This is a genomic window from Allohahella marinimesophila (assembly GCF_039538005.1).
Classification (GTDB): Bacteria; Pseudomonadota; Gammaproteobacteria; order Pseudomonadales; family Oleiphilaceae; genus Allohahella; species Allohahella marinimesophila.
On the sequence record NZ_BAABBO010000018.1, the window covers coordinates 115,343 to 173,013 of the forward strand.

The 57,671-nt window shown below is 55.1% G+C and carries 46 protein-coding genes and 1 tRNA gene (2 of these 47 running past the window's edge); 12 read left to right on the forward strand and 35 right to left on the reverse strand.

From position 1 onward, the window contains the following. Nucleotides 1-305, reverse strand: the start of a protein-coding gene (locus tag ABD735_RS17115) for an efflux RND transporter periplasmic adaptor subunit (RefSeq protein WP_344808723.1). 847 nt of this gene lie to the left of the window's left edge; only the first 305 of its 1,152 coding nucleotides appear in the window; it begins with the start codon at nt 303-305; its stop codon lies off the left edge, out of view. 203 nt (nt 306-508) lie between these two features. Between ABD735_RS17115 and sodC the strand changes: the two genes are divergently transcribed. Continuing rightward, a complete protein-coding gene (sodC, locus tag ABD735_RS17120; RefSeq protein ID WP_344808725.1) occupies nt 509-1,066 on the forward strand; it encodes a superoxide dismutase [Cu-Zn] SodC in 558 nt (185 codons plus the stop codon). Here the strand turns inward: sodC and ABD735_RS17125 are convergent, their stop codons facing one another. Genes ABD735_RS17125 through nirB form a run of 5 tightly spaced genes read right to left on the reverse strand, consistent with a single transcriptional unit; the run spans nt 1,067 to nt 9,142 of the window. Next, entirely contained in the window at nt 1,067-2,086 is a 1,020-nt protein-coding gene (locus tag ABD735_RS17125; RefSeq protein WP_344808727.1) for a DUF1853 family protein, read from the reverse strand. Nucleotides 2,087-2,135: 49 nt separating this feature from the next. After that, nucleotides 2,136-4,847 (reverse strand): nitrate reductase, encoded by a 2,712-nt coding sequence (locus ABD735_RS17130; RefSeq protein WP_344808729.1) that lies wholly within the window; start codon nt 4,845-4,847, stop codon nt 2,136-2,138. A 7-nt stretch (nt 4,848-4,854) separates the two neighbouring features. Beyond that, nucleotides 4,855-6,201: an NAD(P)/FAD-dependent oxidoreductase gene (locus tag ABD735_RS17135; protein ID WP_344808991.1), complete on the reverse strand. Its 1,347-nt coding sequence runs from the start codon at nt 6,199-6,201 to the stop codon at nt 4,855-4,857. After that, on the reverse strand, nt 6,201-6,545 hold the full coding sequence (gene nirD, locus ABD735_RS17140; protein ID WP_344808731.1) for a nitrite reductase small subunit NirD: 345 nt from the start codon (nt 6,543-6,545) through the stop codon (nt 6,201-6,203). The genes ABD735_RS17135 and nirD overlap by 1 nt, the downstream gene beginning before the upstream one ends. 44 nt (nt 6,546-6,589) lie before the next feature. After that, on the reverse strand, nt 6,590-9,142 hold the full coding sequence (gene nirB / locus ABD735_RS17145) for a nitrite reductase large subunit NirB (protein ID WP_344808733.1): 2,553 nt from the start codon (nt 9,140-9,142) through the stop codon (nt 6,590-6,592). 361 nt (nt 9,143-9,503) lie between these two features. Here nirB and traF point away from each other — a divergent pair, with 361 nt between their 5' ends. The 3 genes from traF to ABD735_RS17160 all read left to right on the forward strand — a co-directional run bounded on the left by traF (nt 9,504) and on the right by ABD735_RS17160 (nt 15,412). Beyond that, nucleotides 9,504-10,844, forward strand: coding sequence for a conjugal transfer protein TraF (traF, locus tag ABD735_RS17150; protein ID WP_344808735.1), 1,341 nt, complete (start codon nt 9,504-9,506; stop codon nt 10,842-10,844). An 88-nt stretch (nt 10,845-10,932) separates the two neighbouring features. Further along, nucleotides 10,933-13,866 carry a DUF748 domain-containing protein gene (locus ABD735_RS17155; RefSeq protein ID WP_344808737.1) on the forward strand — a complete coding sequence of 978 codons (2,934 nt, stop codon included), beginning with the start codon at nt 10,933-10,935 and terminating at the stop codon, nt 13,864-13,866. 220 nt (nt 13,867-14,086) lie between these two features. Further along, nucleotides 14,087-15,412: a hypothetical protein gene (locus tag ABD735_RS17160; protein WP_344808739.1), complete on the forward strand. Its 1,326-nt coding sequence runs from the start codon at nt 14,087-14,089 to the stop codon at nt 15,410-15,412. Nucleotides 15,413-15,460: 48 nt separating this feature from the next. On the opposite strand, the gene ABD735_RS17165 is transcribed toward ABD735_RS17160, so the two are convergent. The 5 genes from ABD735_RS17165 to ABD735_RS17185 all read right to left on the reverse strand — a co-directional run bounded on the left by ABD735_RS17165 (nt 15,461) and on the right by ABD735_RS17185 (nt 22,304). Continuing rightward, nucleotides 15,461-16,465 (reverse strand): CE1 family esterase, encoded by a 1,005-nt coding sequence (locus ABD735_RS17165; protein WP_344808741.1) that lies wholly within the window; start codon nt 16,463-16,465, stop codon nt 15,461-15,463. After that, nucleotides 16,466-17,221 carry a tetratricopeptide repeat protein gene (locus ABD735_RS17170; RefSeq protein WP_344808743.1) on the reverse strand — a complete coding sequence of 252 codons (756 nt, stop codon included), beginning with the start codon at nt 17,219-17,221 and terminating at the stop codon, nt 16,466-16,468. A 96-nt stretch (nt 17,222-17,317) separates the two neighbouring features. Further along, nucleotides 17,318-19,102 carry a dihydrolipoyllysine-residue acetyltransferase gene (aceF, locus tag ABD735_RS17175; protein WP_344808745.1) on the reverse strand — a complete coding sequence of 595 codons (1,785 nt, stop codon included), beginning with the start codon at nt 19,100-19,102 and terminating at the stop codon, nt 17,318-17,320. A 16-nt stretch (nt 19,103-19,118) separates the two neighbouring features. Next, complete coding sequence (gene aceE, locus ABD735_RS17180) at nt 19,119-21,773, reverse strand: pyruvate dehydrogenase (acetyl-transferring), homodimeric type (protein WP_344808747.1); 2,655 nt, start codon at nt 21,771-21,773, stop codon at nt 19,119-19,121. A gap of 198 nt (nt 21,774-21,971) precedes the next feature. Beyond that, nucleotides 21,972-22,304, reverse strand: a complete 333-nt coding sequence (locus ABD735_RS17185; RefSeq protein WP_344808749.1) for a PilZ domain-containing protein — start codon at nt 22,302-22,304, stop codon at nt 21,972-21,974. 238 nt (nt 22,305-22,542) lie between these two features. Between ABD735_RS17185 and ABD735_RS17190 the strand changes: the two genes are divergently transcribed. The 5 genes from ABD735_RS17190 to ABD735_RS17210 all read left to right on the forward strand — a co-directional run bounded on the left by ABD735_RS17190 (nt 22,543) and on the right by ABD735_RS17210 (nt 27,490). Then, on the forward strand, nt 22,543-23,658 hold the full coding sequence (locus ABD735_RS17190) for a branched-chain amino acid ABC transporter substrate-binding protein (protein ID WP_344808751.1): 1,116 nt from the start codon (nt 22,543-22,545) through the stop codon (nt 23,656-23,658). A gap of 128 nt (nt 23,659-23,786) precedes the next feature. Continuing rightward, nucleotides 23,787-24,710, forward strand: coding sequence for a high-affinity branched-chain amino acid ABC transporter permease LivH (gene livH / locus ABD735_RS17195; RefSeq protein ID WP_344808753.1), 924 nt, complete (start codon nt 23,787-23,789; stop codon nt 24,708-24,710). An 11-nt stretch (nt 24,711-24,721) separates the two neighbouring features. Beyond that, a complete protein-coding gene (locus ABD735_RS17200) occupies nt 24,722-26,029 on the forward strand; it encodes a high-affinity branched-chain amino acid ABC transporter permease LivM (RefSeq protein WP_344808755.1) in 1,308 nt (435 codons plus the stop codon). A 4-nt stretch (nt 26,030-26,033) separates the two neighbouring features. Further along, nucleotides 26,034-26,789 carry a high-affinity branched-chain amino acid ABC transporter ATP-binding protein LivG gene (gene livG, locus ABD735_RS17205; RefSeq protein WP_344808757.1) on the forward strand — a complete coding sequence of 252 codons (756 nt, stop codon included), beginning with the start codon at nt 26,034-26,036 and terminating at the stop codon, nt 26,787-26,789. Continuing rightward, nucleotides 26,789-27,490: an ABC transporter ATP-binding protein gene (locus ABD735_RS17210; RefSeq protein WP_344808759.1), complete on the forward strand. Its 702-nt coding sequence runs from the start codon at nt 26,789-26,791 to the stop codon at nt 27,488-27,490. Before livG ends, ABD735_RS17210 begins: the two co-directional genes overlap by 1 nt. 180 nt (nt 27,491-27,670) lie before the next feature. Here the strand turns inward: ABD735_RS17210 and pnp are convergent, their stop codons facing one another. The 13 genes from pnp to ftsH form a co-directional block, all read right to left on the reverse strand. Beyond that, entirely contained in the window at nt 27,671-29,791 is a 2,121-nt protein-coding gene (gene pnp, locus ABD735_RS17215) for a polyribonucleotide nucleotidyltransferase (RefSeq protein WP_344808761.1), read from the reverse strand. A gap of 352 nt (nt 29,792-30,143) precedes the next feature. Then, nucleotides 30,144-30,413, reverse strand: a complete 270-nt coding sequence (rpsO, locus tag ABD735_RS17220; protein ID WP_344808763.1) for a 30S ribosomal protein S15 — start codon at nt 30,411-30,413, stop codon at nt 30,144-30,146. A gap of 74 nt (nt 30,414-30,487) precedes the next feature. Continuing rightward, nucleotides 30,488-31,534 (reverse strand): tRNA pseudouridine(55) synthase TruB, encoded by a 1,047-nt coding sequence (gene truB / locus ABD735_RS17225; protein WP_344808765.1) that lies wholly within the window; start codon nt 31,532-31,534, stop codon nt 30,488-30,490. Between the two features lie 85 nt (nt 31,535-31,619). Continuing rightward, complete coding sequence (gene rbfA, locus ABD735_RS17230; RefSeq protein ID WP_344808767.1) at nt 31,620-32,066, reverse strand: 30S ribosome-binding factor RbfA; 447 nt, start codon at nt 32,064-32,066, stop codon at nt 31,620-31,622. Next, nucleotides 32,066-34,666, reverse strand: coding sequence for a translation initiation factor IF-2 (gene infB, locus ABD735_RS17235; RefSeq protein WP_344808769.1), 2,601 nt, complete (start codon nt 34,664-34,666; stop codon nt 32,066-32,068). The genes rbfA and infB overlap by 1 nt, the downstream gene beginning before the upstream one ends. A gap of 21 nt (nt 34,667-34,687) precedes the next feature. After that, nucleotides 34,688-36,181 (reverse strand): transcription termination factor NusA, encoded by a 1,494-nt coding sequence (gene nusA / locus ABD735_RS17240; protein ID WP_344808771.1) that lies wholly within the window; start codon nt 36,179-36,181, stop codon nt 34,688-34,690. A gap of 27 nt (nt 36,182-36,208) precedes the next feature. Beyond that, a complete protein-coding gene (gene rimP, locus ABD735_RS17245) occupies nt 36,209-36,733 on the reverse strand; it encodes a ribosome maturation factor RimP (RefSeq protein WP_344808773.1) in 525 nt (174 codons plus the stop codon). A 233-nt stretch (nt 36,734-36,966) separates the two neighbouring features. Then, nucleotides 36,967-37,053: transfer RNA gene (locus ABD735_RS17250), tRNA-Leu, on the reverse strand. Between the two features lie 55 nt (nt 37,054-37,108). Then, on the reverse strand, nt 37,109-37,564 hold the full coding sequence (gene secG, locus ABD735_RS17255; protein ID WP_425548625.1) for a preprotein translocase subunit SecG: 456 nt from the start codon (nt 37,562-37,564) through the stop codon (nt 37,109-37,111). 8 nt (nt 37,565-37,572) lie between these two features. Then, a complete protein-coding gene (gene tpiA / locus ABD735_RS17260; protein WP_344808775.1) occupies nt 37,573-38,355 on the reverse strand; it encodes a triose-phosphate isomerase in 783 nt (260 codons plus the stop codon). Nucleotides 38,356-38,480: 125 nt separating this feature from the next. Beyond that, nucleotides 38,481-39,818, reverse strand: a complete 1,338-nt coding sequence (gene glmM, locus ABD735_RS17265) for a phosphoglucosamine mutase (protein ID WP_344808777.1) — start codon at nt 39,816-39,818, stop codon at nt 38,481-38,483. Beyond that, nucleotides 39,815-40,642: a dihydropteroate synthase gene (folP, locus tag ABD735_RS17270; protein WP_344808779.1), complete on the reverse strand. Its 828-nt coding sequence runs from the start codon at nt 40,640-40,642 to the stop codon at nt 39,815-39,817. The genes glmM and folP overlap by 4 nt, the downstream gene beginning before the upstream one ends. Nucleotides 40,643-40,704: 62 nt before the next feature. After that, a complete protein-coding gene (gene ftsH, locus ABD735_RS17275; RefSeq protein WP_344808781.1) occupies nt 40,705-42,663 on the reverse strand; it encodes an ATP-dependent zinc metalloprotease FtsH in 1,959 nt (652 codons plus the stop codon). A gap of 542 nt (nt 42,664-43,205) precedes the next feature. On the opposite strand from ftsH, the gene yhbY reads away from it, so the two are divergent. Continuing rightward, the gene (gene yhbY / locus ABD735_RS17280) at nt 43,206-43,601 is read left to right on the forward strand and encodes a ribosome assembly RNA-binding protein YhbY (protein WP_425548626.1); all 396 of its coding nucleotides are present in this window, start codon (nt 43,206-43,208) and stop codon (nt 43,599-43,601) included. Nucleotides 43,602-43,628: 27 nt separating this feature from the next. On the opposite strand, the gene greA is transcribed toward yhbY, so the two are convergent. The 7 genes from greA to grpE all read right to left on the reverse strand — a co-directional run bounded on the left by greA (nt 43,629) and on the right by grpE (nt 53,734). Beyond that, complete coding sequence (gene greA / locus ABD735_RS17285) at nt 43,629-44,108, reverse strand: transcription elongation factor GreA (RefSeq protein WP_344808783.1); 480 nt, start codon at nt 44,106-44,108, stop codon at nt 43,629-43,631. A gap of 25 nt (nt 44,109-44,133) precedes the next feature. Next, complete coding sequence (carB, locus tag ABD735_RS17290) at nt 44,134-47,370, reverse strand: carbamoyl-phosphate synthase large subunit (RefSeq protein WP_344808785.1); 3,237 nt, start codon at nt 47,368-47,370, stop codon at nt 44,134-44,136. A 20-nt stretch (nt 47,371-47,390) separates the two neighbouring features. After that, a complete protein-coding gene (carA, locus tag ABD735_RS17295; RefSeq protein WP_344808787.1) occupies nt 47,391-48,563 on the reverse strand; it encodes a glutamine-hydrolyzing carbamoyl-phosphate synthase small subunit in 1,173 nt (390 codons plus the stop codon). Nucleotides 48,564-48,785: 222 nt separating this feature from the next. Then, a complete protein-coding gene (dapB, locus tag ABD735_RS17300) occupies nt 48,786-49,595 on the reverse strand; it encodes a 4-hydroxy-tetrahydrodipicolinate reductase (RefSeq protein ID WP_344808998.1) in 810 nt (269 codons plus the stop codon). Between the two features lie 17 nt (nt 49,596-49,612). Then, nucleotides 49,613-50,743, reverse strand: a complete 1,131-nt coding sequence (gene dnaJ, locus ABD735_RS17305) for a molecular chaperone DnaJ (RefSeq protein WP_344808790.1) — start codon at nt 50,741-50,743, stop codon at nt 49,613-49,615. Between the two features lie 189 nt (nt 50,744-50,932). After that, entirely contained in the window at nt 50,933-52,870 is a 1,938-nt protein-coding gene (gene dnaK, locus ABD735_RS17310; protein ID WP_344808792.1) for a molecular chaperone DnaK, read from the reverse strand. A 177-nt stretch (nt 52,871-53,047) separates the two neighbouring features. Continuing rightward, nucleotides 53,048-53,734, reverse strand: a complete 687-nt coding sequence (gene grpE, locus ABD735_RS17315; protein WP_344808794.1) for a nucleotide exchange factor GrpE — start codon at nt 53,732-53,734, stop codon at nt 53,048-53,050. 207 nt (nt 53,735-53,941) lie between these two features. On the opposite strand from grpE, the gene recN reads away from it, so the two are divergent. Continuing rightward, a complete protein-coding gene (gene recN, locus ABD735_RS17320; protein WP_344808797.1) occupies nt 53,942-55,600 on the forward strand; it encodes a DNA repair protein RecN in 1,659 nt (552 codons plus the stop codon). Between the two features lie 19 nt (nt 55,601-55,619). Here the strand turns inward: recN and fur are convergent, their stop codons facing one another. After that, nucleotides 55,620-56,048, reverse strand: coding sequence for a ferric iron uptake transcriptional regulator (gene fur / locus ABD735_RS17325; protein WP_344808799.1), 429 nt, complete (start codon nt 56,046-56,048; stop codon nt 55,620-55,622). 150 nt (nt 56,049-56,198) lie between these two features. On the opposite strand from fur, the gene ABD735_RS17330 reads away from it, so the two are divergent. Then, entirely contained in the window at nt 56,199-56,732 is a 534-nt protein-coding gene (locus ABD735_RS17330; RefSeq protein ID WP_344808801.1) for an outer membrane protein assembly factor BamE, read from the forward strand. Nucleotides 56,733-56,749: 17 nt separating this feature from the next. On the opposite strand, the gene ABD735_RS17335 is transcribed toward ABD735_RS17330, so the two are convergent. The 3 genes in view from ABD735_RS17335 to ABD735_RS17345 are tightly spaced (at most 45 nt apart) and all read right to left on the reverse strand, a layout consistent with a single transcriptional unit that may run on beyond the window. Next, the gene (locus ABD735_RS17335; protein ID WP_344809000.1) at nt 56,750-57,019 is read right to left on the reverse strand and encodes an RnfH family protein; all 270 of its coding nucleotides are present in this window, start codon (nt 57,017-57,019) and stop codon (nt 56,750-56,752) included. A 2-nt stretch (nt 57,020-57,021) separates the two neighbouring features. Beyond that, nucleotides 57,022-57,450: a type II toxin-antitoxin system RatA family toxin gene (locus ABD735_RS17340; RefSeq protein ID WP_344808803.1), complete on the reverse strand. Its 429-nt coding sequence runs from the start codon at nt 57,448-57,450 to the stop codon at nt 57,022-57,024. Between the two features lie 45 nt (nt 57,451-57,495). Then, nucleotides 57,496-57,671, reverse strand: partial view of a hypothetical protein gene (locus tag ABD735_RS17345; RefSeq protein WP_344808805.1) — the end only. It continues 1,513 nt past the right edge of the window; the window shows 176 of its 1,689 coding nt (coding positions 1,514-1,689); its start codon lies off the right edge, out of view — the gene reads right to left on this strand; its stop codon occupies nt 57,496-57,498.

Here is a 57,671-nt window from a genome sequence, read left to right on the forward strand (position 1 = left end):
TTGAGTTCGGCCTGCATCTGTCTAGGATCTATCTGGAAGAGTTTTTCCCCGGCGTCTACTCTGGTGCCTTCCTCGTACAGCCGTTCCTTGACGATGCCATCGACCCGAGCGCGCACTTCAGCCATCTCGACAGCCTCTACACGCCCGGGCAACTCCACGATATTGCTGACTGGCTGCGCCTCCAGACTGAGCACCTCGACTGCAGGTGGAGGTGGTGATGGCTGCGCTTCCTCTTTTTCGCCACAGGCCGCCACGAGCATGACAGCCAGACTCAGCACAGGGGGGGCTACCCACATACTCCGCATCTGTTCATTCCTTTCAAACCACCCGTACATCGGTCGAATTGAGAGTAATTACGCAGTAAGCCTGTCAGGCGACTTGTATGAAAAAAGGCGGCAGACCTCGGGAGCGACATCTGGAAACGCCAGACATGCGTAAGCCCTTAAGACGCCGACTGTGGAGTCGACGAATGGAACTCAAGTTTTGAAAATCAACTGGAGCCACTCTCATGTTTGGACGACCGTTACGAAAAACTCTGGCCATCAGCGCTGCCGTTACGGCCTGTGCGCTGTTGTCAGTAAATACCGTTATTGCAGCTGAAGACGCTGTCGAAGTCACCGTCAACAAGGTGAGCGATAAAGGTGTAGGTGAGAAAATAGGGACAATCAAGCTCAGCGACAATGAACATGGGCTGGTGGTCCACCCGGATATCGAAGGCCTGTCTCCTGGTGCCCATGGTTTCCACGTGCACCAGAATCCGGATTGTGGCGCAACCGCGCCAGACGGCTCCAAGGGGGCTGGCACAGCTGCTGGTGGTCACTATGACCCCGATGACGCCGGCAAGCACGACACGCCCTGGGGAGAGGGTCATATCGGGGATATGCCGGTACTGGTCGTAGATGATGCCGGCAAAGCAGATAAGCCTGTGCTGGCGCCCAAGCTGAGCGTCGACAAAGTACTTGGTCGGGCAATGATCATCCATCAGGGTGGCGACAATTACTCCGACAATCCTGAAAAACTCGGCGGCGGTGGCCCTCGCGTAGCTTGCGCAGTGATTGAGAAATAATTATCTGAGCTGTGGAGCGAGGTGTTGTAGTGCCCGGTCTGCCCAGTCGTCTGGCGTGATGAAAATGCGCACTTTCTCCACCAGAACGCCATCTGCCATGCGCAGGGCGACTGCCATCAATGGTCGAGCTGATCTCAAGCCGCGTTCTGCAGCCGTATTCAGTTGTTCCACCGTTTCTCTGGCAAAGTAGTCTTCCACGTGATTCACAAAGCGGTCGAAGCGCAACGCTGCGTCCGCGCTCATCCGGACAGGCTGCAGCCAGACGTGCTTGTGAAGAATAACCCACTGGTCACCGAACGCTCTCAGTTGCGCCATGTTCCCTTGCGACACCCAATAGCCCCGGCAATGCTCGGGCGTGAGCAGATCCTGAATCAATAACATGGCCGATGTCAGTTCGTTCGAACGGCTTTCTGGCAAGGACACAGTGCTCGCAAGGGGGTAGAACAGGTAGCCTTTGATGACGAGCTCAACCTGACTGACCACAATCCCCAAGGACGCCAGCAGGTCGACCGCACTTGTATCTTCAGACAGGCGAAGCTGACGCTGCAGGAGTGCTTCCAGCTTGAGATCCAGCCGATCGCGCTGCCCGGGACCGAACCAGATGTGATGCCCCCCACCGCCAGGTACGCCAAGGTAGAACTTGACCGCCAGCTCCTGGTGGACGCCCCCTTCAGGACCGTTCAGAAGCAGGTCGAATTCACCTAGCGTCTGCCCTTCGTGGGCCACTTGCAGATTGGCTTCGCATACCGTGTCTGGCCCGAAGAATCGGCAGGCAGCAAGAAACGCCTGCTCGAATCGCACCCCAAGGAAGTGACTTCTCATCACCATGGTCTGTGCATAGGTGGTCAGTTCACCTCGCATGTCCCGCGATGCGTCGGACTGTGCCACGGCACAAGCCTGAGCCAGGGCATGACTGCGTGCCGGAGGATAGTGAGGATGGACGAGCATATGTGGGCTACTGGCTGCCCACAGGATCTCATCAGCGAGCTGCTGGGGTGATATCCTATGCCTGGTCTGCATGTCTGCCTGTCTCATTCGCCCTGCCAATTCAGAGCGCCAGTGTGCGGCTTCAGAGGAAGCGCTTCAACTCTGGCAAACAGGACCCGCAGTTGGTGCCTGCGCGGGTGGCCAGACTGAGTGCTGCGACATCCTTGGCCCCTTCGCTGACGGCGGCTTCGAGCGTTCGCTCGCCCACGCTGAGGCAGGCGCACACGATGGCACCACAGTCCACGGCATCACTGGCTCGACCCGCCAGCAGGGTGAGTACTTCCTCCTGCGATTCATGTCTGCGCAATAGCGCAGCCTCCAGAAACTGCCGGCTGGGTCCAGCCTCTTTCAGGCGACTGCGAACACTGGCGTAGCCCAGCCGGTCATCATGCAGGCTGAGGCGACGAACATCACCGCGAAAGCTGTCGCTGCTGACTATGGGCGCTGGATTTACCTTGTCGAGTTGCTTCTCCAAGATCAGCCACTGCGCTTCGGTACCCGCGAGTTCAAGGCGATATCCGCCCTCGCAGCGGATGCTGACGGCGTAGGTCATTTCAGGCAGCGGGATCCGCTGTTGGCTCACGATGAAGCCTCGCCAGGCGACCTCTGTCTGACCGGCAATTTCAAGGCCCACCAGGCTGCCCTTGTTATCAGGCTGTGCCGAAACCGGGTCTACCAATGGCGCTACCAGCGCGTTGCTGCCACTACGTCGCGCAAACTGCTCCGACCAGTGCATGGGCATGAAGAGCTCTCCGGCTCGCCCATCCTCGTTCACCAGAACCTTGATGACAGCATCGCCAAAGCCGTTGGAAAGACGGACGATGTCGCCAGTCTGAATCCGCAGATTGGCGGCATCGCTGCTGTGTATCGCCACGAAAGGCTCGTCGATGTGCTTGTTCAGTCGTGGCGCAAGCGCAGTTCTTGTCATGGTGTGCCACTGGTCTCGGATACGACCGGTATTCAAACGAAACTCGGATCGCAACGGGGCGTCCGCGGGGGCTATCAGGGCCTCGAGAGGGATAATGGCTGCCGGATGCTCAAGCAGCCATTCGGTATTGCATAGCCGCCTGGAGTCACTGGGCCCCGAAACCTCGTGCAGCGGGATCAGGGGCCACTGCAACGGCACTAGCGCTTCGTAGGCCTCCGCCGACACTTCAGCCAGCCGACTGATATCGAATTGACGATCCAGCCCTTTGACCGCCTGGGCAAAGCCGCTCAGGCGAGCATGTTCACTGAAAATCTCATGAGACGAATGGTAGTCAAACCCTTCGGCAAAGCCCATATCGCGGGCCACACTGGAGAGCGCCCACCAGTCTGCACGCGCTTCCCCGGCAGCTGGCAGGAAGGCGCGCTGGCGCGAGATGCGGCGCTCGGAATTAGTGACGGTTCCATCTTTCTCGCCCCAACCGGTGGCCGGCAGCAGCACATCGGCGAAAGCAGCCGTGGCTGAATTTTCGATACACTCGGATACGATGACCAGGGGGCAGCGACGCAGAGCCTCCTTCACCTTGTCAGTGTTCGGCAAACTGACCACGGGGTTGGTCCCCATGATCCAGACTGCCTTGATACGACCATCGTAAATGGCATCGAAGAGATCGACTGCGGCCAGGCCTGGACCGGTCACCATATTAGGCGCCTGCCAGAACTCACCAAGGGTTGCGATGCCCTGCTCATTGAAGGGTAGGTGCGCAGCCAGTTGATTCGACAGGCCGCCGACCTCACGCCCGCCCATGGCGTTAGGTTGACCCGTCATTGAAAACGGTGCCGCACCAGGCTTGCCTATCCGGCCAAGTGCCAGATGCAGGTTGGTGATACTGTTGACCTTGTCGGTGCCATTAGAGGCCTGGTTGATCCCCATGGAAAACACGGTCACCATTCTCGGGTTTTGATCCACCAGATCAACGAATGCCCTGAGCTGATCCGTCGGCAAATCGCAGTAATTTTCGAGCACCCGCAGCACCCGGGCCTCTGTGTCCTCACCCATCGCCTCAAGCGCAGAAAGCCTGCTCAGGAGAGTCGTGAATTCGAGCGAGGCTGAGGCCATGGACTCGCCCAGCCCCTGTGTGCAGGACGCAACAAAAGCCTTATCGATTCGACCTCGAGCCTGCATGATCAGTAGTAGACCGGAAAACAGCAGTGCGTCCGAGCCTGGCCGGAGTTTCAGATGAAGGTCGGCCGCGTCACAACTCGCCGTCCGTCGCGGATCGATCACCACAAGCTTCTTTGCAGGATGAGCGGCACGCGCAGCCAGCACTCGCTGATGCAGCACCGGATGGCACCAGGCCAGATTGGACCCGGCCAGAATCAGGAGATCTGCGAGTTCGAGATCGTCATAACAGGCCGGCACGAGGTCTTCGCCAAAGGTCCGCTTGTGACCGGCTACGGCCGAGGACATGCAGAGGCGGGAATTGGTATCGACGTTGGCAGAGCCGATAAAACCTTTCATCAGCTTGTTGGCTACATAGTAGTCCTCGGTCAGTAGCTGTCCCGAAAGGTACATGCCGATCTGCTCCGGGCCACCATTGGCCATCAGTGCACTGAACCGGTCCGCAATGAAGCGGCTGGCCGTTTCCCAGCTGACTTGCCTGCCCTCTATTTGAGGATACAGGCATCGGCCTTCGAGATGCAGTGTTTCACCTAGCGCGCTGCCTTTGGAGCACAGTCGTCCAAAGTTTGCTGGATGGGCAGTGTCACCCTTGATCTCTATTTCACGGCGCTCGGCATTGATGACGCGAGCGCTGACCCCGCAGCCCACACCGCAATAGGCGCAGGTTGTCCGTATTGATGCCCCCACAGCGTGATCAGGCCGCTGCAAGGAAGCGCTGGCCGTGCAGTAGCGCATCACCATAGGCGTCGACGCTGCTGCCGCTTTCGATCAGCGATTGATACCAGCCAGCATCTCGAACATCACCGTAAAGCACGACGCCGACTAATTTTCCGTTAGCCAGTATCAATCGCTTGTAAACGCCCAGTCGCGGTATTGACAAGACCATGTCATGTCTCTGCACCTCGCCGGGCGCAGCATTCTCAGCGATGTCGCCCATGGAGAACAAATTGATGCCGGAAATCTTGAGCCTGGCTGACAAGGGCTTCTGGATGAAGAAATCGTAGCCCAGCTCTCCCAGGTGGTTGGCGCAGACCCGGGCCTGCTCGTATAGCGGCGCAACCATTCCGAAGCTGGTACGGCGATGGCTGACACATTCCCCGATGGCGTAAATGGCCGGGTCGCTGGTCTGCATACAGTCGTTCACGGTGATGCCTCGACTGGTCTGCAGGCCACAGGCCTCCCCCAGCTCGTCATTAGGCGTGATGCCAATGGTCACTACCACCAGGTCCGCAGTCAGGAGTCTTCCGTCGGCCATGTCTATGGTTTTTACCGTCTGGGAAGTCTTGCCGCATGGTCCAAGTTCGACCGTACTGATGTCCGCGCCAAGTGCAAACTGAATACCGCTGTGCTCGAGGGTGTCCTGTAAAAGACCTGCGGCCGCGCGGTCGAGCTGGCGATTGAGAATCGTGGATGCCCTGTTGACGACCGTGACATCGAAGCCAAGCTTGTTCAGACCGTAGGCCGCCTCTAGCCCCAGTAGACCAGCCCCCACAACGACGGCAGATACCGACCCAGCCCGCTGGGTGTCGAAAGCCACCATGTTGGCTGCAAAATGCTGCATCTGTTCGACGTCATCGAGCGACCGAAACACCATCATGGCCGGGTCGTGTTGGACCTTCCTGAACCATGGTGGCAGGGCGGGCCTGGAACCGCTGGCGATGACCAGTCTGTCGTACCGATATACAGCGCCCTCTGCAGTCGTCACGCAGCGAGCGGCTCTGTTGATGGCAACGATTTTATGGCTGGCGCCCGACAATACCCGAATAGCCTGCTGTTGATACCAGGCTTCAGATTTGAGCGCCAGCTCGTCACTGTGCTTCTCCCCGGCGAGCACTGGCGAGAGCTGAATCCTGTTATAACCGAAATGTCGCTCGTCACCGAATACGGTGACGTCATAGCTGACATCATCGTAACGATCGAGCTCTTCCAGAAGGCGAATGGCGGCCATGCCACCGCCTATGATAACGAGCGCCCGCCTGCGCTCGACGGTCGGCTGAGCCGCCGTCGAAATGGAGTCCAGCGAGTGGCGGACGGCCTCCATCACGCTGCTGCCGAAGCCTCGTCCGCTACCGACACCTGGACCTGGCCTTCGTATATCCTCACCGGATAAACAGGCACGCTCACCGAGGCGTCTTCCAGGCAACGGCCCGTCGCCAGTGAGAAGTGCTGTTTGTACACTGGCGAAGCCACTACCAGCTCGCCTTTCAGGTCGCCGATGATGCCGCGCGACAGTATATTCACCTTGCTGAACGGATCGAAGTTCGACAGCGCGTAGGGCTGGTCATCGATAATGAAGATAGCGACCTGCCGGCCTTCCACCAGCACGTTGACGCCGAGATTGCCGATGATGTCATCGACACTGCAGACAGTTGTGAAGTTGCTCATGGTCTCATGTTCCTGTTGGTGTGGGGATCACTGTCAACATCTGGTCAGGCTGACCTGGCCAGAATTCGTTCCTCATTACTGGCAGGACGAATCTGCCCTCGCTCCTCGACGAACAGCACTTCTTCGTCGTGCTGCTCACTATTGACGAAGTGGCGGAAGCGCTTGAGTTTTTCTGAATCTTCGATGGTCGTCTTCCACTCACACTGGTACTGATCCACCAGATATTGCATCTGTGACTCCAGCTCAGCAGCGATGCCCAGGCTGTCGTTACAAACCACGTCCTTCACATAGTCGAGGCCGCCTTCGAGGTTATCCAGCCAGGTGCTCGTGCGTTGCAGCCTGTCAGCCGTCTTGATATACAGCATCAGGTAACGATCGATATACTTGAACAGGGTCTCATCATCCAGTCCGGTCGCCAGTAGATCGGCGTGTCGCGGCTTCATGCCGCCATTGCCGCTGACGTAGAGATTCCAGCCATTCTCGGTGGCTATAACTCCCACATCCTTGCTCTGTGCTTCGGCGCACTCCCGGGTGCAGCCAGATACGGCGAGCTTGAACTTGTGCGGCGAACGGATGCCCTTGTAGCGGTTCTCGATTCTGATCGCCATGCCAACGCTATCGAGTACGCCATAACGGCACCAGGTGCTACCGACACAGGATTTCACCGTACGCATCGACTTACCGTAGGCGTGACCAGTCTCGAAGCCGGCATCGATCAACAGCTTCCAGATCTGTGGCAAGTCGTTGAGCTTGGCGCCGAACAGATCGACGCGCTGGCCGCCGGTGATCTTGGTGTAGAGATTGAAATCCCGGCCGATCTCTCCGAGTACGATGAGTTTTTCTGGCGTGATTTCACCGCCGGCGATCCGTGGCACCACCGAGTAGGTGCCATTCTTCTGCAGGTTGCCGAGGAAATAGTCATTGGTATCCTGCAGGCCTGCATGCTCCTTTTCGAGCACATGCTCATTCCAGCAGCTCGCGAAGATTGAGCCCACTGTCGGCTTGCAGATGTCGCAGCCACGGCCACGACCATGCTTGGCAATGAGATCTTCGAAACGTCTGATATTGCCTACCCTCACCAGGTGATAAAGCTCCTGACGGGTATGTGGAAAGTGTTCACACAGGTCGCGATTGACTTCCAGACCGAGTTTTTCCAGCTCGTTGTTGAGCACCTGCCCCAGCAGCGCAGTGCAGCCGCCACAACCTGTGCCGGCTTTTGTGCAGCTCTTCAGGCCGCTCAGTTCAGTCTGCCCACCTTCGATGGCGCCGCAGATGTCGGCCTTTGTCACGTTATGACATGAACAAATCTGCGCCGTGGCTGGAAGGGCGTCCACGCCAAGACCAAGGGGCGCATCACCGAATGAAGGGAGAATGAGCTGCTCAGGATTCTTCGGCAGTTCAATTGCATTCAGCATGTATTGCAACAGCGTGCCGTAGCTCTCTGCATCGCCGACCAGAATGGCGCCGAGCAGATGCTTCTTGTCCTGACTCACGACTATCTTCTTGTAGGTCTGAGCATCTTCATCGAGCCAGGTGTAGGATTTCGCGCCGGCTGACTTACCGTGGGCGTCGCCGATGCTGGCCACGTCTACGCCAAGCAGCTTCAACTTCGTACTCATGTCCGCGCCGGTAAACGATGATTCAATACCGAGCAGATGGTTTGCCAGCACTTCGGCCATCTGATAGCCCGGTGCTACCAGGCCAAATATCTGGTTGTTCCAGAGTGCGCATTCACCAATGGCGTAGATATTAGGAAGAGAGGTGCGACACTGGTTATCGACTACGATGCCACCGCGCTGACCCACCTCGATTCCAAACTGCTTAGCCAGTTCATCTCGCGGACGAATACCGGCAGAGAAGAGAATGATGTCTGTTTCCAGATGGCTGCCATCAGCGAAGATGATGCGTTGTGCACACTCTTCGCCATCGACGACCTCTTTGGTGTTTTTCGAGGTATGCACGGCAACGCCAAGCGCTTCAATCTTCTGCTGCAACAAAGTACCGCCCTGACGGTCCAGCTGAACGGCCATCAGCTGCGGCGCAAATTCGACCACGTGGGTGTCCAGTCCCAGATCCTTGAGCGCTTTTGCAGCTTCGAGACCCAGCAGACCACCACCCACGACAACACCGACTTTCTTGCCTTTGGACGCCGAAATGGTCGCATCAAGATCTTCTATGGTGCGGTAAACGAAGCAGCCTTCACGGTCATGACCAGGAAACGGCGGCACGAAGGGATAGGACCCTGTCGCGAGCACCAGTTGGTCATATGGAACGATTTCGCCTGATTTCAGCGTGACCTGTGATTGGGCAGAATCGATACGGGATACGCAGGCGCTCAGACGCAGATCGATGGCGTTATCTTCATAAAAGCCGGGCTTGATAAGCGAGAGTTCCTCGGCAGTCGTTCCCGAAAAGTATTTGGACAGTTGGACGCGGTCGTAGGCACCGCGCGGCTCTTCGCCGAGCACTGTAATTTTGATGCCGTGATCAGTCTCACTGCCTGCGATCGCTTCTACCAGCGATTCGACGAACTTGTGCCCGACCATGCCATTGCCGACCACGACGATCTGTTGTTGTGAAGGAAGGGTGTGGTTCATGTCTGCCTCGATTGATAGCTGTACCGGATTGATTACCTCCCATACAGCAATATCCAGACCAGCCGACAAAAAAACATATTTACCATATATTATTCATATACTTAAGGTATTATCGAAGCTATTCAAAGAACCACTTGCCTCAGGTTTTCGCACTAAGTTGATGCGACAGCCGAGGGCATGACGACCCAAATTGAGTCATCGAACCTGCGGCAATTCCTTTGGTGCATATCGAATCGATTGTAATCGCACTGTTGTGGTGCGACGAGAAATGTTGCGTTTTGCAAAGCCCGGTCGATTGCGCGGCGTTGGCTGCTACGCTTTCAGGAACTTTTTTGTCAGAACCACACGAGTGCCGATGCTCATGAACACCTCCCACATCAGATTCAAGACACTCAGTATCAACGCACTCGCGACGTGCCTGACGCTCAATGCCGTCAGCATACAGGCTGCGCCTCGCGGCTTCACTGACGCCCGATCGCTCGGAATGGGCCGAACTGGCATTGCCATCGAGAGTCCACTGGCCGCACCGTTCCTGAACCCGGCCCTGTTGGCCATGCCAGGCGAGAAGGCAAGCCGGAGCACCAAGCTGCTGCTGCCATCACTACGCGGCAGTGCAGCGATGGACGAGGATCTGGTCGATGACATCGACGACTTTCAGGATAACGACCGCTGGGACGAATTCGTGGATGCGGTGGATGCCTTCAACGGCAGTAACAGCGGAGCGACCGAGGCGGAGGCGCGAGCGGCACTCGCCAATGCCATCGACAAGGCGAAAGCAGTTGATACGAGCCTGGGTAACGTCGACCGCGAAGCTTTGCAGTTGCGCCTCGGGCTCGGTACCGCACTGTCAAGAACAGGCGGTGACAAACCTGGTTATGCCGTATTTGCCAGCACGAATGTCGAGATCAACGGTATCTCCAGATATAACGACTCCGGCACCGTCAATGCCGTCATCGATGCCGCTGAAGCAGCGCTGGAAGCTGCCGACTCAAGCGACCCTTCAGGCCTGAGCAGCGATCTGGAGAGACCCACTGATGATCCGCAGTCAAACGCAAGCGTACTCGGCATTGCCGTTGCAGAGGTCGGCATCGCCTACGCTCACAATATCCGCCTGGATGCGGCCAACCTTCAGCTTGGTGTCGCCCCAAAGCTTCAGCATGTGCGAACCTTCGACTACACCGCCAATGCCAATTCTTTCGATGAGAACGATTTCGATGCTGGCGAGTCCGAAGAGCAGAAGACGGTGTTCAACATGGACCTTGGCGCATCGGCCCAGTTTGATCATCTCGAGGCCTTGTCGTTTGCGCTGGTGATCAAGAATATCGTGCCGCACGAGTTCGACACAGCCGGCGGCAATACGATGGAGCTCAACCCACTTGTCCAGGCGGGCGCTGCCTACACGGGAGATAATTTCGTAGTCACAGCCGAACTCGATCTTACTCGCAGTGAAGGCGTGGGCTTTGAAGGCGACCGCCAGTTACTGGCTGTCGGCGGTGAGTTCAGCCCCCTCGACTGGCTGCACTTGCGTGGCGGTGTGAGCAAGAACCTGAAGCATGGCGGTGCGGAAGGCGGCGATATCGACCAGGATACACTCGTGAGTGCCGGCCTCGGCTTCAGCCCAGGCAGTACGAGGATAGATCTGGCAGCTTTTGTCGGCGAGTCGACAACGGGCGCAGCCTTCCAGCTTGGCTTTCTGTTCTGATCTCCTCTCCGTTTTTAGGAGTATGACTCAGTACACTTGCTGAGTTCCCGTTCGGCAGGTGCCATCCTGCCGATCGAGGAGCTGAGCAATGAACGTCGACACACGACTGACAACCAAACAGTGGTTCAAGTCGAAACTGTTCTGGCTGCTCTTCGTTATCCTTCTCTATACACTCATCGGCTTTTTTCTCGTCCCCTACCTTGTAAAGTCCTACACGCACGACCTGTTTCAGGAAAAATTTGGTTGGGAAGGCGGCCCGGCCGATGTCAGCTTCAATCCTTTCGAATTTGCCCTGCAAATGAAAGATCTCGACGTTTGGGATGAATCGGGCACTCGAGTCCTCGGCTTTTCAGAACTCGCTGTTAATTTCGATCTCGGGTCCATCTACTACCAGGCCTGGACGCTCGAACCCTCGCACGTCAACGATGCTTACGTCTTCGTAGAAGTCGACGAATCCGGAGAGACCAACTTCGGGAAGGCATATGACGAGCACGCTACGGTTGAAGAGACTTCTGAGCCGGCCGGATCACTTCCGCGCATCCTGCTGAAAAAAATTGTAATCGCCGATGCGCAATTTGAGGTTGACGACCAGAGTCAGGGACAACTGGTCGAGCACGATGTCAGCCCGGTGAACCTGATTGTGGAAGATTTCGTCACTTACGAAGGCCGTGACGGACGCTACTCAGCCTCGATGACTTTTGGTGAATCACAGGCCCTGGAGTGGGAGGGCTCAATCGATGCAGAGCCATATCGTTCCAGGGGTGTGATCGATCTGTCGTCTTTCAAGGTGCCTCATCTGTGGCCCTACGTCGAACCCTATGTCAATTATCGAATAACAGAAGGCGAAGTCAGTGCCAGGGTAAATTACGACTTCAGTTTGCCGTCGGCAGACGATCAGCCCCTTCATCTGACACTCAGCAAAGGTGAAGTCGAATTTTCCAACGTTAAAGCGGCTATTCCCAACACGGATGCCTTTGATGACGAAAGCCTGGGCACCATGAAGGCGCTCGGCGTACATGACCTGTCATACGATTATGCCAAGAGCGAACTGGCCATCGATGAGGCCTACCTGCGCGGGCTGGACCTATCCCTCGTCAGGAACGACAGTGGCCAGATCAACCTGCTTTGGCCCTACGCTGATGATAATGATAGCGAACAGGGTGGCGAGACCGAGAGTGAAAACGAGTCTGACGCCGCCAGCAATTCCTCCGATACGAACGACCCCTTCAAATGGCAGATCAGCAAAACTGACATCAGCGAGTCGCGCTTGACGTGGACGGATAACACACTCGAAAACCCAGCCGCCATCAGTCTCAACAGCATCGCCGCAACAATGCAGAATCTCGACCAGAACCTTGATGAGGCCAAGGCGTTCGAAGCGTCGCTTCAGCCGGAGAACTCCGGTGCCATCAGTTTGCAGGGCACAGTGACGCCTGCCACTGTAGAAGCGACCACTTCACTGACCATCGATGCCCTCTCGATTCCACTGGCACAGAATTACGTCAGTGAGTTCATGAATGTGCGACTCAACAGTGGAACAGTGTCAGCTCAAGGCCAGCTCAAGCTTACGGGCGATAATCAAATAGGCAGCTTCGATGGCACGATCACCAGCGAAGACTTCGACGCAAGCGACCCAGTCCTTGAGGAGGCTTTGCTGGGTTGGGAAAGCGTCACTGTCGAACCTCTACAAGTGGTGTTCCAGCCAGTAGAGATCGATATTGAGACCATTACCCTCAGCAAGCCCTCCGGGCAGTTCCGAATAGGTGAAGACGGCAATACCAATTTCTCTGCGCTAACTACCGAAGGTGGCGAAGAACAGCAGGCCGATTCAGGAGGCACAGAGTCTGATGATTCGATAGCGGCAGAAGCACCTCCATTTATCAACATTGCCAGAATTCAGATTAATGAGGCGCAGTTTCACTTCATGGACAACAGCCTCGAGCCCGCCGTCGACCTGCCTATGGAGTCGCTCAACGGCTCAATTACCGAGTTGTCCTCAGCTCAGCAGGTCCGTAGCGATGTTGCCCTGGAGGGCGCAGTGGGCGAGTTTGGTGAAGTCGGTATCGAAGGGACAGTCAATCCGTTGGCCGAACAGCTTTTTGTTGATCTCGGTATCAATGTCGAGAACTTTTCACTCACACAGGTATCGCCCTATTCGGTCAAATTTCTTGGACGCAAGATTGAGGAAGGCAAACTCCGGCTCAAGCTGGAATATCTGGTACAGGACGGTGAGCTCGATGCCTCCAACAGCATCGTCATCAGCGATTTCAGTTTTGGAGAAAAAGTCGAGAGTGAATCGGCGCTGGATCTGCCGATAGATCTGGCGATCGCGCTGCTGAAAGACCGGAGCGGCCGCATAAGTCTGGACGTCCCAGTGGATGGTAGTCTCGATGATCCGGACTTCGACATCAGTGCCATTCTCTGGCAGGCCTTTCAGGATGTACTGAAAAAGGCGGTCACGTCTCCCTTCGCCCTCGTAGGCAAGCTGTTAGGGGGCGACGAAGAAAAACTCGAAGCCATTCGTTTCGACGCCGGATCCCACACGCTCTCTGGTCCCGCTTCAGAATCGCTCAAACAGTTGTCACGGGCACTGCAGGAGCGTCCTTCCCTGACGCTGGCTGTCCAGGGTCGGGCAGTGAGAGAAATTGATGGGCCTGCCCTGGCACAGGCGCGACTCGACAAAGCCCTGGAGGATCGCCGCCAGAAAGGCCTTGATGAGGTAGCCGCCTACAGGGATTACCTGAGATCCGAGGGCGTGGAACTGCCGACGCCTCAGGACGAGTCGGCATCTGACGAGTATGTTGAGGCGCACAGGACGGCCTCGCTCGAAACGGCGAAGGTATCCGAAGACGCCCTGCAGCGCCTGGCCGTTTCGCGCAGCCAGAGCATCGGCAAAGCCTTGGCCACTGACTACCAGGTAGATCCAGAGCAGCTTCAGACATCTGCACCGGACATCGACGCAGAGGCGGAGGGTGAAGATAACGAGCAGGTTGAGGTGCGATTTCAGCTAAGTGCTCGCTGATACAGGCGATTTTTACATTCCTGCAACATCTATTTACACAAAGCATCAATTCGTTTCTACCCATTATTGCTAAAATCTAATCTAAACCTGTCCTAAGTACCTATTTACTTTAATTTTTCCTTTGCTCAAACTTCATACAGCTTTTAACTAAGTTGGCCTGTCTTTTGCTTAGGCTATAAGGATGGTTAAGCCAGTTTTTAAATCTCGAGGTGTTTTTAGTATGCGGTATGGCAATGTAGCGAACGGGTTCAAGCTCACGGCACTTACGGTTGCGTTACTGTCACTTGCGGCCTGTGGCGGCGGCGGTGGTAGCAGCAAGAGTAAAGGTAATCCGGCGACTGTAAATCCCGACCTGCCTATAGACAACTCAGGGGATCCCGTTGGCGTTCCTACCACGCCCCCGGTAAATGAGACTCAGTTTCAGACCCTAAATGAGGCTATCGCTGGTTTCAGTATTTTTGTTCAAGACCCAGTCGTCCCATCGAATGCTTGGGAGAAATGTGGTGAGCCGAGGTTCAGTACCTATACCGTAGGTGAGCGAAAGCTGAATGTGGGCTTCCGCGGCGACAACGTTTTCAACTTCGCCCAGGAAGAAAGGATGGCTCGTATTGCCGGCCTTGCACTGGAAACCACTTTGTCGAACTATGGCTTCTTCGGCACCGAGGACGGACTGAGATCGCAGGCGCTCCCATATTACGTATGTGTCAAGGCTGAGAACTCGCCCCTCAATTCGACCGAATTTTTTGCTGAAATGGGACCCTTCGATCAAGACAAGGGCTTCTACCGCCAAGCCAAAGATCAACTTGCCAATTCTTTCGTTGAGCGCTTGAGAACTACGACAGACAATTACGATCAGGTGTACTTCTGGTTTGATGAAGGCCTTGCGAACTATTCTGGCGACAACCTGTTAATTGGTTCGCCAGTCACTTGGCAAAACAGCTTTGCTGGACCGGACGCGCTCCCGAACCCCATGACGGTTGAAAGGCTTCCTAACGATGCTGCTGGATCACCTTCAGATCCGAACTCAAAGTTCTTCACGCTCTATCCTTACTACGCCACCGTGGTCGCCTACTTTCTCAGCGACTCAGGTTTGGGTCTCACGAAGGAGGACATGGCAAACTTGTTACAGAGAGGGGTGGCTTTGAATAACTTTGGCGCCGCCTTTACTGAAGTGAGCCCAGTAGACTACCCAACAATAAAGGCTGAAATTGTTCCGAGAGTCACCGCATGGCTTGAGCAGGAAAGCAGCACTACCGACTTGATTGGCCTCGCCGCCGACAAAGGTGCGGTGACTGGTGTGACAATTCAACGGAAGCCGGATTGGCAGTTCGAGCCCATAAAGGGCTACAACATTGTTCAGCAGTCCTCTGGCAACTATTCATTCGACTCGCTGGTGTATACACTTGATGATGACAATTACGATCTCTACCTCACGACCGCGAGCGGCTGTTTGAAGAGTCAGGTAGGTGTGACTGCTGGCAAAGCAGCTCCATCGACTGAGGTGAGTGGCGCTCAATCAATACCCTGTAACCAGATCCCTCTGTAATTCGAAGAGGGCTCGCCCTCTTCCAGAGTGAGACAACCAAAGGCGTACCTACTCAGGTACGCCTTTTTTTTGCTTCCGTGCTTTGCTGGCGTCCATCCAGTCGAGGATGTAATCAGTGGCATCGACTTCGTCGCTGACGCCGCCACGCCAGGTCAACCATGCCAACCATTGCGGTTCACCTGGCCAGGTATGCCCGGCGTTCTCGAGGGTCATGACTTCGACGAACTTCTGTGACTCACAGTCATCGAAGAAAGCCTGATGTCGAACACTGCCATTACTGTCGCGATTGAGTCGAACGGTAATCGGCTTCGGTTCGCAACCATTGATCTTTCTAAAAGCTTCGACGGTGCCATCACGCGAAAGAATATTGCCGAACAGGAAGTCGAACCAGAAAATATCCCCACCACTCGACGGCAGAATCCAGTCATCGTCACCGTAAATCATTAACAGATCTGAGTAGGCCTGAGGCTCGCAGTCCTGCACAAGGCGCCCTGGCAAACTGCTCACGACGGTGGCTGCGCCAGCGATCTCCAGACCGCCGAAGCCGCTTTCCTGGGATTGGCAGAGTATACGCATGGCGAGCATCCCGCCGCTGGACATGCCGACAATGTAGAGCGGGCGCCCTGGGTAATCCGCAGCCACCGTCTTTACAGCCCCTGAGATATACCCAAGATCGTCAGCATCGAGCCATTCAGCCATAGTGGTCCGGCCACCACGCCCGTCATTCCAGCTTCGGCCAATACCCGATGGATATATGACTACATCTCCACGTTTCACCGCCTCTTCAGCAAAGCCGGTGATCCATTCTGTTGTGCCCGGCGGCGCCAAGGCAGGATGAAGCATGAGAATCAGTGCGGATGGGTCGTTTGGCTCAGTAGTCGAGGGCGACACGACATAATAACAACGGTCAGAGCGATCATGAATTTCGCAGACTTCCCGGGTATGGTCGAAGCTGCCCAGCACCGTATGGTATGCACAGCCCGCTATCGCCGACGATAATAACGCAGCAGTAAGCCCTGCTGCGATTCTGTTCATCTTTTTAGTAAACTGCATCTATTCCTGAGCGTTGAGATCGACGAGACCTGCTTTCTGCATCTTGAAGGCACCAATCTTTTCCAATGCTGCCTTCCTTTCCTCTTCAGTGGTCTTGGAGGCCAGGAAGGAGGTAAAGACTACCGCAGGCTTGAAGCCGGTTTCAGAACTCAGCTTCGACCACTTCAACGCTTCGATGAGATCCTTTTCAGTGCCTGCCGCAGTAGCGTAGGCGTAGGCCGCATTGTACTGACCAAAGGGGTTGCCCTGTTCGGCTGCCTTGAGAAACCATTCGAGTGCCTTGGCTTCATCCTTGTCGACGCCCTCACCGAGGCTGTAGCGTAATCCGAGGTTGTACTGCGCCGTAGCGTTGCCACCTTCTGCCGCCTTTCTGAACCACTCGACTGCTTTGGCATGATCAAGCTCAACGCCCTTACCGTTGTTATAGGCCTGACCAACGCTATTTTCCGAGGGGTGATGCCCCGTATTCGCACCGATCATGAACAATTTGAACGCTTTTTCGAAATTCTGTTCGGTACCTCGACCGTGATCGTACATCATGGCCAGCAGGTAGGTGGCCGCCACTTCGCCCTTGTCGCTCTGCTTCTGGAGCAATTTTATGGCGTCTTCGTACTTCTCTTCCTTCAACAGCTTTGCGAGCTTGTCTGCCTGCTCGATCGCCTGGACTGGCTGAACAGCAAAAAGGGCCAGACAGAAGATCGCACTGACGAGCGATTTAGCGGATATCAAACGGATAAATGCAATGAATCTGGACAAGGACGGAGTACCCTCTTGTTGTATTAGTATCCGACGGGCCAACACCGGCCCGCCTGCTCAGGTATTTCTTCTATATCGCCATGCTACCACAGCCGTTTACAACAACATGTGGCGTATATCACCAAGCAGCTCACCTAACAAAGATGTAAAGCGGGCGGCGTCCGCACCATTCACCGCTCTGTGATCGTATGAGAGCGACAGGGGCAGCATGAGTCGAGGCTGGAAATCCCCGTCGATATAGACCGGCTTGATGCTGGCTCTGGACACGCCAAGGATAGCAACCTCAGGCGTGTTGACTATAGGCGTAAAGGCCGTGCCACCAATGGCACCGAGACTGGAGATGGTAAAACAGCCACCCTGCATTTCGCTTGATTTGAGTTTCTTGTCGCGTGCTTTATTGGCCAGCTCAATACATTCACGGGCTATGTCCCAGATACTTTTTTCATCGACATTTCTAATGACTGGCACCAGTAAACCAGACGGGGTATCCACCGCCATGCCGATATGTATGTACTGCTTGTGGACAACCTCATGCCGATCGAAATCCTGTGCCACATTGAACTGCGGGATGCGTTTGAGCGCAATGGCACAAGCCTTCAGAAGAAATGGCAAAATAGTGAGCTTCGTGTTCTGACGTTCGGCAGCCGCTTTCTGAGCCTTGCGAAACGCCTCAAGTTCGGTAATGTCAGCATCATCGAACTGGGTAACATGGGGAACGGTCTGCCAGCTGCGACTCATGTTTTCCGCAGTCAGCTTCTGGATTTTCGTCATCGCCTGGCGACTGGTCTCGCCAAACTGGCTGAAGTCCGGGAGGGGCACAGAAGCTACGCGCAGGCCACCTCCAGCGCTGCCAGCCTTGCCGACAGCCTTCATGTTCGATTTAACGAAATCCTGCAGGTCGTCTTTCAGGATTCTGTGTTTCGGCCCGGACCCTTCAACATCGCCCAGATTGACGCCAAGCTCGCGCGCCAGTTTCCTGACCGCCGGGCCAGCATGTACAGCACTGGAGGCAGGCTCCCTGCCATCTGTTGCTTCCCGACGCTTCTTCGGCGCCTGCTCGGCCTTGCGGGATTCCGAGTCATCGCCTGAATCCTTTTCAGCCGCCGACTTTGCCTTTTCATCACTCTGCTTCGCAGCGCTCTGCGAGCCAGCGCTGCTTTTCTGCTTTTCTGAACGATCAGCCGACCCCTGACTGCCACCCTCTACTTCGATCCTGACCACCGGCGAGCCCTGCTTCACCTTATCGTTCACCGACACAAGAATCTCTACGACCTTGCCACCTTTCGAAGCTGGCACGTCCATGGTGGCCTTGTCTGACTCGAGGACGACCAGAGAATCCTCTGCCTTGATCACATCACCCACAGCGACGCTGATTTCGATCACAGGTACTTCATCGAAGTCACCAAGATCGGGCACTGTCAGTACCTCGGTAGACCCGCCTTCGTCCTCGGCATTGCTCGACCGTTCCACGGCGTCTTTGTCACGATCTTCTGCATCAGCATCCGATTCAGCGTCACTCGAGGATGTCTCTTCACTTTCAGCGCTGTCATCTTCGTCCCGGTCATCAGCCTCCAGGTCATCGTCCTCAGCGTCAGTAGCTTCATCATGTTCACTGGCCTTGTCCTTGTCGCCGCCATTCTCATCGTCAGCTTCTTCAAACTCTGCGATCACATCGCCTTCGCTCAGCTTGTCTCCCACCTTGACCTTGATCGACTTGATCCGGCCGCCTTCAGGTGCGGGTATGTCCATCGACGCCTTGTCCGATTCCATCGCCAATATCGAGTCCTCTGCGGCGATATCATCGCCTTCAGACACGTAGATTTCGATGACTTCGACGTCACTGGCACCACCGAGATCGGGAACCTTGATTTCCTTGCTCATCTCTCTATCTCCCCGATCAGGCTACGGCTGGATTCTGTTTATCGGGATCGATGCCCAGATCCTCGATGGCCTGGGCAACGACATCCGACTTGAGCACACCGTCCTGCACGAGGGCGTCAAGTGCCGCGACCGTGACGTAACGATGATCGACTTCGAAATGCGACCTGAGCTGCTCACGGGTATCACTTCTGCCGAAGCCATCGGTACCCAGCACCTGATAAATGGAATGTGGCACAAACTGTCTGATCTGATCCGCAAACAGGCGCATATAATCGGTCGCCGCTATCACAGGGCCCTTTTTCGACTTAAGGCATTGAGAAACGTAGCTTTCACGCTTGTTTTCAGAGGGATGCAGCATGTTCCAGCGCCGCACATGGTGACCGTCGCGCGCCAGTTCGGTAAAGCTGGTACAGCACCAGATATCCGAGTCGATATCGTACTTGTCGTTCAGTAGTTTTGCCGCCTTGCGCACCTCATTGAAGATGGTGCCGCTGCCGAGCAACTGGACCCTCGCCTTGCCGTTATGGCTGCCCTCCTCGAACAGGTACATGCCCTTCACGATGCCGTTCTCCACGCCCTCTGGCATGGCAGGATGCTCGTAGTTCTCGTTCATCAGGGTAATGTAGAAATAGACGCTCTCGTTTTCTGCGTACATGCGTCGCATGCCTTCACGGATGATGACCGCGACTTCGTAACCGAAAACAGGATCATAGGACACGCAGTTGGGGATCGTCGCCGACAGCACATGACTGTGACCGTCCTGGTGCTGCAGACCTTCGCCATTGAGCGTGGTGCGACCAGCGGTTCCACCCAGCAGGAAACCGCGGCATCGCATGTCGCCAGCGGCCCATGCCAGATCGCCAACGCGCTGAAAACCGAACATGGAGTAGTAGATGTAGAACGGAATCAGCGGGTAATCGTTGTTGCTGTACGAGGTCGCCGCCGCCATCCAGGCCGCCATGGCACCGGCTTCGTTGATGCCCTCCTCGAGTATCTGACCCTGCTTGTCCTCGCGATAGAACATCATCTGGCCGCTGTCGTTGGGTGTGTACTTCTGACCCTCTGAGGTATAGATACCCAGTTGCCTGAACATACCTTCCATGCCGAAGGTTCGCGCTTCATCAGGCACGATGGGCACGATGCGCTTGCCGATCTGCTTGTCCTTGACCAGTGTGTTGAGGACCCTGACAAAAGCCATGGTCGAGGAGATCTCACGACCATCACTGCCCCCGGTTACAGCCTTGAAGGCATCGAGACCGGGTATGGGCAGCTTCTGCGTGTCGGGACGGCGCTTGGGCAGATACCCACCGAGCTTCTCCCGACGCTTCTTCATGTACACGGCTTCCGGCGAGTCTGGCGAAGGCCGGTAATACGGCAGTGCCTCGATCTCATCGTCCGGGATCGGTACACCGAAACGGTCACGGAATTTCTTCACCGTCTCGATATCCAGCTTCTTCAGCTGATGTGAGGTGTTCTGCGATTCACCCTGCTCACCAAAGCCGTAGCCCTTTACCGTATGAGCCAGTATTACTGTCGGCTGCCCCTTGTGATGCGTCGCAGCGTGATAGGCAGCGTAAACCTTGTAGGGGTCATGTCCGCCACGGTTGAGGCGGTAGATATCTTCATCGGTAAGATCTTCGACCATCTTCAACAGCTCAGGATATTTGCCGAAGAAGTGTTTGCGGGTATAGGCGCCGCCATTTGATTTGTAGTTCTGCATTTCGCCATCGACAGAGAGGTCCATGGCCTTCTGCATGAGACCGTTGTCGTCCTTCTCGAACAGTGGATCCCAGTGGCGGCCCCAGACGACTTTGAGTACGTTCCACCCGGCACCGCGGAAAACGCCTTCGAGCTCCTGAATGATCTTGCCGTTGCCACGCACAGGGCCGTCGAGTCGCTGCAGGTTGCAGTTGATGACGAAGATGAGGTTATCGAGCTTTTCGCGACCCGCCAGGCCGATGGCGCCGAGGGTTTCAGGCTCATCACACTCACCATCACCGACATAACACCACACCTTGCGCTCGGAATGGTCACTCAGCTCTCTGCTGTGCAGATACTTCATGACGTGCGCCTGATAGATGGCCTGTATGGGCCCCAGTCCCATGGATACCGTAGGGAACTGCCAGTATTCAGGCATGAGCCAGGGATGCGGATAAGACGTCAGCCCACCGCCATCGACGTCACTCCTGAAACGATCCATCTGTTCTTCGCTGATACGACCTTCCAGGTAGGAGCGTGCATAGATGCCCGGCGAGGAGTGGCCCTGCCAGTAGATGAGATCTGCCTCGCGCTTGTCGTCGCCACCATGGAAGAAATAATTGAAACCGACGTCGTACAAAGTGGCAATGGACGTGAAGGTCGACACGTGCCCGCCTAGCTCGCCAGGCCGCTTGTTTGCCCTCAGCACCATGACCAGCGCGTTCCAGCGTACCAGTGAGCGGATGCGCCGCTCCATGAACAGGTCGCCTGGCATTCTGGCTTCCTGAGTGACCGGAATCGTATTTCTGAAGGGTGTCACGATGGAGTACGGCAGCTGTGTGCCATCGCGAGTGGCGCGTTCGGCAAGTCGGGTGAGGAGATAGCGGGTTCGCTCTATGCCCTCATTCTCAAGAACCGATTCTAGCGAGTCCAGCCATTCACGGGTTTCAATCGGATCTGCATCATCGTGCATCGAACGCTCCTGAGTTTTTGTCGATTTATTAATAGGAACTACAAGATAGAACTACGAAAACAAGCGGAGGGCAGCCTTGCCTCGTGCTATCGGCGTGCCACAACTATATGAACAATCGAGCCGGGAAATAAAGGCTTGGACTGACTTAAAGACGAAATAATGGCAAGCGCACCATGCACCGGTGGTGATAGCGCTGCGTCAGATGATGTTGAAGGAGTAATCGTGAAGGAATTTCTCGTCTTTTTCCGAAATTTTTTCAATCTCGGTACCAGCCATGTAGCTCGCCTTTCGGATGACGCTATGACGCACTATCACGATGCAGAGAAACTCCCAGGTCTTGCCGCTGTGGCGAACCTCGATGCGAAGCATCAGCTTGGTATTGAGCGGGTATTGCACCTCTGTATCCAGCAGAAAGCCCTGAGCCGAGGCATTCTCCACCTTGCAGATGGTCATAGATTTATCAGGCGCTTGGGCAATACAGCGCCATCCCGCAGCGCGGCGGGGACTGCGTCGACCTTCTTCGCTACTCATCTGGCCTGCATGGCTGAAGAATTGACTGTGCGGAGGCACTGTCTGGAAATTGCTGACACGGTCATGCCCCGATCCTGTGGTTGAAATTTACGTCCAACTGGCAAGTATAGGCCAGTGGACAGCAGCGTCACCCCGATGCTGCCACTTTTCTCCGCGCGCAATTGCCAGTAGTATCCTTGCAATGCTGGCAGTACCGACCGCCGCATGAGCCTCTCAGACTGATACAGGAAAGTGAGACATGAATAAAACTATAAGACTCACCACGGTTGCCACTATTGCGGCGTGCTCCATGACTGCAATGACTGCAATCGCGGAAGATATCAAGATTGCCATTGCCGGCCCGGCAACTGGAGACGTTGCTCAATACGGCGACATGCAGTTCATGGGCGCCAAGATGGCGGTTGAGCAAATCAACAAGGCCGGCGGTGTCGACGGCAAGATGCTCAAGGCAGAAGTCTTCGACGACGCCTGCGAACCGAAGCAGGCCAACCTCGTTGCGAATAAGATCGTCAACGAAGGCTACAAATATGTTGTCGGCCATCTCTGCTCAGGCGCCACTCAACCAGCTTCGACGATCTATGAAGACGAAGGCATCGTGATGATCACGCCAGCGTCCACCAGCCCTGACATCAGCGACCGCGGTTATGAGATGATTTTCCGCACCATCGGCCTGGACAGTGACCAGGGCCCGACGGCGGCCACCTATATTGCAGACAAGGTCAAGGCGAAAGCCGTTGCTGTCATTCACGACAAGCAGCAATACGGTGAAGGCATCGCCACAGCCGTGCGCGACAGCCTGAAAGAAAAAGGCATCGAGGTCGTAATGTTCGAAGGCATCAACAAGGGTGACAAGGATTTCTCTTCCCTGATTTCGAAGATGCAGAAAGAGAAGGTCGACTTCGTCTACTACGGCGGCTACCACCCCGAACTCGGGCTGCTGCTGCGCCAGTCAGGAGAAAAGAACTTCGAGGTCCAGTACATGGGTCCAGAGGGCGTGGGCAACAAGGATATCAGCACTATTGCTGGCGAAGCATCTGAAGGCCTCCTGGTCACCCTGCCCCCAGCCTTCGACAAGCGCGAAGAGAACAAGGAACTGGTCAAGGCTTTCGAAGCCAAGAACGAAGATCCTAGCGGCGCGTTCGTCCTGACTTCCTATGCTGCCGTCCAGGTCATCGCCGATGCGATCGAGGGTGCCGACAGCACTGATCCAAGCAAGGTGGCTGAATACATCCACGAGAACAGCTTCAAGACGCCCATGGGCGAGATTTCCTTCAACGAGAAAGGCGATATCGCCAATTTCAAGTTCGAAGTTTACAATTGGCACAAGGATGGTACCAAAACTGCTGCAGAATAGTGGTAGGATAGCCACCGTTTTGTGGGCGCAGGGGCCATGGCAACAACATTGCCGACTGCGACAGTGAATGTAGACTGAAAAGCCCAGCCACGAGCTGGGCTTTTCGCTTGATCAGAGAAGAGCATCACATGGGCGAATTCTACTACTTCCTACAACAGTTCATAAATGGCATTACCCTCGGCAGCGCCTATGCGCTGATCGCCATCGGCTACACAATGGTCTATGGCATTATCGGGATGATCAATTTCGCCCACGGCGAAATCTACATGATCTCAACCTATGTGGCCTTCATTGCCATCACCTGTCTGGCGATGCTTGGCATCGAATATCTCCCCGTCGTCTTTCTGATCGCACTACTGACCACGGTGCTGATTTCAAGCACTTTCGGCTACGCGCTCGAACGGGTGGCCTACCGTCCTCTACGAGGCGGCAATCGACTCATTCCATTGATTTCTGCCATCGGCATGAGCATTTTCCTGCAAAACTACGTGCTACTGGGCCAGAGCTCCCGCGATGTCGCGCTACCGCAGATGGTATCCGGCGGCATCACCATGGGTAGCGACGACGCCTTCCAGGCGACGCTGTCCTATATGCAGATGATTATCCTGGTGGTCACACTCATCAGCATGGCGCTGCTGTCCTGGTTCATCTCACGGTCAAGAACCGGGCGTGCATGCCGCGCTGTTTCGGCAGATATGAAGATGGCCAGCCTGCTCGGGATCGATACCAACCGCATCATCGCCATCACCTTCATCATCGGAGCTTCGCTCGCCGCCGTCGCTGGTCTTCTGCTCGGCATGCATTATGGTGTTGCCAACCCTTTCATCGGTTTCATCGCTGGATTGAAAGCCTTTACCGCCGCGGTGCTTGGCGGCATCGGCAGTATTCCCGGCGCGGTGCTGGGCGGTCTCATACTTGGCGTCGCCGAGAGCATGACTGCTGCCTATATCAGTTCTGAATATCGTAACGTGGTCGCATTTGCGCTGCTGGTTCTCATATTGCTGTTCAGGCCGACGGGAATACTCGGAAAGCCTGAAGTCGAAAAAATCTAGGATACGCCAGCATGCGCTCAACCTTACCCAGTGCGGCCTTCGCTGCCGTCATCATGTTCATCCTGACCTTCCCATTGCTCGGCCTCAAACTCGAGCGGGAGGGCGTTACACTCACCGTCAATGGTGCCGACACCGATACCTGGATCATGATCGGTCTTGGTGTTGCCGCCGTGTTCTTTTTTCAGCTATTCAGACCCTCGATCGTATCGGCCCGGCAGCGGGTATTGGGGCTCTATCCAAGTCATGGTCGCTTCAATTTCGACGATGGATTCAAGCAGAGATTTGAAAAAGTAGCGCTGTTCGCGTTGCTCGGTCTCGCACTGATCTGGCCCTTCATCAGTGACCGAGGCAACATCGACCTGGCTACACTGGTGCTGATCTACGTCATGCTTGGTCTCGGACTCAACATTGTCGTAGGCCTCGCTGGACTACTGGATCTCGGCTACGTCGCCTTTTACGCTGTCGGCGCCTATAGTTATGCCCTGCTGTCACAGTACTGGGGCGTATCGTTTTGGGTGGCCCTGCCGATAGGCGGCCTGCTGGCAGCCTTCTTCGGCTTCTTACTCGGCTTTCCGGTGCTGCGGCTACGCGGAGATTACCTGGCCATCGTCACACTTGGTTTCGGTGAAATCATCCGTGAGCTGCTCAACATCCACACTGACCTGACCGGCGGCCCGAACGGTATCGGGGGCATTCCGAAGCCCACCCTGCCAGCCATTCAGCTCGAACCCGAACCAGCCCTTGTGGCGCTCGAATTTGGCCGTCGTGCCAAGGAAGAAGGCAACCTGACCTTCCATGAGTTTTTCGGCCTCGAATACAGCTCTGAAACCAAGGTCATGTTTCTTTACCTCATCGCACTTGCACTGGTCCTGTTGACATTGTTCGTCATCCGTCGACTGACCAAGATGCCTGTGGGACGGGCCTGGGAAGCACTGCGGGAAGACGAAATTGCCAGCCGCTCGCTCGGTCTCAACAAGACTCGCATCAAGCTGTCTGCCTTCACAATTGGCGCGAGCTTTGCCGGCTTCGCAGGTTGCTTCTTCGCAGCTCGCCAGGGCTTCATCAGCCCCGAGTCTTTTACCTTCATAGAGTCGGCCATCATCCTCGCCATCGTGGTACTCGGCGGCATGGGCTCACAGATCGGGGTCATCTGCGCCGCGATCGTGATGATCGTACTGCCGGAAATGGCCAGGGAGTTTGCCGAGTACCGCATGCTGATATTTGGCGCCATGATGGTACTGATGATGATCTGGCGGCCTGAAGGGCTGTTGCCAGTCAAGCGTTCGCACATTCAGATCAAGACCTCACAGGAGTCGTAAAAATATGTTGAGAGTCAAAGATCTGACTATGCGTTTTGGCGGTCTCGTCGCCGTCGATCAGGTCAACCTCGAGTTGAAGGAGCAGGAGATCGTATCGGTTATCGGCCCCAATGGCGCGGGCAAGACCACGATCTTCAACTGCATTAGTGGTTTCTATAAGCCGAGCGGCGGAGAGATCAGCTTCCGGAACGCGCCTATCCACAACCTGCCTGATTACAAGATCTCGAAACTCGGTATGGTGAGGACTTTCCAGCACGTGCGTCTTTTCGGCAACATGACGGTGATCGAAAACTTGCTCGTCGCCCAGCACCGACACGTCAACACTGGACTGCTGGCTGGTCTGTTCGCCACCAAGGACTATCGCCGGCGCGAAGAGGAAGCGATGGAGCGTGCGACCTACTGGCTGGAGAAGCTTGATCTGATCAAGGTCGCCAACCGGGAAGCCGGAAATCTTTCTTACGGACAGCAACGCCGGCTGGAAATTGCACGCTGCATGGTGACTGAACCGCACGCATTGTTGCTGGATGAGCCTGCCGCTGGCCTGAATCCGCGGGAGACACGAGACCTCAACGAGCTGATCATGCGCCTGAAACTCGACTATAACGTAGCCATACTCCTTATCGAGCATGATATGGGACTGGTCATGGACATCTCTGACCGTATCTATGTGGTTAACCAGGGGAGGCCCCTGGCCACCGGGACACCGGAAGAGATCAGGAACAACCCCGAAGTCATCAAAGCCTATCTGGGAGAAGCCTGATGCTACGTTTTGATGCAGTTCACGCCCATTACGGCAAGATAGAAGCGCTCCATGGCATCACACTGGAGGTGAAGGCCAACGAAATCGTGACCCTGATCGGCGCCAATGGTGCCGGCAAGACAACACTGCTGATGACCCTCTGCGGTGATCCGCGGGCAAGCAGTGGCACCATCGAATTTGATGGTCAGCCAATCCACCAACTGCCAACAGCCGAAATCATGCGCTCGGGCATTGCGGTCGTTCCTGAGGGGCGCCGGGTTTTCTCTGGCATGACTGTGCTTGAAAACCTGCATATGGGCGGTTTCTTCACCGACAAGGCGAGCTTCCATCGCATCCTTGATGAAGTTTTCGAACTCTTCCCGCGGCTAGCCGAACGCAAGGAACAGCGCGCTGGGACGATGTCAGGCGGTGAGCAGCAGATGCTGGCCATCGGCCGTGCGCTGATGAGCAAGCCACGGCTGCTATTGCTGGACGAGCCCTCGCTGGGACTGGCCCCAATTATTATTCAGCAGATTTTTTCCACCATCGAAACGCTGCGCGAGAAAGGTATGACCATATTCCTGGTCGAGCAGAATGCCCACCAGGCACTGCAGTTAGCCGACCGTGGCTATGTTCTGGAAAATGGCAGTATCGTACTGCACGATACGGGTGATGCTTTGCTGGCAAACGATGCCGTGAAGAACGCCTACCTCGGAGGCTGAGCCGGAGGCCCAGACCTTCATGTAGCCGATACAGAAACGGCGCCGGGAAGACTGCTGTTACACAGTTTCTACCGGCGCCGTTTTTGTTTGCGGACAGCGAAATTACCTTCCCTGCCTGCGATATCGATAGCGACTGGCATGAGGCCTCTTGTCGAAGCCTCAGCTGCCAATCAGAAGCACTTACTCAGCAGGCTGCAGCTCAGCCTTGTCTTCGTCAGTCACTTCCTTCATGGAGAGTTTCACACGTCCACGATTGTCGACGTCGAGCACCTTCACGGGCACCATGTCGCCTTCCTTGATGTAGTCAGACACGTTCTCGACACGCTCCTGAGAGATTTGCGAGATGTGTACCAGACCATCCTTGCCAGGCAGGAAGTTGACGAAGGCACCGAAATCGACGATTCGCTCGACCCGGCCCTGATAGACGCGACCGATTTCAGCCTCTGCCGTGATCTCGTTGATACGGAACAGTGCCTTGTCTGATGACGCCTTGTCGGCTGCGAAAATCTTGATCGTGCCGTCATCTTCGATATCGATTGAAGCACCAGACTCTTCACAGATAGACCGAATGGTGGCACCACCCTTACCGATGATGTCACGGATCTTCTCGGCATCGATCTTGATGGTCTTCATCTTCGGTGCATTGTCTGCCAGCTCTTCACGCGACAGCGCAAGAACGGCATTCATTTCGCCAAGAATATGAAGACGAGCGTCCTTGGCCTGATTCAGCGCCTGCTCCATGATTTCTTCGGTAATGCCGGTGATCTTGATATCCATCTGCAGTGCAGTGATACCGCCTTTGCTACCAGCTACCTTGAAATCCATATCGCCGAGATGATCTTCATCACCGAGGATATCGGTCAGAACGGCGAAGCGATCGCCATCCTTGATCAGACCCATCGCAATACCAGCGACTGGCGCCTTCAGCGGTACGCCTGCATCCATGAGCGCCAGAGAGCTGCCGCAAACACTGGCCATGGAGCTGGAGCCGTTGGATTCAGTGATTTCGGATACTACGCGCAGAGCGTAAGGGAAATCTTCATAGGTCGGCATCATGGCCTGGATGCCCCGACGCGCCAGACGACCATGTCCGATTTCACGACGGCCTACACCGCCAATGCGTGATACTTCGCCAACCGAGTATGGAGGGAAGTTGTAATGAAACAGGAAGTTCTCTTTCTTTTCGCCTTCCAGTGCATCGATCCGCATGACATCCCGTGTGCTACCGAGCGTAGCCACGACGAGCGCCTGTGTTTCACCCCTGGTGAACAGCGCTGAACCATGTGCATTAGGCAGGACACCGACTTCAACAGCGATCGGACGAACAGTCGTGGTATCGCGACCGTCGATTCGCGGCTGCTTGTCTAGGATCTGATTTCGAACGGTCGATTTTTCGAGCTTGCCGAAATAGCTCTTGATGTCCTCAGCATCGAAACCGTTGCCATTTTCATCAGCTTTCAGCTGCTCAACAGCCTCTTTCTTGAGGTCGCCAAGCGCCTTGTATCGTTCCAGCTTATGACGAATGGCGTAGCTCTCAGCCACGCGTGAGGCAAACTTTTCAGACAGGGCAGCCTTGAGCTCTTCATTGACGGAAGGCGGCGTCCACTCGAACTTCGGAATATCGACCTTTGATGCGAAGTCCTTGATAGCCTCGATAGCGACCTGCATCTCTTCATGAGCATACAGAACTGCGCCGAGCATGATGTCTTCGGAGAGTTCGCTGGCTTCTGACTCAACCATCAGTACCGCGTCAGCGGTGCCGGCCACCACCATGTCGAGCCGTGACTTCTCGAGATATTCGAAAGTGGGGTTCAGCGTGTAACCAAGTTCGTCGGTGTAGGCAACACGAGCGCCAGCCAGAGGGCCTTCAAAAGGCAATCCCGCAATTTCAAGCGCAGCGGCGGTGCCCAGAATAGCCGCGATATCTGGATCCTGGGTCTTGCCAGCAGACAGGACGGTACAGAGGATCTGAACTTCGTTGTCGAAACCCTTTTTGAACAGCGGACGAACTGGTCGGTCAATCAGTCTGGAAGTCAGCGTTTCCTTTTCACTGGGGCGGCCTTCGCGCTTGAAGTAGCCACCAGGAATCTTGCCTACGGCGTAGGTTTTTTCCTGATAATGAACTGAGAGTGGAAAGAAGCCACGGCCAGGAACGGCCTCCTTCTGGGCTACGACAGTACACAGCACGACGGTGTCGTCGATGGTGACCATGACAGCAGCCGTGGCCTGACGGGCAACACGGCCGGTTTCAAAAGTGACTTGTGCGTTTCCGTAACGGAATGATTTTGTAATTGGATTCACTGAATTTCCTTCAAGTATTGTTGGATCAGTGTTGGACGCTTGAGTTGGCAATGAGGTTCACAGCCATTTGGGGACGCCCAACGAGAGCTCATTCGGGCAATAGACACTGATGCGTACGACGAATACCGAGGAAATTCTGAGAAACCGATTTAGGACTGGCCATAGTGACCCTTGATTCTACCCATAGACGATGCGGGCATCGCTTTACATCAGAACCAGGAACACGGACCAGCAATTCGGCTTTACGGAAGTCCCTCGCAATTCGAACAATCAATTGTTTACTACACGAACGCGGGGATTATAACCCTCGGCAGCCTGGGCTGCCAAAGGATTATAAAGAACGGAGAAATGACTAGCGACGCAGGCTTAAACGCTGGATGAGGCTCAGGTAACGCTCATCGTTCTTGCGCTTGAGATAATCAAGCAGCTTACGACGCTGGTTAACCATGCGAATCAGACCACGACGTGAATGGTGATCATGCTTGTGCGCCTTGAAGTGATCCTGCAGCTTGTTGATGTTATGCGTCAACAGCGCAACCTGTACTTCAGGTGAACCGGTATCGCCTTCCTGAGTCTGGTAGTCCTTCAGGATGCCTGCTTTTTCTTCAGCTGATAATGACATAGATATTTCCTCAGTATGCTTAAGATAAAAGGAACCAAACCGCGCATACGTACAGTCGGCTCCGGTAAAAATTCTTACTGCAGATTCGCTACAATCGCGCCGGTATTCACCAGTTTGCAGATCTCCAGCCTGAGCCGGGGATGGCCTGCGTGGCCAGCGGCTTCCTCGGACGGGTGAACAAGGCCCAGAAAACAGCCCAGTCCATAAGCCCGATAAAGCGGCTTTTCCGGCAATGACGCATCTGCCAGATCCTGCGGCTTGATCGCCGACAGACCCAGTCCAAGCCCGGGGTCGCGGATTATAACCTCTCTGCCGACGATAAGCGAGCGCGCCGCCGCATCATCGAGCTCCAGTCTGGGCAGATGCTCAAGCGCTGCGTCGACAGGTCGAATCGCAGCCACGAGTGTGGCGGCTTCCGCCTGAAGCAGCTCCGGTGCTCGTTCTATTCGATCACCTGCCGAGTCCAAGCCCGGCTCGAATCGATCTGGCAGTTCGTAGGCGTCCTCCAGCGAAAACGGACCACTCGCTGTACGCCTAAGGCTTTCGAGATGAGCGCCGAACCCCAGCTCCTGGCCGATGTCCTCGGCCAGGGTGCGGATGTAAGTACCCTTACTGCAGCTAACTTTCAAGGTCAGGTATGGTGATTCATGCGAGACGATTTCGAGACTTCGTATGACGATACTACGCGCCGGTCTGTCGACAGATTTGCCTTGGCGGGCGAGTTTATAGAGCGGCTGGCCCTTGTGCTTCAAAGCAGAGTACATCGGCGGCACCTGCTCTATTCGACCGACGAATCTGCTGATGACGTCATTGAGCTGCGCCTGGTCAAACTCGGGAGGCACTGGCTTTTCTTGCAGGATATCGCCCTCACGATCCCCTGTTGAAGTCGTCTGACCAAGACGGACCACCGTGAGATAGGTCTTGTCGGCATCAAGAAAGAACCTGGAAAACTTGGTGGCATCGCCGAGGCAGATTGGCAATAGGCCTGTAGCCATCGGGTCGAGGGTACCAGTATGACCAGCTTTTGATGCGCCAATGAATCGCTTCACACGCTGCAGGGCAGCATTTGAAGACAAGCCAAAAGGTTTGTCGATGCACAGCACGCCGTCAAGTGCCTTCACGCTGCTAGCTCTGGGATCGTGGGACATAAAAAAATACCGTACATGAAAACGGCGGGAGATCCCGCCGCTTGATAATCACTGAACATCAGCTGTCTTTGGGCTCGCCGTCCGACTGATCCGGGGCGACATCATCACCGTCAGCTTCTTCGGAGCCGGACCGGGCACGATCCTCGGCTCGGGCTTTAGTGATCAAGGCGCTGATATGAAGTGAGTTATACAGCGCTGTATCATGATGGAACCTGAGTTGCGGGAGCACCCTGAGCTTCATCGCCTTGCCCAGCTCCGACTTCAGGAAGCTACTCGCATCTTTCAGAACAAGCAGTGCCTGCTGAATGCCGGCATGATCGTCCAGATCGCTCTGGTTGAGCTGCGTGACATAAATATCAGCGTAGCCGTAATCCTTGGAGACCTTCACACTGTTCACCGTGATCATGCCAACCCTGGGGTCCTTCACGTCACGTTGAATAATGCGAGCAAGCTCCTTCTGCATCTGCTCAGCAATACGCTGCTGCCGACTAAACTCTCTTGGCATTACAGCGTGCGCTCTATCTGAACCCGGTCGAAGACCTCGATCTTGTCACCGATCTTCACTTCGTAGTTGCGAACACCGATACCGCACTCAGTGCCTGATCGAACTTCAGCAACATCATCCTTGAAGCGACGCAGAGACTCGAGTTCACCTTCGAATATAACAACGTCATCGCGTAGAACCCTGATCGGCTTGCTACGATAGACGGTGCCTTCGACAACGATACAACCTGCCACCTGACCGAACTTCGGCGACTTGAAGGTGTCACGCACTTCAGCGATACCGAGAATATCTTCACGGAATGCCGGAGCCAACATGCCAGTCAGCGCAGCCTTCACATCATCAATGATGTTATAGATGATGCTGTAGTAACGCAGCTCGACGCCTTCACGTTCGAGAATCTTGCGAGCCGTACCATCGGCCCGGACATTAAAGCCGACGACGATGGAGTTGGTCGAGACTGCAAGGTTGGCATCGGTCTCTGAAATACCACCAACCCCAGAACCGACGACATTCACCTGAACCTCCTCGTTACCGAGATCGTTCAGCGAGCTGATAATGGCTTCGAGCGATCCGCGGACATCAGTCTTGACGACCATGTTAAGGATTTTCGTTTCACCTTTGCCCATGCTCTGGAACATGTTTTCCAGGTTGGTAGACTGCTGTCTCTGCAGCCGTTCACTTCTGACTTTTTCCTGACGGAAGGCTGCAACTTCGCGGGCCTTTCGCTCATCAGCAACAACTACAAACTCATCACCAGCTTCAGGAGTTTCGTTCAGGCCCAGTATTTCTACCGGCGTGGACGGCTCGGCTTCATCGACAGTCTTGCCATGTTCGTTGAGCATCGCTCTGACCCGACCATACTGCTCACCAGCCAAAACAATATCACCCTTTCGAAGCGTACCGTTCTGCACCAGAACAGAAGCCACGACACCACGCCCCTTGTCCAAACGTGATTCAATGACCACACCGCGGGCTGGACCTGATTTCACTGCCGTGAGTTCGAGTAATTCCGACTGCAGGAGTATTGCATCCAGCAGATTGTCGATGCCTTCGCCTGTATGGGCGGAAACATTGACGAACTGAACATCGCCACCCCACTCTTCAGAGATGACATCGAGTGCCGAGAGCTCATTCTTGACGCGCTCTGGATCAGCATCTTCCTTATCGATCTTGTTGACCGCCACGATGATAGGCATGTCAGCTGATTTCGCATGCTGGACAGCTTCCTTGGTTTGCGGCATTACGCCGTCATCAGCAGCCACGACCAGAATGACAATATCTGTGCTCTTTGCACCACGGGCCCGCATTGCAGTAAACGCAGCGTGACCAGGCGTATCCAGGAACGAAATCTGTCCCTTGTCGGTTTGAACCAGATATGCACCGATGTGCTGTGTGATGCCGCCAGACTCACTAGCTGCCACCTTGGCGCGGCGAATATAGTCGAGCAAGGAGGTCTTGCCATGATCGACGTGACCCATGACGCTGACGACCGGAGCACGCGTAGTCACTTCGCCTTCATAGACGATAGAGTCCATCATTTCCGTTTCGACTGCGTCTTCACGGGTGAGTGTGACCTTGTGGCCCATCTCTTCGGCAACCATTTGAGCAACGTCCTGCTCAATGACCTGATTGATGTTCGCCATGACGCCCATACCCATGAGCTTCTTGATGACCTCACCGGATTTAACGGCCATCTTCTGGGCAAGCTCACCTACGGTGAGTGAATCAGGTATGGAAACATCCCGCGTGATCTTGGCAATATTCGGATCGACCGAAGAAGAACCACCGCGCCGCTTGCGTCGCATACGCGGTGCTTTGGCACGAAGCGAGCGAGGCGCATCTGCTGTTTTTGCGGTAGTGAACTCAGCTTCGACTTCAGTTCGTCGAGGCTTGGCAGCCGCAACCTTCGGCTTCTGTTTCTTGACCGGAGGCGTGTCTTCCTTATCCTCACGAGTACCAGCTTCTTCCTTATGCCGTCGATGCTTGCTCTTCTTGGCTTCTTCAGCCTCAGCAAGGGCAGCTTCCTTGGCAGCACGATCAGCCTCTTCTGGCGTCACAGCCTTCGAAGGCTGCGCAGCAGGCTGCTTCTCAGCTTCAGCGGCAGGCGCCTTGGATTCCGGTGTATCGCTAACCGCTTCTGCTGTCTCTGCAGGCGAATCGGCTGTAGCCGATGCTGATTCTGCCGGTGCGACCTCAGGTGATGCAGACTCGGCGGTCTCGACCGGCTGCGATGTAGCAGCCACTTCGGCTTCTGCTGGTGCCGCCTGTTCTGCGGGCACTTCAACTTCCGGCTCCGCTTCCGCTGTGATATCAGCGCGTTTGACGTAAGTCCGTTTTTTCCGCACTTCAACGTTCACGGTTTTGGAACCAGCCGAACGCAGCTTGCTGGTCGTCTTCCGCTTCAGTGTGATTTTTCTGGGCTCAGCAAAAGCCTCACCGTGGCTCTGCTTAAGATGCTTCAGCAGGGTCTGCTTTTCGTCATCAGTAATTACATCAGAAGCGCCACGCCCCTGAATGCCGGCTTCCGCCAGTTGCTGAATAATCTTGTCGACCGATGCACCAACATCGTCCGCAAGTTGTTTGACTGTCACTTCTGCCATCTGAGCGTCACGCCCCCTATTTTATTCCTGTGCTTCAAACCAAGGCTTTCGAGCGGTCATAATCAATTCTGCCGCTTTGCCTTCGTCGATCTCAGGAATATCAATCAAATCATCAATCGCCTGTTCGGCGAGGTCTTCCATCGTTACGATGCCACGACTGGCCAAAACATATGCAAGGTGTCGATCCATACCTTCCATCGACAAAAGATCCTCTGCAGGCTCAACGCCTTCAAGTTGTTCCTCTGTCGCCAGAGCTTTACTTATCAGTCGATCTTTCGCCCGACCGCGCAATGCGGTCACGATTTCTTCGTCGAAGCCATCAATGGCAAGCATTTCTTCCATTGGAACATAGGCTACTTCCTCTATCGAGGTGAAGCCCTCCTCCACAAGGATCTCTGCCAGCTCTTCATCGACATCGAGCTCGCGAATAAAGACATCCCGGTATTTACCAGACTCTTCTTCCTGCTGCCGGCCAGCTTCTTCTTCGGTCATCACATTGATGGTCCAACCGGTCAATTCAGATGCCAGACGTACGTTCTGCCCGCCCCGGCCAATCGCCATGGCGAGATTGTCTGCAGCTACTGCGACCTGCATCGTATGAGAGTCTTCATCAACGATGATTGATGCGCATTCGGCTGGCGCCATGGCGTTCACCACGAGCTGGGCGGGATTATCGTCCCATAGCACAATATCGACCCGCTCATTATCGAGCTCACCAGACACTGCCTGTACCCGTGCGCCACGCATGCCGACACAGGCTCCTACAGGATCGATACGGCCGTCATTCGTCTTCACGGCTATCTTGGCTCGCGACCCCGGATCACGGGCGGCCGCCTTGATTTCGATGACTTCTTCGGCGATTTCAGGCACTTCTATTCGGAAGAGCTCAATAAGCATGCCGGGATTAGTCCGGCTCAACACCAGTTGAGGCCCTCGATTATCCTGCCGAATATCATGTAAAAGAGCTCGGATACGATCGCCCACCTTGAATGACTCACGGCCAATCAACTGATCCTTGGGCAGGAGCGCTTCAGCGTTACTGCCAAGGTCGACGATGATATTGTCACGGGTGACCTTCTTGACCACACCATTGACGAGTTCGCCAACGCGATGACGATAGTTATCGACAATCTTGATCCGCTCGGCTTCTCTGACCTTCTGAACAATAATCTGCTTCGCTGCCTGGGCACCAATTCGACCGAATGCTTCAGGCTCGATTTCTTCCTCGTAGATGCTACCCGGCTGCAGAGATTTATCTATCGCCTCTGCTTCCTGCATAGTCAGCTCTGTACCAAGGCCAGGCACGGCTTCGTTATCAACAACGAGCCAGCTACGATACGCCGTGTAATCGCCAGTCTTCCTGTCAATCACGACGCGGACATTGGCATCCTCATCTTCGAAGCGTTTCTTGGTAGCAGTAGCAATGGCCAGCTCGATCGCTTCGAAAATAACGCCTTTATCGACACCTTTTTCGTTGGACACTGCTTCGACAACGAGAAGTATTTCTTTGTTCATTTTATCCCCAAGTACCTGAAAGCGCCTTTAAAACTGAGGCACCACATTGGCCTTATCTATGTAATCGAACGGGAAGACATGCTCTTCGTTATCTGATTCAAGCACGATCTCGTCCCCCTCTACGGCCTTGAGCAGCCCTTTGAATTTCCGACGGCCGGCGTGCGGTGAACGCAGCCTGAGCTCAATAACTTCACCGACATTGGCTTGATAGTGCGGCAGATTGAAAAGCGGTCGATCCCAGCCTGGCGACGACACTTCAAGTGTATAGCGTCCAGCGATGATGTCTTCGACATCGAGCACTGCACTGACCTGTCTACTGGCCTCAGCACAGTCATCAACGGTGACACCGGCATCTCCATCCTTATCGATGTAGATTCGCAATAAGGATCTATTGCCCTGCGCATGAAATTCAAGCCCCCAGAACACATAGCCAAGGGCTTCGATCACACCAGATATCGTCTGTTCTAAATCATCTTTCCTGGACACGCCTGTCTGGACCTTCAATGCTTGCGTTAAAACCGGCACAAATAAAAAAAGGGCTTTATAGCCCATGTGATCAATTGTGCAGCAAAAACACTTCCTGCCAACACAATTTTAAGTACGGAGCGGAAAACTCACTGCATCCAGCACCGGGCCGTGATTATAGGCATCTTCGCCTAACTCGGTCAACGCTGGAAGAAAGAGCGGACAACCCGCTGAGGACTGATCGGAAACCGATCTTGGTTTAGCCAGCGAGCACACCTATTCAGGCGTTAACCGGACTGCTCTAAACATCTTACAATAAATGGTGCCGAAGGCCGGACTTGAACCGGCACGTCCTGACGGACACTACCCCCTCAAGATAGCGTGTCTACCAATTTCACCACTTCGGCAGTGAACAACTAACTGAACAAAACTCTTACCCGGGCGAGGGAACCCGACAACACTTTAATTCGACTCAGAGCCTTCATCTGCCGACTCCATGTCGGCATCAATTGTAGGCATGTCTGAATCGGAGTCAATAGCTGGAGCCGATTCAGACTGTTCAACAGGCTCTTCAACTCGCAACTCAGGCAAGTCATCATCTGATGAAACGTCCGCATCGATACTTTGATCTTCGATCATCGTTGGCAGACCCAATGGGTTCATTTCAACGGTAACGCTGCGCTGTTTGGCCAGATACGCAAGCGCGAAGCTCGTCAGAAAAAATATAAGCGCAAGCCAAGCCGTCATCTTGCTCAAAAAGGAACTAGAGCCCTGCGAGCCGAAAACGGTTTGAGAAGCTCCACCACCAAAGGCAGCACCTGCATCAGCACCTTTGCCATGCTGCAACAACACAAGACCTATCACCGCAACGGCGACGATAACGTGCGAGACTACAACAAGGATTTCAATTGAATCCACTTGAGTTCCTATCCTTCTACCAGCGCATCAGCAATGCGCACGATTTCAACGAATTCATCTGCATCCAATGATGCACCTCCAATGAGGGCGCCATCGATGTCGGCCTGGCGGAAGAGCTGACCAGCATTCGCTGACTTCACGCTACCCCCATATAAAATCTGTACTTTACCTGCTTGCTCGCCCAGCGTTCTGGACATTTCTGACCGCAGCGTAGCGTGCATGGCTTGCGCATCTTCGGCGCTCGCCGTCTTTCCGGTCCCTATAGCCCAGACAGGCTCATAAGCTACAATAACTCGTTCTTTTGCTACGAGCTCTGCCAGATCCATATTGCCGAGCACTGACATCAGTGTTCCCAGCTGTGCACAGCAAACTGCTTCAGCCTGACCTGACTCCCGCTCCTGCAAACTTTCTCCAACGCAAAATACGACGGCCATGTCTGCAGCCAATGCACGGCGCGTCTTCGCTGCCAATGCCTCTTCGTTCTCCGCCAGTATCTGCCGGCGCTCTGAGTGGCCTACTATGACAGCTGAGCACCCGTACGATGCAAGCATTTCCGCAGCCACTTCGCCGGTATACGCACCGACCTCGAAGCTCGAACAATTCTGCGCACCGTAGTGCAATTCAGAACACAACACCTGGGCTTCAGCCAACGATGTATAGGGTGGAAATATCATCACGCTTACATCTGGCCTCAACTGATGCAGACCCTCATTTACGGCTGCCATCAAATCCGAGGCTTCTACTCGGCCACAATTTGATTTCCAGTTGCCTGCTATGAGCAGTCGACGCATCAACATTACCTGATAAATTTGCCTGAATCGCTTCTTATAGGCAGCTCGCGAGACTATTAACAGCCTCAATTCAGCGAGGTGCGAATACTACAGAATGCACGCAGAGGTTACAAGCGCAACCTTAATTACATTGAGGTCCTGACGACGTCTGCGAGCATTTCTGCTTGCGACCGCACCAGCGCTTCATCACTGCCTTCTACCATCACCCGTATCAGGGGCTCGGTTCCAGAGGCCCTGAGCAACACTCGCCCCTCTCCCCCAAGCTTTGCCTCAGCTTCACTGAAGGCCTTTTCGACCGCGGGAATCTGCATCGGATCACGCTGCTCACTGATGCGCACGTTTATCAGAATCTGCGGCACCTTGGTCATATGCTGCTTGAGCTCGTGAAGCGACTGATCGGCTTCAAACATCGCCGCTAGCACCTGTAGACCCGAAATGATGCCGTCACCTGTGGTCGTGTTCTCGAGGCAAACGATATGGCCGGAGCCCTCTCCGCCCAACAACCAGCCCCGCTTGCGTAGCTCTTCCATGACATACCGATCACCAACCTTTGCACGCACGAAGGGTATATCGTGCTCCTTGAAGGCTAATTCAGCACCGAAATTGGTCATGAGCGTGCCGACCACACCACCTCGCAGGCGGCACTGTGTCTGGCGTGATCGGGCAATCATGAAGAGGATCTCATCGCCATCGACAACCTCACCCTTATGGTCAACCATAATGACACGATCGCCATCGCCATCAAGCGCAATGCCGAGATCGGCTCCGAGCTCCAGAACTTTTGCGGCGAGTCGCTCAGGACTCGTCGCGCCGCTTTCACGGTTGATATTGAGACCGTCAGGATCGACGCCAATGGCGTCCACTTTGGCGCCAAGCTCGCGGAAGACCTTTGGGGCCACCTGATAGGCTGCACCCTGTGCACAGTCGACCACGATATGGAAGTTTGCAAAGCTCATCTGGAAAGGGACTGTACTTTTGCAGAATTCGATATAACGCCCCTTGGCGTCATCGATCCTGGTCGCACGACCAAGCTGGTCTCCGCCGACAACTTCAATGTCGTGATCAAGCAGGGATTCTATTTCCATCTCGACCGAATCAGGCAACTTGACCCCTTCAGGGGAGAAAAACTTGATGCCATTGTCGTGATACGGATTATGCGAAGCGCTGATGACAACGCCTGCTGAGGCGCGGAACGTTCTGGTGAGATAAGCTACAGCTGGCGTTGGCATGGGGCCGAGAAGGGCGACCTCCATACCTGCGGCGGCGAAACCGGCTTCGAGAGCTGACTCAAACATGTAGCCGGATATACGCGTATCCTTGCCTATGAGGACTCTGTTCCGCTTGCCCTCCTTGCGAAATACACGACCGGCAGCCCAGCCCAGTCGGAGCATGAACTCCGGTGTGATTGCACCCTTTCCAACCTCGCCACGAATCCCGTCCGTGCCAAAATACTTCCTTCTCATAACTGTCCTCTCACAAAGGCGGCTGCCACTTTAACGGCATCAATAGTTTCGCGCACATCGTGCGTCCGGATCACTGCAACTCCGGCTTGCGCCGCGATTGTTGCGACCGCCAGACCAGCTGCCAGACGCTCGTCCAAAGGCTGACCGGTCAGTTGCCCCAGCATACTCTTACGCGACACGCCGACAAGTAGAGGCTGGCCAGACGCAACAAAGCGTGGGAGCGCTTGCAGAAGCTGCAAATTATGTTCGATTGTCTTGCCGAAACCGAAGCCAGGATCCCAGGATATGTTCTCTCTGGAAATACCTGCCTGCACCGCAGCATCCGTTCTGGACTTCAGAAACTGCTCGATTTCGGCTACGACATCAGTATAGGCAGGATTCTGCTGCATGGTCTCCGGCGTCCCCTGCATATGCATAAGACAAACCGGCACATTACAGCGACTGGCAGCTTCAAGGGCGCCTTCCCTGGATAGCGCGCGAATGTCGTTGATCATCGACGCCCCTAACCGTATAGCTTCCGTCATGACTTCTGGGGTACTGGTATCGACGGAGACCGCCACGTCGCTAATTTTTCGCAAAGCTTCAATGACCGGGCAGACGCGCTCCAATTCCTCGCTGACCGAAACTGCAGCAGCTCCCGGCCGGGAGGACTCGCCGCCGATATCGATAATCGAGGCGCCTTCGTCCACCATCGCCAATGCTCGACGCAAGGCGAGGCCTGTAGTGGCATGGAGACCACCATCAGAAAAAGAGTCCGGGGTCACGTTCAACACCCCCATAACGGCGGGTGGATGAGTCTTTGATAGGAACGATATTTGTGTCATGGAAGTCTTCAAGTGAAAAAAGCCCGGACAGAGCCGGGCTTTTTCATTAGGCAAGAGGGACCTCAGTGATTGCTTGCGGTACCGCCGATTGTTGGCTTTCCGCCACTTTCAGGGCGCTGGGAGCCGCCAGCATCCGGCGCATCACCCGTAGCCGAACCTACTGAACCACTGCCAGAGTCTCCGCCGGGCGGTTTGCTGCCATGCCAGCCTTTCGGCTCTGGTGGCTCCTTGCCAGCCATGATCGCATCGATCTGAGCAACATCTATGGTTTCGTAACGCATCAGCGTATCAGCCATAAGATTCAGCTTGTCCATATTCTCTGTCAGCAATTTCCGGGCGTGCTCATAACAGTCATCAATGATCTTCCGGACTTCATCATCGATACGCTGAGCGGTTTCTGGAGAATATACTTTCGGCGAGTTGCCGGCAGAACGACCGAGAAAGACTTCTTCCTCGTCATCGTCATACATTAGTGGGCCAAGCTTGTCAGAAAGACCCCACTTGGTCACCATATTACGAGCAATTTCAGTGGCCCGCTTTATATCGTTTGAAGCGCCGGTTGTCACGCCCTCCGACCCAAGTGTCAGCTCTTCTGCAATCCTTCCGCCGAACAGCGAGCAAACCCTGCTGATAAGACTCTGGCGACTATGACTATATCGATCTTCCTCAGGAAGAAACATCGTGACACCCAGAGCACGGCCACGAGGGATGATACTGACCTTATACACCGGATCGTGCTCAGGCATCAGCCGTCCAACGATGGCGTGTCCAGCTTCGTGAAACGCAGTGTTACGCTTTTCCTTTTCATTCATGACCATGGACTTGCGCTCAGCGCCCATCATGATCTTGTCTTTGGCCAGCTCGAGTTCAACCATGCCTACTGAACGCTTGGTGCCACGCGCAGCAAATAGCGCAGCTTCGTTGACGAGGTTGGCAAGGTCAGCACCTGAGAAGCCTGGTGTACCACGAGCAATGACAAGGGGATCCACGTCGTCTTCAAGTGGCACTTTTCGCATATGCACCTTGAGAATTTGCTCACGCCCAAGGATATCCGGCAAACCAACTACGACTTGTCTATCAAAGCGGCCAGGGCGCAGCAGAGCTGGATCGAGCACGTCGGGTCGGTTAGTCGCCGCAATCACGATGACGCCTTCGTTACCTTCGAACCCATCCATTTCAACCAGCAATTGGTTCAGAGTCTGCTCACGCTCATCATGACCACCGCCGAGGCCGGCTCCACGATGACGACCTACCGCATCAATCTCATCAATGAAGATGATACACGGGGCCTGCTTCTTGGCCTGTTCAAACATGTCACGAACTCGTGACGCGCCGACACCAACAAACATTTCAACGAAATCCGAACCTGAAATGGTAAAGAAAGGTACTTTGGCTTCGCCAGCGATAGCCTTGGCGAGCAGCGTCTTACCTGTACCAGGCTGACCTACTGCGAGAATACCACGTGGAATACGACCACCCAGACGCTGGAATTTAGATGGGTCTTTAAGGAAATCAACGATCTCCTTCACCTCCTCCTTGGCCTCATCACAACCTGCGACATCAGCGAAAGTCGTCTTGATCTGGTCTTCGCCCATCAGGCGAGCCTTGCTCTTGCCGAAGGACATTGGGCCGCGACCGCCGCCACCGCCCTGCATCTGCCTCATGAAGAACATGAATACGGCAATGATGACGAGAATAGGGAATGATGCGACTAGAAGCTGCTGCCAGATACTCTGACGCTCAGGCTCCCTCCCTTCGATGGCCACATTGGCTTCGCGCAGATCGTCTATCAAACCGAGATCAAGAATCTCTGGCTTGACGGAAGTGAACTGCGATCCATCCTGCCGCTGCCCTTCGATGGTCATGCCATCGATGGTGACTTTGCTCACCTGCCCAGACTCCACCAACTGGAGAAATTCCGAATAATCAACCTTTTGATTACCGGCGGGCACGTTGAAATTATTGAAAACCGTAAGCAGGACTGCTGCAATGATCAGCCACAACAGCAAGTTCTTGGCCATGTCGTTCAAGGGGATACCCTCATAAGTTCAATGGGTGTGATCTGCTGATAACTCAGATCATGTTGTAATCTAACACACGCGGGCACATTTGGCCTGTTCAAAGCAGCGCCGGCACATTGCAGCCGATTACGATTCAGCAATGTCATCAGTGAGCCTGTTCATCCTATCCACCATTGAATCCGATGACCATGAGATGAATTTTCCCGATAGCGCGAGCATGGGGCGTCAGGTTTACCGACCCTCACACTGAGTATATACGGAGCGCCGTCGTTCCAGGAGCTGTATCCAGACAGCATCCTGTACCCAATCATATGTGGGGTCATAACCGAAATTACAAGGTCAGACGGGTCGCCGTCCAGTAATGATAGCAGCTGCTGACGAATTGCTTCCTTATCGAACTCACCATCGGCGCACCTCAAGGTCATTGACCGCCATCTTGGTCCGCGGCGTATCGCCAGAGGGGCTGAAGAGGCTATAATGCCCGACCAGCAGGCGCTCTTACCAGACGCCTTTCAAGCAGTCCTGCCAGCAGATACACCTTTATGACAGATCAATATAGCAAGCGTTCGCCCAAGCGAGTCGACACTCCCTCAACGCGCCCGGCCCAGAGCTCCAAGCTCAAGACTATCGACAAGAAAAGCCTCCGCGCTATCGCCCACGAACTCAAGCCGGTGATTATCGTTGGCGAAAAGGGACTCACTGACACGGTCATTGGAGAAGTTGAGCGCGCACTGGCTGATCATGAACTCATCAAGGTCAAGCTTGCCAGCAACGATCGGGACGAGCGCAAAGAGATCGTCGAAGCGATCATTGCTGCGACCAAGGCCACCCAGATTCAGCTCATTGGTAAAGTTCTGGTATTGCTAAAACGCTCCAGAGAGCCGAAGCCAGGTCTATCCAACCTGATCCGGTTTCAAGCTTCGGCAGGCAAGCGTTAGTCGCGCCTGCCTCCGAGGTCTCAAGCGCTACTCCAGATGCTCGACCTTCTCGATCTCGAATTCGACGTCACCACTGGGCACGCGAACCATCACCACGTCGCCTACCTCCTTGCCTATCAATGCCCGAGCAATTGGAGACGACACGGAAATTCGACCATTCTTGATGTCGGCCTCGTCCTCGCCCACGATTCTGTAGGTTGAGGTCGCTTCGGTCTCGATATTCACTATGGTAACCGTCGTGCCGAAGATAACCTTTCCGGTTTCAGGAATTGTCGTCACATCGATCACCTGAGCGTTCGACAGCTTGCTTTCGATTTCCTGTATGCGACCTTCTGCAAAACTCTGCTGCTCGCGGGCAGCGTGGTATTCGGCGTTTTCCTTGAGATCGCCATGTTCCCTTGCGTCGGCGATAGCCTTGATAATCTGTGGCCGTAACTCTGTCTTGAGGTGAGTCAGCTCTTCGCGAAGCGAGAGTTCACCCGCTTTGGTCATTGGAATCCTGCTCATAACTTACCATCATCCTGAAATGTGTTTAGGCGGCGCTGCTCGCGTGAATCGATTGCAGACTTCGCGTCTTGTGCGCCACGCCGGCTCGAATCGCTCGATAAAATGCCTCACCACCTGCCAACGTAGTTGTGTAGGTAATGCGTGAGACCAGAGCGGATTTACGTATTTCTGCGCTATCAGCTACAGCAACTCGACCCTCAGTCGTATTGATGATCAGCTGCACCTCTTTGTTCTTGATAGCATCGACGATATGCGGTCGGCCTTCGCGAACCTTGTTGATCTTCTTGACCCTGATTCCTTCCTGCTCGAGTCTTGCGGCAGTCCCGGAAGTGGCCATGATCGTAAAGCCAATGTCACTCAGGTTGCGGGCCAGATCAACCGCGCCATCCTTGTCGGCGTCGCGAACGCTGATAAAGGCCGTACCACCGGTAGGGAACTTCTCACCTGCCGCAGCTGCAGCTTTTGCGAAGGCTTCATCGAAAGTTTCCCCAATGCCCATGACCTCGCCGGTCGACTTCATCTCCGGACCGAGTATTGGGTCAACGCCAGGAAACTTGTTGAAGGGGAAAACCGACTCTTTCACATTGAAGTGTGTAGGAATCACTTCCTTCGTAAAGCCCTGTTCCTTCAAGCTGATACCGGCCATACACAGGGCACCGATCTTGGCGAGAGACCGACCTATTGCCTTGGAGACAAAGGGTACGGTTCGAGAGGCGCGCGGATTCACCTCGATGACATAGATCAGCTCGTCCTGATAAGCGAGCTGACAGTTCATCAAGCCGACCACGCCCAGCTCGACCGCCATCTTGCGAACGACCTCTCGCATATCCGCCTGAACCTGCTGACTCAGACTGTGCGGGGGCAGCGAGCAGGCGGAGTCACCCGAATGGACACCAGCCTGCTCAACGTGCTGCATGACGCCGCCAATGACGACATTGGTACCATCGCACACGGCATCGATATCGACTTCTATTGCGGCATTCAGGAAGTGATCCAGCAATACCGGCGACTCATTGGAGACGCTGACGGCCGTACGCATATATCGCTTGAGGTCTGTTTCGTCATAGACGATCTCCATAGCCCGGCCACCCAGCACATAGGACGGCCGCACCACCAGCGGATAGCCGATGTCTCGAGCCGCTATAATGGCGGCTTCAAGTGAGCGGGCTGTGGCGTTCGGTGGCTGAAGCAGATCCAGATCCTGAATCATCTGCTGGAAACGTTCACGATCCTCAGCCCGGTCAATGGCGTCTGGCGTTGTACCGATAATTGGCACGCCTGCAGCCTCCAGGCCGCGAGCCAGTTTAAGCGGTGTCTGACCACCGTAATGAACGATAACGCCCTGCGGCTTCTCAACGTCATAGATGGCCAACACATCTTCCAACGTGACCGGCTCGAAGTAGAGACGGTCGGAGGTGTCGTAGTCCGTCGAAACCGTTTCAGGGTTGCAGTTGACCATGATGGTTTCGTAGCCATGCTCTCTGAGCGCCAGTGCCGCATGAACACAGCAATAGTCGAACTCGATACCCTGACCAATCCGGTTTGGACCCCCACCAAGCACCATGATCTTCTTGTTGGAAGTCGGGTTGGCTTCGCACTCTTCATCGTAGGTCGAGTACATGTAAGCGGTGTCTGAATTAAACTCGGCAGCGCAGGTATCGACACGCTTGTAGACAGGGTTCACTCCCAGAGACTTACGATGACTTCTCAGTGAGGGCTCGTCGACAGAGAGCACGGCTGCGAGACGGGCATCAGAGAAGCCCTTCCGCTTCAGTCGACGAACCAACGGCTCATCAAGATCTTCAAGCTTGAGGGCGCCAAGCGCCTGCTCTTCAAAAACAATGTCTTCAATGTAGGCGAGGAACCAGGGATCAACGTGACAGAGCGTATGGACCTGATCGATGCTGAAGCCGTGCCGGAACGCATCGGCAATTGACCACAGGCGCTCTGGCGTCGGTGTCTTCAGTGCCTGAACGATAAAATCTTCCACAGCATCTGCAGAAAGTGGCTCATCCAGCGCATCAATTCTGGACTCGAAACCGTCAGAACCCACTTCCAGCCCGCGCATCGCTTTCTGCAGGGACTCCTGGAAGTTCCGGCCAATCGCCATGACTTCGCCGACAGACTTCATCTGGGTAGTCAGGGTATTGTTGGCCTGGGGGAATTTCTCGAAGGTGAAGCGAGGAATCTTGGTAACCACGTAGTCGATGGTCGGCTCGAAGGAAGCTGGCGTCGCACCACCTGTAATGTCGTTTTCCAGTTCGTCGAGGGTATAGCCGATAGCCAGCTTCGCGGCCACCTTGGCAATCGGGAAGCCCGTCGCCTTCGATGCAAGTGCTGAAGAACGCGACACCCGCGGGTTCATTTCAATGACCACCATGCGACCAGTGTCCGGATCGATGCCGAACTGCACGTTGGAGCCGCCTGTTTCAACACCGATTTCCCGCAGAACGGCAATCGATGCGTTTCGCATCAACTGATATTCCTTATCCGTCAGGGTCTGCGCTGGCGCGACTGTAATGGAATCGCCAGTATGCACACCCATGGCATCGAAGTTTTCAATCGCACAGATGATGATGCAGTTGTCATTCTTGTCGCGAACAACTTCCATCTCATATTCTTTCCAGCCAATCAGCGACTCGTCGATGAGCAGCTCGTTGGTCGGCGACAGATCCAGGCCACGCTCACAGATCTCGATGAATTCATCGCGATTATAGGCGATACCTCCGCCTGAGCCGCCCATGGTGAAGGAAGGTCTGATAATGGTCGGAAAGCCGATCTGGTCGAGCACCTGCAGGGCTTCTTCCATGCTATGCGCCATGGCAGAACGCGGTGTGTCGAGTCCGATGGCTTTCATGGCCTTATCGAACTTTTCACGGTCTTCCGCTTTGTCGATGGCCTCTTTCCGCGCACCGATCATCTCGACATTGAACTTGTCCAGCACGCCGTGCTTGGCAAGATCCAGCGCGCAATTGAGCGCAGTCTGTCCGCCCATGGTCGGGAGCAGCGCATCAGGACGCTCGTCCTCGATGATCTGCGCCACTGTCTGCCAGTTGATAGGCTCGATATAGGTCGCGTCCGCCATGACGGGATCGGTCATGATCGTGGCAGGATTGGAATTGACCAGAATGACCCGGTAACCCTCCTCTCTCAGCGCCTTACAGGCCTGGGCTCCTGAGTAATCGAATTCGCAGGCCTGCCCGATGACGATAGGACCGGCGCCGAGAATCAGAACACTTTGGATATCCGTGCGTTTTGGCATGTACAGTAAGTCCTTCGAATTTAAATTCTGACCAGCGGAGCTTTCGACTCCATCAGATCGTTGAAGCGGTCGAACAGATAGATCAGGTCGTGTGGCCCCGGGCTTGCTTCGGGGTGACCCTGGAAGCTGAAGGCGGGCACATCCGTCCTGGCCACACCTTGGAGCGACCCATCGAACAGGCTCTTGTGCGTTGGCACCAGATTCGCTGGCAAAGAAGCCTCGTCGACCGAGAAACCGTGGTTCTGACTGGTGATTTGCACTTGACCGGTAGCGAGGTCCTGTACAGGATGGTTTGCACCATGATGGCCGAATTTCATCTTGAAGGTCTTGGCCCCACTGGCCAAAGCCAGTATCTGATGCCCCAGACAGATGCCGAAGAGCGGAACGCTGGCGGCCATAGCCTGTTTTGCCACTTCGATCGCGTAATCACATGGCTCCGGATCACCAGGGCCGTTGGCAAGAAAAATACCGTCCGGCTGGAGTGACATGGCCTTTTCGAAGGGCGTCTTTGCAGGCACAAGCGTAACTTTGCATCCGCGCTCTGCCATCAGGCGAAGGATATTGTGTTTGACGCCGTAATCATAGGCGACGACGTGATAGCGGCCCTCTGCAGAAATCTGCTGGGGTCCATCGAGCGTCCAGAGACCTTCCGACCACTCACACTGCTCGGTCCGACTGACGGTAGCAGCGAGGTCTCGCCCGGCCAGACCCTCTACGCCACGCGCAGCCTCCAGAGCAGCCGCCTCGTCGATATTGTCACCGGCCACGATGCAGCCCCGCAGAGCGCCCTTGTCTCGAAGGACCCGCGTAAGGCGCCGAGTATCGACACCAGCAATAGCGACAAGATTCTGTTCGGCAAGATAGCTCTGCAGCGACTTTTTATTACGCCAGTTGCTTGCAAGCAGGGGTTCATCCCGAATGATGATGCCATCGACCCAGATCCGTCGGGATTCGACATCGTCTTCATTGATACCGGTGTTGCCGATATGCGGATAGGTAAAAGTGACCAGCTGGCGAGCATACGAGGGATCGGTCATGATCTCCTGATAGCCAGTCATGGATGTGTTGAAGACAACTTCCCCTGTCGTCTGCCCGGCTACACCGAGCGAAACACCGTGAAACACACTTCCGTCTTCGAGTGCCAGTATAGCCGGCACTGCAGACGGACGACCGGACGCGAGTTTTGAATTCATAGGCGGCTGAAACAACTTTCGTTTGTAGACTTTCGTCTGTGGCTCTTTAATTTCGTAGCCCAAGGGCGCGTGTGACTACAAATGGGACACTCTGCTGACGCATCGCCCATTTGCAAAAAAGCGAGACAGAGAAGAGCTCTGGCCCGCTTCGAAAACAGTTCGTTCAAACTCTCTTATGGTACTATTCGAGGGCGCCCACGTCTACGCCATGCTTCGCCAAAACTACTTATTCTGGTCGGCAGAGAGACCCAGAACATCACGCATGTCGTAGAGGCCCGGCGGTTTGCCCGCCAACCAGACAGCAGCCTTAACCGCACCTGTTGCAAATGTCAGCCGGCTACTGGCCTTGTGCGTTAACTCTACTCGTTCTCCGAGACCAGCAAACAACACGGTATGATCACCAACCACGTCACCGCCACGAATCGTTTCGAAGCCGATTTCCCGAGCAGTTCGCTCGCCTGTATGCCCTTCTCGTCCATACACCGCGCATTCAGACAGCGAGCGGCCTAGTGCGTCAGCCGCAGCTTCGCCAAGTCTGAGGGCGGTACCAGAGGGCGCATCCTTCTTGAAACGGTGATGAGTCTCGATGATCTCAACATCATAGGTATCGCCAAGCAGGCTTGCCACCCGGCCCACGATATCGATCAGAACGTTCACGCCAACACTCATGTTCGGCGCAAACACGATGGGAATCTCGCGTGCTGTATCGCTAAGCAGGGATTTCTGCGCTTCGGACAGACCAGTAGTGCCGATGACGATAGGGCGAGCCAGGCGAGTAGCCAGTTCGAGATTCGCTTCCAGGGCCTCCACCGACGTGAAGTCAATGATGACATCGCAGCCAGCATCGAGCGTCGTAGCGGCTTTGATACCCGTGGAGCCTACGCCAGCTATGGCACCAACATCGGCCTGGAGGAACTGGCTGCCTTCGCGAACCGTAGCCCCAGCAAGCTCAGCATCAGGACTATCCTGAACGGCCTCGACAAGCGCCCGACCCATTCGTCCTGCGACGCCAAGTATGGCTATTCCAGTCATGGATGCTGACGTCGTCATCAGGAAAACTTCGTGCTATCGAAGAAGCTTTTGACGCCCTGAAACCAGCTTTCACGCTTTGGCGCCTGTTTGCCACCAGCTTCCATGGAAGACTGGAATTCTTTCATGAGCTCTTTTTGCTTCTTCGAGAGATTGACCGGCGTTTCGAGCACAACCCGACACAGTAGATCACCGGCTGCACCGCCACGTACCGGCGCCACACCCTTGCCCCTAAGACGGAACAAACGCCCGGTCTGGGTTTCAGGTGGGATCTTCAGCTTCACACGACCATCGAGCGTGGGCACTTCAAGTTCACCACCCAAAGCGGCATCAGCAAAGGAGATTGGCACTTCGCAATACAGGTTCTGACCATCTCTGGCAAAGAGTGGGTGCTCCTTCACGGCGATCTGTACATAGAGATCGCCCGGCGTACCGCCGTTCGCCCCCATTTCACCTTCGCCTGCCAAACGAATCCGGTCGCCTGTATCAACGCCAGGCGGCACTTTCACTGACAAGGTCTTGTCTTCTTCCACGATGCCACTGCCATGACAGCGACGACATGGATTCTTGACCATCTTGCCTTTTCCACGACAGCGTGGGCAGGTCTGCTGTATGGAGAAAAAGCCCTGCTGCATACGCACCTGGCCAGCGCCATGACAGGTCTCACATTCTTCGACCTTACTGCCTTTTTCCGCTCCGCTACCGTCGCACTCCCCGCACTCCTTCTGGCTCGGAATCTTGATCTTGACCGTTTTACCACGGACAGCATCTTCCAGATCCAGATCAAGGGTATATCGAAGGTCCGAACCACGGTTGGCCCGGCTCCGGGCTCCGCCGCCGCCGGCACCACCGAAGATGTCGCCGAAGACATCACCGAAAATATCGCTGAAGTTAGCGCCTTGTCCGCCGTAACCCCCGCCCTGACCACTCACCCCAGCGTGCCCAAACTGATCGTAAGCCGAGCGCTTCTGATCGTCTGCCAGAACATCATAGGCTTCGGTCGCTTCCTTGAACTGCTCTTCAGCCTTGGCGTCCCCCGGATTTCGATCCGGATGGAACTTCATGGCTAGACGTCGATAGGCTTTCTTGATCTCTTTAGCATCAGCGCTCTTTTCCACGCCGAGCACTTCGTAGTAATCACGGTTGGCCATTATAGGTACACCAGCAACTTGTTGATCTTTCCAATTCACTACCCGTATCGCATCGCGCGAATCGTGGCAGCTTCAGAAATGCAAAAGCAGCAGACACCTGGCCTACTGCTTGGGCAAAGAGTGAACTTGCGACAGATCGGGCTGATGGTCACACCCGACTTGCCGCATGCTCATGCGTTAATCAGATGATCAACGCTTTTCGTCTTTGACCTCTTCGAACTCGGCATCGACGACTTCGTCTTCAGGCTTCTTGTCCGAGCCTGACTTGGCGCCAGCTTCCGGCTCAGCCTGACCAGCACCTTCACCAGCTTGTTCGGCATACATCTTTTGCGCCATGTTCGAGGAGGCTTCACTCAACTTCTGAGTAGCACTGTCGATCTGCTCCTTGTCGTCACTCTTCAGCGCGTCCTGCAGGGCATTGATGGCCGACTCGATGTTCGCCTTTTCCTCAGCGCTCACCTTGTCACCAGCTTCGGCCAGCGTCTTCTGAGTCGCGTGAATCATGCCATCGGCCTGATTACGTGCTGTTGCCAGCTCCTCGAAACGCTTGTCGTCGGCAGCATGCGCTTCGGCATCGCTGACCATCTTGTCGATCTCTTCATCCGACAGGCCTGAAGATGCCTTGATGATGATCGACTGCTCCTTGCCGGTCGCCTTGTCTTTCGCGCCAACATGCAGGATACCGTTGGCATCGATGTCGAAGGTCACTTCGATCTGCGGGGCGCCACGTGGGGCGGGCGGGATTCCAGCCAGATCGAATCGACCGAGGCTCTTGTTATCCTGAGCGCGCTTGCGCTCACCCTGCAGGACGTGAATCGTTACAGCAGACTGGTTGTCTTCTGCTGTACTGAACACCTGCGACTTCTTGGTAGGAATCGTAGTGTTCTTCTCGATGATTGGCGTAGACACACCACCCATCGTTTCAATGCTCAGCGTCAGCGGTGACACGTCGAGCAGCAGCACGTCCTTAACGTCTCCCGCCAGAACGGCACCCTGGATAGCGGCACCCAGTGCAACGGCTTCATCCGGGTTGACATCTTTCTTCGGCTCTTTGCCAAAGAATTCAGTTACCTTGGCCTGTACCATTGGCATGCGGGTCTGACCACCGACAAGAATAACCTCGTCAATTTCATCTGCAGTATAGCCGGCATCTTCAAGCGCCTGCTTACAAGGCGCAAGGCTGCGCTCGACCAGCTGCTCAACCAGGCCTTCGAGCTTCGAACGTGACATCTTGACGTTCAAGTGCTTGGGGCCGCTGGCATCAGCAGTGACATAGGGCAGATTCACGTCTGTCTGCTGGCTGCTGGATAGTTCAATCTTGGCCTTCTCACCAGCTTCTTTCAGGCGCTGCATGGCGAGTGGGTCACCGCGAAGGTCGATACCACTGTCCTTCTTGAACTCGTCGGCCAGGAAGTCGATGATTCGCATGTCGAAATCTTCGCCGCCGAGGAAGGTGTCGCCGTTGGTTGCGAGTACTTCAAACTGCATTTCGCCATCAACATCAGCTATTTCGATGATCGAAATATCGAAGGTACCGCCGCCAAGATCGTAAACCGCGATCTTCTTGTCGCCACCCTTCTTGTCCATTCCGTAGGCCAGTGCCGCAGCCGTCGGCTCGTTGATGATACGCTTGACGTCCAGACCGGCAATCTTGCCTGCGTCCTTGGTGGCCTGACGCTGGGAATCGTTGAAGTAGGCCGGAACCGTAATAACCGCTTCAGTCACTGCCTCGCCAAGAAAGTCCTCGGCCGTCTTCTTCATTTTCTTCAATACTTCGGCAGACACCTGTGGTGGCGCCATTTTCTTGCCTTTGACTTCTACCCAGGCATCACCATTATCGGCCTTGGATATCTTGTATGGCACCATCTTGATGTCTTTCTGAACGACGTCGTCTTCAAAGCGACGACCGATCAGACGCTTGATGGCATACAGTGTGTTTTCAGGGTTGGTGACGGCCTGACGCTTGGCTGACTGACCGACCAGGGTCTCGCCGTCCTGCGTGAAAGCTACGATGGATGGTGTCGTTCTCGCGCCTTCGGAGTTTTCGATGACGCGAGCCTTACCACCTTCGAGCACAGCCACACATGAGTTGGTTGTACCCAGATCTATACCGATTATCTTTCCCATTTGAAACTCCGCTTACTGATTCGATTTGGCTAGTTCGTTCTGGCTAATTCAATTCTGAACCCGTTCGCTCAGCCTGCCGCTGGACTGGATAAGAACGAATTCTTGTTCCTGCGATCAATATTGCGGCAGTTTTGGCCTTTTCAAGCCCCACACCGCTCGATCGGCATACTTTATGTATCAGGGTGCCTTGGCAACGATGACCATAGCCGGCCGTAATAGCCGCCCGGAGAGGGTGTAGCCTTTCTGAAGCACAGCCATGACTGAATTTGGCGCCATATCTGGATTGGCCACCATGGACATGGCTTCATGCAATTCCGGGTTGAAGGGCGACCCGACAGGATTTATGGGCTCCACATCAAATTTCTTCAGCGCATTGACAAGTAGTCCGAGCGTCATCTCCACCCCTTCCCGCATCACAGCCTCAGACTGGCTGTCGCCAGGTTCAGCTTCTAGCGCCTTTTCCAGACTGTCCACCACCGGCAACAGCTCCTTCACAAACCGCTCCAATGCAAACTTGCGCGCCCGTTCGACGTCGCTGTCTGCCCGACGCTGAACGTTCTGCATCTCTGCCTGGATGCGGAGCATCTGCTCATGCTGGTCCGCGAGCCGCTTGTTCAGCTCAGCCGTATTCCCAAGCAGCGCTGCGATGTCTACAGCGCCGGATTGATCGGCACGGCTGGCGTCGTCGGCTTCGCTGTCAGTTGCTGACAGCGCTTCTTCCTCATAGTCTCCAGCATGATCCGTATCCGCATGGAGGGCGTCTTCCTGGTCTCCCTGGTGAGACTGATCGTGCTTGTCTGCCTGCATGCTTTGCTCTTCAGACTGCTCGTCCGACTGTCTGCCCGAATTCTCATCAATTGCCATGTCAGCTCCTGAAATAGCTACCCAAATTATTCCGTATCGCATTGATGGGGGCTGGCCACGTGAATTCAAGAGCCAATGGCTCGAAATGACGAAGGAGCAGTTGTTTATTTAAACAGCACTGTATATATTAACAGCTATCGAACGAGGGCTGATTTGTACTGGCGTAGCCCGAAGCTTTCCAAACTCAGCTGATGAAAGGTGCCGCAGATGCTAACCGAGCTTTCCATACAGAACCTGGCGATAGCCGACCGTCTTACCATTGAATGGCATAAGGGTATGACTGCCATCAGCGGAGAAACCGGTGCGGGCAAATCCATTTTGCTCGAAGCGCTCGGTCTCTGCATTGGCGACAGGGCGGCGGCCGATATCGTGCGGCACGGCAGCGACAGGGCAGATATCAGCGCCAGCTTCGACCTGACCGGTCTTGCCTCCGCTGTGGAATGGTTGAATGGAAAGGAACTGCAGGATGGCGACGAGTGCATCATCCGTCGCACCATCAGCAAGGAGGGGCGCTCCAAGGCCTATATCAACGGCAGTCCGGTACCGCTGGCCGATCTGAAGGTACTTGGCGCACAGCTGCTCGATATTCATGCCCAGCATGAGCATCATGCCCTCATGCAGGCAGGCGCGCAGACCAGGCTGCTGGACAGTTACGGTGGTCTCGATACGCTGAAGGCCGAAGTTGGCTTCGCCTTCAGCAACTGGAAGCAGCTCAACGCACGACTCAGCGCCATCCGATCGGGCGCTGCGGACTCGCAAGCCAAACTGCAGCTCCTGACCTATCAGGTAGAAGAGTTCGACCAACTGGCCCTGAAGACCGGGGAAGTCGAGCAACTGGAAGAAGAGCAGCACCAGCTGGCACATGCCGAAGACCTCCTCGGCTTACTGAATAACGCCTCTGAAAACCTGCTCGCTGGTGAGGGCGGCCTCAACGACCAGTTCAAACAGTTGTCCAGCTGTCTCAAGCAGGCCCTGCAATTTCTGCCGGCGCTATCGAGCACGGTAGACATGATTGAAGAGGCGCGTATACGGATAGAGGAAGTCGATAGTGATGTTCGACATAGCGTCGATGCGGTCGATGTCGATCCCGAGCGACTTCGCGAAGTCGAGGCACGACTCAGCCAGATTTATTTACTGGCACGCAAGCATCATTGTGAGCCTCAGGAACTGGAGTCGACCTATGAGCAGCTGAGCACGGAACTGGCCGAGCTTGCGGCCAACGTTGTTGATCCCGAGGTGCTCGAAGCCACCTGCAAGGCTGCAGAAAAGACCTTGACGACACTGAGCGAAAAGCTCGGCAAGCAGCGTCATGTGGTAGCAGATGAGCTGGGCGCGAAGGTGGTAGCTCAGCTCAAGGCGCTGGACATCAAGGCTGATCTGGCATTCGAGCTAAGGCCTTTGGATGAGCCTTCGCCTACAGGCAGCGAACGCGTTGAAATCTGCATCAGCCTGAACCCTGGGCAACCCCGCAAGCCGCTGCGCAAGGTCGCCTCTGGCGGTGAACTATCCCGTATCAGCCTGGCCATACAGGTCGCTACAGTCGCCAAGCAAGCCATGCCGACTATCGTCTTCGATGAGGTCGATGTGGGTATCGGTGGCGGAACGGCTGAAATTGTCGGCCGCATGCTCAAGGAGATTGGCGCGCACTCCCAGGTCCTGTGCATTACTCACTTGCCACAGGTCGCCTCATGCGCCCATCAACATCTCATGGTGAGCAAGGCGGTCGAGGACGGTGCGACCAAGTCGAGTGCGAGGCATCTCGAGGGCAAGGCAAGAACCGCAGAAATTGCCAGAATGCTTGGTGGAATAGAAATTACGCGGAAAACCCTGGCCCATGCCGAGGAGATGCTTCAGCTCGCGTCCTGAAGAAACGGACGCGACAGGCTCAGTTCCTGTTAGACCCTGAAGACTTGGGTTTCACGTACAGAATCAGGCTGTGATCGACGAGGGAATAGCCGTGCTCTTCGGCGATTTCCCGCTGTCGCTTTTCGATCACCGGATCGCAGAACTCGATCACTGTGCCTGTTTCAGAACACACCATATGATCGTGGTGATCATCATGGTTGAGTTCGAAGACCGAGTGACCACCTTCGAAGTTATGCCGAAGGACCAATCCGGCGCTTTCGAACTGGGTCAGAACGCGATACACCGTGGCCAGCCCAACATCGTTGCCCTCTTCCATCAAGCGCTTGTAGACTTCCTCAGCGCTCATATGACGGTTTTCGGCCTGCTCGAGCAAATCCAGTATTTTCAGGCGTGGCACAGTGATCTTCAGGCCAGCTTTCTTCAAATCAGCATTGTCGTATGTGGTCAAAACAGTCTTCCATTGTTTGGCTTCGTGCCGATAGTCTACCCTCATGGGCAGTGAGAATCACTAGAGCTCTGTTGAAACGACGAGCAGAGCGCGTACAATGCCCGAAGCTTTTTTGCGTCCTATCCACCGAACATCTGCGTCGCCTATATCATGCTTTCAAACCACCTCTCTCATTTTATCTCGGCCATGACCAGCTTTGTCAGCCTTGCATCATTCCGACGTCAGGTAGCAACGGTTCGGGGGCTTCGCAGACAGGCGATACACATTTCCGTCATTGCTGTGGTACTGGGGAGCGCGTCAGGCTGCGCTTTCCCAGGGGTATACAAGATAGACGTGCAGCAAGGCACCATTGTTGAAAAGGACGCCACCGAGACACTGGCAGTGGGTATGACACGGGAGCAGGTTCACTACCTGTTAGGCTCCCCGCTGCTGGAGCCGGTCTTCACCAATGACTATGAAAACTATGTTTACACCATCCAGCTGTCGGGCGGCAAGATCCGCAAGCAGCACATCAGGCTGGAATTTGAAGGCGACTCATTGACGCGAATAGCCAAACTGGATCTCCTGCCGCCCGAGCTAGCCAATCCAGGTGAAGTGTATAAGGTGCGCGGTTTGAGAGAAGCAGAAACGCTTGTTGAAGAGGCCACCATCACCCAGACCCGGGGCGTTGAACGGCGCCAATAAATCAACCGCCCCTGTGACTAGGTCTTTCGGGCCCTGGCCAGGCGCTGGGTTTTAGGATCAATAAGCAGAGGTCGATAAATTTCAATCCGCTCGCCGTCTTTGAGCACTCGTCTGGCAGGCTCATTGACCACTTTGCCGAAAACACCGACGGCGTGCTGTCCCGAGGCTAACTCAGGAAAGTGCACTGTCATTGCCGAAGCCTGGATCGCATCGATGACCGAACTACCCTCGGGCAAATCGACAGCGATGACTACCTGCCGCTCCGGTCGCGCGTAGGCCACCTCCACTTTCAATACAGTTCGCCTGCCCGCTTGATAAAAGCGTCCATGACCTCTCCAGCCATCGACTGCAATACCGACTCTGCCGCCAGCGCAGACAGTCTTCCCGTGAGGCCATAATCCAGCGCCAGCGTCACTCTGCAGCCATCAGGCCCCAGGGCCTTGAACTGCCAGGTGCCCTGCAAGCGCGAAAGAGGCCCGTCTACGAGCTGCATATGAATCGATTCGTGCGGGCTGAGTATGTTTTTAGTGGTGAAGGAGTGGACCACCCGGCCCTTGCCGACCGTCAGGCTGGCCGTCATGGAATTATCGCAGGCCGACAGTACGGCGACCCGACGACACCAGGGTAGAAATTGTGGATAAGCCTTCACATCGTTGACGAGTTCAAACATCTGCACAGGCGTGCGCAGAATGAGTGCTGATTTGACTATTTCAGCCACGCCGGGCCCCGTAACGCTGTCTTATCTGATTTCTTCTACATCTTTTCAAGGCTGCTGGGTGTCCTGTCCATTTTCGAGTGATTTTATCGAAGGCCCGGGTGTCGATAAGGTGGCATCCTCTGACCTAGGCTGGGCTTCTTCATCTTCTGCAGCAGTCGCGGTATCAGGTGGAAGGCCTGCAGCCGTTTCGTCGCCAGGCTCAGACGACGCGCCAGCCTCTG

Excerpts from the sequence above, each read along its gene's own strand:
- sodC (WP_344808725.1), top strand. The coding sequence starts at position 509 with ATGTTTGGACGACCGTTACGAAAAACTCTGGCCATCAGCGCTGCCGTT.
- ABD735_RS17125 (WP_344808727.1), bottom strand. The coding sequence starts at position 2,086 with ATGCAGACCAGGCATAGGATATCACCCCAGCAGCTCGCTGATGAGATC.
- ABD735_RS17135 (WP_344808991.1), bottom strand. The coding sequence starts at position 6,201 with ATGGAGGCCGTCCGCCACTCGCTGGACTCCATTTCGACGGCGGCTCAG.
- nirD (WP_344808731.1), bottom strand. The coding sequence starts at position 6,545 with ATGAGCAACTTCACAACTGTCTGCAGTGTCGATGACATCATCGGCAAT.
- nirB (WP_344808733.1), bottom strand. The coding sequence starts at position 9,142 with ATGAACCACACCCTTCCTTCACAACAACAGATCGTCGTGGTCGGCAAT.
- traF (WP_344808735.1), top strand. The coding sequence starts at position 9,504 with ATGAACACCTCCCACATCAGATTCAAGACACTCAGTATCAACGCACTC.
- ABD735_RS17155 (WP_344808737.1), top strand. The coding sequence starts at position 10,933 with ATGAACGTCGACACACGACTGACAACCAAACAGTGGTTCAAGTCGAAA.
- ABD735_RS17160 (WP_344808739.1), top strand. The coding sequence starts at position 14,087 with ATGCGGTATGGCAATGTAGCGAACGGGTTCAAGCTCACGGCACTTACG.
- ABD735_RS17165 (WP_344808741.1), bottom strand. The coding sequence starts at position 16,465 with ATGCAGTTTACTAAAAAGATGAACAGAATCGCAGCAGGGCTTACTGCT.
- aceF (WP_344808745.1), bottom strand. The coding sequence starts at position 19,102 with ATGAGCAAGGAAATCAAGGTTCCCGATCTCGGTGGTGCCAGTGACGTC.
- aceE (WP_344808747.1), bottom strand. The coding sequence starts at position 21,773 with ATGCACGATGATGCAGATCCGATTGAAACCCGTGAATGGCTGGACTCG.
- ABD735_RS17185 (WP_344808749.1), bottom strand. The coding sequence starts at position 22,304 with ATGAGTAGCGAAGAAGGTCGACGCAGTCCCCGCCGCGCTGCGGGATGG.
- ABD735_RS17190 (WP_344808751.1), top strand. The coding sequence starts at position 22,543 with ATGAATAAAACTATAAGACTCACCACGGTTGCCACTATTGCGGCGTGC.
- livH (WP_344808753.1), top strand. The coding sequence starts at position 23,787 with ATGGGCGAATTCTACTACTTCCTACAACAGTTCATAAATGGCATTACC.
- ABD735_RS17200 (WP_344808755.1), top strand. The coding sequence starts at position 24,722 with ATGCGCTCAACCTTACCCAGTGCGGCCTTCGCTGCCGTCATCATGTTC.
- livG (WP_344808757.1), top strand. The coding sequence starts at position 26,034 with ATGTTGAGAGTCAAAGATCTGACTATGCGTTTTGGCGGTCTCGTCGCC.
- ABD735_RS17210 (WP_344808759.1), top strand. The coding sequence starts at position 26,789 with ATGCTACGTTTTGATGCAGTTCACGCCCATTACGGCAAGATAGAAGCG.
- rpsO (WP_344808763.1), bottom strand. The coding sequence starts at position 30,413 with ATGTCATTATCAGCTGAAGAAAAAGCAGGCATCCTGAAGGACTACCAG.
- rbfA (WP_344808767.1), bottom strand. The coding sequence starts at position 32,066 with ATGCCAAGAGAGTTTAGTCGGCAGCAGCGTATTGCTGAGCAGATGCAG.
- infB (WP_344808769.1), bottom strand. The coding sequence starts at position 34,666 with ATGGCAGAAGTGACAGTCAAACAACTTGCGGACGATGTTGGTGCATCG.
- nusA (WP_344808771.1), bottom strand. The coding sequence starts at position 36,181 with ATGAACAAAGAAATACTTCTCGTTGTCGAAGCAGTGTCCAACGAAAAA.
- rimP (WP_344808773.1), bottom strand. The coding sequence starts at position 36,733 with ATGGGCTATAAAGCCCTTTTTTTATTTGTGCCGGTTTTAACGCAAGCA.
- tpiA (WP_344808775.1), bottom strand. The coding sequence starts at position 38,355 with ATGCGTCGACTGCTCATAGCAGGCAACTGGAAATCAAATTGTGGCCGA.
- glmM (WP_344808777.1), bottom strand. The coding sequence starts at position 39,818 with ATGAGAAGGAAGTATTTTGGCACGGACGGGATTCGTGGCGAGGTTGGA.
- folP (WP_344808779.1), bottom strand. The coding sequence starts at position 40,642 with ATGACACAAATATCGTTCCTATCAAAGACTCATCCACCCGCCGTTATG.
- ftsH (WP_344808781.1), bottom strand. The coding sequence starts at position 42,663 with ATGGCCAAGAACTTGCTGTTGTGGCTGATCATTGCAGCAGTCCTGCTT.
- yhbY (WP_425548626.1), top strand. The coding sequence starts at position 43,206 with ATGACAGATCAATATAGCAAGCGTTCGCCCAAGCGAGTCGACACTCCC.
- greA (WP_344808783.1), bottom strand. The coding sequence starts at position 44,108 with ATGAGCAGGATTCCAATGACCAAAGCGGGTGAACTCTCGCTTCGCGAA.
- carB (WP_344808785.1), bottom strand. The coding sequence starts at position 47,370 with ATGCCAAAACGCACGGATATCCAAAGTGTTCTGATTCTCGGCGCCGGT.
- carA (WP_344808787.1), bottom strand. The coding sequence starts at position 48,563 with ATGAATTCAAAACTCGCGTCCGGTCGTCCGTCTGCAGTGCCGGCTATA.
- dapB (WP_344808998.1), bottom strand. The coding sequence starts at position 49,595 with ATGACTGGAATAGCCATACTTGGCGTCGCAGGACGAATGGGTCGGGCG.
- dnaJ (WP_344808790.1), bottom strand. The coding sequence starts at position 50,743 with ATGGCCAACCGTGATTACTACGAAGTGCTCGGCGTGGAAAAGAGCGCT.
- dnaK (WP_344808792.1), bottom strand. The coding sequence starts at position 52,870 with ATGGGAAAGATAATCGGTATAGATCTGGGTACAACCAACTCATGTGTG.
- grpE (WP_344808794.1), bottom strand. The coding sequence starts at position 53,734 with ATGGCAATTGATGAGAATTCGGGCAGACAGTCGGACGAGCAGTCTGAA.
- recN (WP_344808797.1), top strand. The coding sequence starts at position 53,942 with ATGCTAACCGAGCTTTCCATACAGAACCTGGCGATAGCCGACCGTCTT.
- ABD735_RS17330 (WP_344808801.1), top strand. The coding sequence starts at position 56,199 with ATGCTTTCAAACCACCTCTCTCATTTTATCTCGGCCATGACCAGCTTT.